This is a genomic window from uncultured Sphingomonas sp., from assembly GCF_913776855.1.
In the GTDB taxonomy this organism is placed as follows: domain Bacteria; phylum Pseudomonadota; class Alphaproteobacteria; order Sphingomonadales; family Sphingomonadaceae; genus Sphingomonas.
Window position 1 is genome coordinate 1 of record NZ_CAJYQD010000039.1, and the last position, 56844, is coordinate 56844.

The following is a 56844-nucleotide window of genomic DNA, read 5'->3' on the forward strand; positions in this document are numbered from 1 at the left end:
GTACAGGTTGACGTTCATGCCGATTTCGCCCGATCCGCCGAGCGCGACGAAGAGCAGTTCTTTCTTTGGTGTCACTCAATTTCTTTCAATGCCCGCGCCCATTCGCGGGTTCGGTTTGCTTCGTTACGTTGCTGCAGTGATATGGGTGCGGCGCCACAGCATCGCCAGTCCCGTGATGGTCAGGTCCTGTTCGACCTGGTCGAACACCTGCGTATGTTTTTCGAAAAGGATCGCCAGACCGCCGGTGGCGATCACGCGGACCGGGCGGCCGATTTCCGCCTTCATCCGCGCGACCAGCCCCTCGATCATCGCGATATAGCCCCAATAGATGCCGATGTGCATCTGGTCCGCGGTATTGCGACCAATGACGCTGGTCGACGCCGGCGCCTCGATCGCGATGCGCGGCAGCTTTGCAGCGGCGGTCACCAGCGCGTCGAGCGACAGGTTGATGCCCGGCGCGATGATCCCGCCTTTATAGGCACCAGAATAGTCGACCACGTCGAACGTAGCCGCCGTACCGAAATCGACGACGATCAGGTCGCCGGGATGCGCCGCATGCGCCGCGATCGCGTTCAGCGCGCGGTCGGCACCGACCGTCTGCGGTTCCTCGACATCCAATGCGATACCGAACGCCGCAGCACCCCGCCCCGCGACCAGCGCCTCGACGCCGAAATACTTGATCGCCAGCACCTCGAGATTGTGGAGCGCGCGCGGCACCACCGTCCCGATGATGACCGCGTCCACCGCCGAACGATCCCGCCCGTCAAGCGCCAGCAGCTGGCTGAGCCATACCGCATATTCATCGGCCGTCCGGCGCGGATCAGTCGCGATGCGCCAACGCGCGACGATCGTCTCATCGTCGACCAGCGCGAATACGATATTGGTATTGCCGGCGTCGATCGCTAGCAGCATCGAATTTCCTCGCCATGCCCGAACGGCACGCCCTGCCCTGCGGTAGAGGTTGCGCCGACCGACCACAAGGACCGCGTGTGATTGCAACACGGCAGGTTCTGGCTGCAATGGTCAGGCAAAGACGTCGCCCGCATGGATCAGCGTTGTAGCGCCATCGCGATCGACCAAGCGCAACGCACCGTCCGCATTGACGCCGTCGAACGTCCCTTCGCACTGCCCGCCATCGGGCAGGCGAACCCGCAGCGTCGTACCGCGCGGATGCGCCATCGCCTCCCACGCCGCACGGACGCTTGGCAGGTCGTTGCCGCGCCACCGCTCGAGCCAATGGGAAAAACGTTCGCGCAGCAAATCCAGTAGCGCCGCAGGGGTGACCGCAACGCCCTGTGCCGCCAGGCTCGTGGTCGGTCGATCGGCAAGATCGGGATGGGTCGCGACATTGACGCCGAAGCCGATCACCACCGCGTCACCGGCACCCCGTTCCAGCAGGATACCGGACAGCTTCGCGCCCGAGACCAGCAGATCGTTCGGCCATTTTATCATCGCCCGTCCTGGCGCAACGACCGACACCGCTTCGGCCAACGCCACCGCTGCGACCAAGGTCAGCGTCGGCGCAGCGGGATCGCCCGGTCGCAGCCGAACGATCGTACTGGCAAACAGGTTACCATCCCCATCCGCCCAGCGACGTCCGACCCGGCCCCGCCCGGCAACCTGTCGTTGCGCGCGGAGCCAGAGACCTTCTTCGGCGCCCGCTTCCGCTGCGGCGAGCAGGTCGACATTGGTCGACCCCGTCTCGCCAACGACACGAACCGTCAGAACAACGCCCGTGCGGCAGCCAGCGACCACGCCGAAAGCGGCGCGATCAGGAACAGGCTGACCGGCGAAATGACGATGGCAGCGGCCAGCGTCAGCCCGCCTTCAACCAGCGCCGGTTCACGACCAAACGCGGGGGCAGGCTCGTCGAAATACATCGTCTTGACCACGCGCAGGTAATAGAATGCGCCGATCGTCGATGCCGCGATACCGATCACCGCCAGCGACAACAGGCCCGCCTGCACCGCTGCCTCGAACACCGCGTACTTCGCCCAGAAGCCGAACAGCGGCGGGATACCGGCGAGCGAGAACATGAAGATCATCAGCGCGAACGCCAGTGCCGGCCGCGTCCGCGACAGGCCCGCCAAGCTGGCGACGGTTTCGACCGGCTGTCCATTCTCATCGCGCATCTGCAATACGATCAGGAACGATCCGAGCGTCATGACAACATAGACGGCAAGGTAGAACAGCACGCCCGCAACGCCCTGCGCCGAACCGGCGGCGAGGCCGATCAGCGCGAAGCCGACATTGTTGATCGACGAATAGGCAAGCAGGCGCTTGATATTCTTCTGCCCGATCGCACCGACCGCACCCAGGACGATCGAAGCAAGTGCGGCGAAGATCACGATCTGGCGCCATTCGAGGACCGCCGGCCCCATCGCCTCGACCGCGACACGCAGCGCCATCGCCATCGCCGCGACCTTGGGCGCCGATGCGAAAAAGGCGGTCACCGGGGTCGGCGCGCCTTCATACACGTCGGGCGTCCACATGTGGAACGGTACTGCCGCCAGCTTGAACGCAAGCCCTGCGAACACGAACACCAGGCCGAACAGTAGGCCCATGTTGCGCGGACCGGCATAGGCGACAGCGATGTCGCTGAACAGCGTCGTGCCGGCGAAGCCATATACCAGGCTGACGCCGTAGAGCAGGATGCCCGATGCCAAGGCCCCCAGCACGAAATATTTCAGGCCAGCCTCTGCCGAGCGCGTGTCGCGGCGCATGAAACTGGCAAGGACATAGGCCGCAAGGCTCTGCAGTTCGAGGCCGACATAGAGCAGCAGCAGGTCGGACGCCGACACCATCATGCCCATGCCGCAGGCCGACAACAGGATCAGCACCGGATATTCGGGCTTCAGGTCGTCCCCGCTGGTCCGTTGGAAGAAACGTGGAGCAATGATGATCGCGACTGCCGAGGCGAGGTAGATCAGCACCTTCGCAAAGGCCGCGAACGCATCGGCACGATACATGCCGTCGAATGCGGTGGCCCCCGACGACCCATTGCCGACCAGCGCAACACCCGCCCCGGCAAGGACGAAGACCGCGGCGATGCTCACACCGCGCGCTGCCGCCTGCTTGCCCCACGCCGATACCAGCATCAGGACGATCGCCCCGACTGCCAGCACCAGTTCGGGCAGCGTCATCGAAAGTTGTTCGGCGTAGCTCATCAGTGCAATTCCCCGTGCGCCGCAGCCGCGCCCGTTTCATGTTCCGCGACCTTCGCCGCTGCCGCCGCCGGATTGCCCGGTGTCGGCCGTGAATCCGATGCCGGCGTGGCGCGCTCGATCCGCGCGACCAGCAGGCCGACATCCTTGCGCATCGGTGCCATGAAGCTTTCCGGGTAGACACCCATCCACAGCACGACCGCCGCGATCGGCGCCAGAAGCGCCAGTTCGCGCATCGACACGTCCGGCATCGCCTTCACATCGTCATGCACCAGATCACCCAGCGCGATGCGACGATAGAGGTACAGCGAATAAGCTGCGCCCAGAATGATGCCGGTCGTGCAGATCAGCGCCGCCCACGTCGAAAGCTGATACGTGCCGGCAAGGCTCAGGAACTCGCCGACGAAGCCCGACGTACCCGGCAGACCGATCGACGCCATCGTGAACAACAGGAAGAACACGGCATAGCGTGGCATGTTGATCGCCAGACCGCCGTACCGCACGATTTCCCGCGTATGCAGCCGGTCGTAGATGATGCCGACGCACAGGAACAGCGCACCCGACACCAAGCCGTGGCTGAGCATCACGATCATCGCACCTTCGATGCCCTGCTGGTTGAAGGCGAACAGGCCGATGGTCACGATCGCCATGTGCGCGACCGACGAATAGGCAATCAGCTTCTTCATGTCCGACTGCACCAGCGCGACGAGCGAGGTGTAGACGACAGCCACCGCCGACAGTCCGAGGATCAGCCAGGTCAGCTGGCCCGAGGCTTCCGGGAACATCGGGATAGAGAAGCGCAGGAAACCATAGCCGCCAAGCTTCAGGAGCACGCCCGCCAGGATGACCGAGCCGGCGGTCGGCGCCTGCACGTGCGCGTCGGGCAACCAGGTGTGGACCGGCCACATCGGCATCTTGACCGCGAACGACGCAAAGAATGCCAGCCACAGCCACGTCTGGACATGTGCCGGGAAGTCATAGGCCATCAGCGTCGGGATGTCCGACGTACCGGCCGTCTGGATCATGTAGATCATCGCGATCAGCATGAGCAGCGAACCGAGCAGCGTGTACAGGAAGAACTTGTACGACGCGTAGATGCGGTTCGCCCCGCCCCAGATGCCGATGATGAGATACATCGGGATCAGGCCGGCCTCGAAGAAGACATAGAACAGCAGCAGGTCCTGCGCTGCGAAGGTGCCGATCATCAGCACTTCGACGGTCAGGAACAGCGCCATATATTCGGGCACGCGATTGGTGACCGACTTCCACGACGCACCGATGCAGATCGGCATGAGGAACACGCTGAGCATGATCAGCATCAGCGCAAAGCCGTCGATGCCGAGCGCGTAACGGAAGACGCCGAAGTTGCCGAGCGCCGGCGCTTCGACGAACTGCCACTGTGCGCCGCCAATGTCATAATTCGCCCAGAGCAGCACGCCCAGCGCGAGATTGACCAGCGTGGCGATCAGCGCCGTCCAGCGCGCCCCATTCGCCGATACGAACAGGCACAGCATCGCTGCGACCGCCGGTACCAGCAGCATCACCGACAGGATCGGGAAGCCGTTCACGAGTTATTCCCCCGAACCAATTGCTTGAAACCGCGCATCACGACGCGATCGCCCAGGTAACCGCCGCCGTCAGGCCGATCAGCATGACGAAGGCATAGGTGTAGAGATAGCCGGTCTGCATCCTGACCGCGAGGCGGCTCGACAGGCCGACCACCGCCGCCGACCCGTCCGGACCAAAGCGGTTGATCGTCTGTTCATCGCCACGCTTCCAGAAGAAGCGGCCGAGCGCGAATGCCGGACGAACGAAGAGCAGGTGATACAGCTCGTCTAGATACCATTTGTTGAGCAGGAAGCGGTGCAGAACGCGGAACGTATCCGCAATGGCCGCCGCCGTGCCCGGACGGATGATATAGACATAGAGCGCGCTCACCAGCCCGATCAGCATGACGATCGTCGCGGCCAGCTTTACCAGCATCGGCACGCCATGCATAGCGTGCATCAGATGCTCGTTGTAGAACAGGCTGCCCTTCCAGAAGGCCTCACCCGCATCGCCACCGATGAACCAGTGGTTGAACACATAGCCAGCGGCCACCGCGCCAACTGTCAGCACGATCAGCGGGATGAGCATCACGATCGGGCTTTCGTGCGGGTGGTAGCCTGCCATGCCCTCGGCCACGTCGCTCGCATGGGCGTCATGAGTCGACGGAGCATCGCCCGCATCTTCCGCCGCCGGATGTGCGTCGTGGTGGGCGTGATCGTCATGGCCATGGTGGCCATGCGCTTCATGCACCGCGTGCTGGATATGCTCCGACCCCGCCCAGCGCGGACGCCCGAAGAAGGTCAGGAACATCAGCCGCCACGAATAGAAGCTCGTCAACAGCGCGGCAAAGGTCCCGACATAAAAGGCACCATAGCCCCGCGGACCTGCCGCCCACGCCGCTTCGAGGATCGCGTCCTTCGAGTGGTAGCCCGCGAAACCGCCGACTTCGTAGATACCAACACCGGTGATCGCGAGCGTGCCCGCCATCATCGCCCAGAAGGTCAGTGGGATATGCTTCCGCAGACCGCCATAATAACGCATGTCCTGTTCGTGGTGCATTGCATGGATGACCGAACCGGCGCCGAGGAACAGCAACGCCTTGAAGAAGGCGTGGGTGAACAGGTGGAACATCGCTGCGCCATAGGCACCGACACCCGCCGCAAAGAACATATAGCCCAGCTGCGAACAGGTCGAATAGGCGATGACGCGCTTGATGTCGGTCTGCACCAGGCCGATCGTCGCCGCAAACAGGCAGGTCGCGGCACCGACGGCCGTCACCACCGCCAGCGCGGTCGGCGAGGTTTCGAACATCGGCGACAGACGGCACACCATGAACACGCCGGCGGTGACCATCGTCGCCGCGTGGATCAGCGCCGACACCGGGGTCGGGCCTTCCATCGCGTCCGGCAACCACGTGTGGAGCCCCAACTGTGCCGACTTACCCATCGCGCCGACGAACAGCAGCAGGCAGAGCACGGTCATCGTGTCTGCGCGGAACCACAGGAAACCGATGGTCGAACCGGCCATCGATGGCGCCGCCTGTAGGATCTCAGGGATCGAAATCGTGCCGAACACCAGATAGGTGCCGAAGATGCCGAGCATAAAGCCAAGGTCGCCGACGCGGTTGACGACGAACGCCTTGATCGCGGCGGCGTTGGCCGAGGGCTTGCGGAACCAGAAACCGATCAGCAGGTACGACGCCAGGCCGACGCCTTCCCAACCGAAGAACATCTGCACCAGGTTGTTCGCGGTCACGAGCATCAGCATCGCGAAGGTGAACAGCGACAGATAGGCAAAGAACCGCGGCTGATCGGGATCCTCGCTCATATAGCCCCAGCTATACAGGTGGACCAACGCCGACACGCTGGTGATGACGACCAGCATGACCGCGGTCAACGCATCGACCCGCAATTCCCAGGCGATGTCCATGCCGCCCGACACGATCCAGGTCGACACGGGCGCTACATTCGCCTGGGCCGTGCCGGTCAGGAACGGGATAAAGATAGACCACGACAGCCCGGCGGCTGCCAGCAGGCCGGCGGTGGTAATGATCTTCGGCACCGTGATGCCGAACGCGCGGTTCGACAGCCCCGCCACGATCGACGCCAGCAGCGGCAGGAACACGACGATATGGATGGCACTCACGAAAGCACCCCCGAAACCCGAAAAGCCACCGGCATCACCCCTTCATCCGGTTGACGTCGTCGACCGCGATGGAACCGCGACCACGGAAATAGATGACCATGATGGCCAGCCCGATCGCGCTCTCACCGGCGGCGACCGCAAGGACGAACATCGCGAAAATCTGCCCGACCAGATCGCCCAGCTGCGCCGAGAAGGCGACGAAGTTGATGTTCACCGCCAGCAGGATCAGTTCGATCGACATCAGGATGACGATCAGGTTCTTCCGGTTGAGGAAGATGCCGAGCACGCCCAGCGTGAACAGGATCGCCGCGACGACCAGATAATGGGTAAGACCGATCACAGCTCGACCCCCTGCCCGATGGGCTGATTGACGTTACGGATCGCATCCTTGGCGCGACGATTGATCTGGCGGTTGATATTCTGCGCCTTGGCATCCGCCCGCTTGCGCTGGGTCAGCACGATTGCCCCAATCATCGCGACCAGCAGCACCAGTCCGACGCCTTCGAAGACGTAGAGGTAGCGCGTGTAGAGCAGCCGCCCGATCGCCTCGATATTCGGCACCGCCGCGTCGGTCGGGGCGATCCGCTTCGCGAGATCGATCCGCGCCGCGCTCCAGGCATAGGCGCCGACGACCAGTTCGACCGCCAGCAGCACCGCAAGGGCAAGGCCGGCGGGCAGATAGCGAACGAACCCGGCGCGCAGTTCGGTGAAGTCGATGTCGAGCATCATCACCACGAACAGGAACAGCACCGCGACCGCGCCGACATAGACGATGACCAGCAGCATCGCGATGAATTCGGCGCCGCACAGCACCATCAGGCCGGCCGCGTTGAAGAAGGCGAGGATCAGCCACAGCACCGAATGGACCGGATTGCGCGACGTGATCGTCAACGCGGCCGATGCCACCACGATCGTGGCGAACAGATAGAAGGCGAGTGTCTGGATCACGAGCGCTGCTCTTCCCCCTGCCCGCCCCGCGCGGAAGTGCGGGACGAAACGCTAATCGAATTGCCGGCGAAGCGAACCGTTTCGCCCCCGCCGGTACGGAACATGCGCGCCATTACCGGTAGGGCGCGTCGCTCGCAAGGTTCGCCGCAATCGCGCGTTCCCAGCGGTCACCATTCGCGAGCAGCTTGTCCTTGTGATAGATCAGCTCTTCGCGGGTTTCGGTGGCGAATTCGAAATTCGGCCCCTCGACGATCGCATCGACAGGACATGCTTCCTGGCACAGCCCGCAATAGATGCACTTGGTCATGTCGATGTCGTAGCGCGTGGTACGGCGGCTGCCGTCTTCGCGCGGTTCGGCCTCGATCGTGATCGCCAGCGCCGGGCACACCGCCTCGCACAGCTTGCAAGCGATGCAGCGCTCTTCCCCGTTGGGATAGCGACGCAGCGCGTGTTCGCCGCGGAAGCGCGGGCTCAGCGGGTTCTTCTCATACGGGTAGTTGATCGTCGCCTTGGGCTTGAAGAAATACCGCAGCGTCAGCGCATGGGCCTTCACGAACTCCCACAGGGTGAACGATCGGATGGTCTGGGCGATACTCATGCGGGCAGTCCTACGCGCTGGATCATCAGATAACCGGAGATCAGGAAGACAAAGATCAGCGACAGCGGCAGGAAGATCTTCCAGCCCAGCCGCATCAGCTGGTCATAGCGGTACCGGGGCACCGTCGCCTTGATCCAGCTGAACACGAAGAAGAAGAAGAAGGTCTTCAGCAGGAACCAGATGATTCCGGGCACGAAGTAGAGCGGCGCCCAGTCGACCGGCGGCAGCCATCCGCCCCAGAACAGCAGCGCATTGAGCGCGCACATCAGGATGACGTTGGCATATTCGCCAAGCCAGAACAGCGCGAACGCCATCGACGAATATTCGGTCTGATACCCGGCGACCAGCTCCGATTCCGCCTCGGTGAGATCGAACGGCGCGCGTGCGGTTTCGGCGAGCGACGAGATCAGGAACACCACCGCCATCGGGAACAGCAGCGGATTGAAGCCGAAACCGTTGATGAAGCCGAAGATGTGTGCGCGCTGTTCCAGCACGATCGTCGTCAGGTTGAACGACCCGGCCCACAGTACGACCGAGATCAGCACAAAGCCGATCGCGACTTCGTAGGACACCATCTGCGCAGCGGCACGCAGCGCCGAATAGAAGGGATATTTCGAGTTCGATGCCCAGCCCGAGATGATGACGCCGTACACGCCCAGCGACGATGCCGCGAGAATGTAGAGCAGGCCGACATTGATGTCCGCCACCACCACGCCGACATCGAACGGGATCACCGCCCAGACGATCAGCGCGACGGTGAAGGTAATGATCGGGGCGAGCAGGAACAGGCCGCGATTGGCCGAGGACGGCACGATCGTTTCCTGCAGGAACACCTTCAAGCCGTCGGCGAACGACTGCAGCAGGCCCAGCGGACCGACGACGTTCGGCCCCCGGCGCAGCGCCATCGCCGCCCAGATCTTGCGATCGGCATAGATGATCATCGCCACCGCCAGCATCAGCGGCAGCGCGATGACCAGAATGCCGATCAGCGTCGCGACGGTCCACGCCCAGCCATAGGGCAGGCCGACGGTAGTTTCGAAGAACGAGGTCACTCGGCGGCCTCCGCGAAATCCTGGCCATGGACAAGTTCAGCCGAACAACGCTGCATCGTCGGGCTGGCCCGGCAGATCGCATTGGTCAGGTAGAAGTCGGCGACCGGATAGGTCACCTTGCCCTCGCCCTTAGCGTCGAGTGCCGGCGGGTTCCAGTCGTAACGTACCAGACCTTCCTGGCCCAGTTCCGGTACCGCCGCCGTCATCGCACGGCGCACGCCGGCGAAATCGTCGAACGGCAGCGTGACGCCCAGCACTTCGCCCAGCGCGCGGAAGATCGTCCAATCCTCACGCGCGTCACCCGGCGGGAACACTGCCCGGTCGCCGCGCTGCACACGCCCTTCGAGGTTCACGTACGTCCCGGCCTTTTCGGCATAGCTGGCACCCGGCAGGACGATGTCCGCCGCCGCCGCGCCCTCGTCGCCATGGTGGCCGACATAGACCTTGGTCGCCCCGGCAAACTGGCCGAAATCGACTTCGTCCGCACCCAGGAAGAACACCAGCTTCGGGTTCGCCGCGACGATGTCGGCAATGCCGCCCGCCTGCGCATAACCCAGCATCAGTGCCCCCATGCGGGCAGCGGCAGTGTGAACGACGTTAAAGCCGTTCCAAGTCGAACCGTCTTCCAGCGTCCGCACCAGATTGCCGTCGCGCGCTAGCTTGAGTGCGGCACCATGGCCCGCCTTCAGCGCGCCAGGGCCGACGATCACTGCCGGACGCTTGGCCGCATCAAGCGCCTCGGCCGCGCGGTCGGGCAGACCGTTCAGCAGCGAGAGGTCGTCGCCCAGCCATTCGACCTTGTAGGTGAGGTCCGTTTCCGCACCGATGGCAAAAACGCGCGCACCCTTCTTGATCGCCTTGCGGACGCGGGTGTTGATGAGCGGTGCTTCGTGGCGCAGGTCGCTGCCGACCAGCAGAATCGCATCGGCATCCTCGATCCCCGCGATGGTCGTGTTGAACGCGACCGCGCCGAGATTGGTGACGTCATAGGCCATGCCCGTCTGCCGCCCTTCGAGCAGCGACGATCCGAGCGCGTTGACCAACGCCTTGGCGGCGAACATAGTCTCGCAATCGAGCAGGTCGCCAGCAATCGCCGCGACCGAAGAGCCGGCGTTGACCGCCGCGATCGCCGCAAAAGCTTCGTCCCATTCCGCCGCGACCAGCTTGCCGTCCCTGCGGACGAACGGCTTGTCGAGGCGACGACGGACGAGACCGTCGACGGCGTGGCGCGTCTTGTCATGCGCCCATTCCTCGTTCACGTCTTCGTTGATGCGCGGCACGCAGCGCAGCACCTGCCGACCACGACTGTCGAGGCGGATATTGGTGCCGACCGCATCCATCACGTCGATGGCAAGCGTCTTCTTCAACTCCCACGGACGCGCCTCGAACGCATAGGGCTTCGACGTCAGCGCACCGACCGGGCACAGGTCGACGACGTTGCCCGACAGTTCGCTCGTCACCGCCTGTTCGAGATAGGACGTGATCTGCATATTCTCGCCGCGATAGATCGCGCCGATTTCTTCCACGCCCGCGACCTCTTCCGCAAAGCGGATGCAGCGCGTGCATTGGATGCAGCGGGTCATGACCGTCTTGACGATCGGACCCATGTACTTCTCGGTGACCGCGCGCTTGTTTTCGTCATAGCGCGACTGACCGCGACCATAGGCGACCGACTGGTCCTGCAGGTCGCATTCGCCACCCTGATCGCAGATCGGACAGTCGAGCGGGTGGTTGATCAGCAGGAACTCCATCACGCCTTCGCGCGCGGCCTTCACCATCGCGCTGTCGGTGCGGATTTCCTGATTATCGGCGGCGGGCAGCGCGCACGAAGCCTGCGGCTTGGGCGGCCCCGGCTTCACTTCGACCAGACACATCCGGCAATTGCCGGCGATCGACAGCCGTTCGTGATAGCAGAAGCGCGGAATTTCCTTGCCGGCCGCTTCGCACGCCTGGAGGACGGTGGCACCCTGCGGCACCTCGACCTCGATCCCATCGACTTTGACCTTGGGCATTACCTAGCTTCCTGCGACACGGGAGACGTGGGGGGAACGGTTCCACGATAGAGAACCTCGCCCAGGGCGCCTTCCAAAATAGGCTTACTCAATTTGACGTTCTGCCCGCTGGGCAAACATTGCCCAAGATGCGGTGCCAGTGCGGCAAAAGCTGCGTCCTGCTCCTTGCTCGCCGTCGGTTTCAGCACAACCGCTTTGGCCGCTTCCGCGTCATGCCGAATGACGCAGCTGGCAAAGGAGAGCAGTCCCACTTCCAGCGCAAGTCCGCCGGTCGCAGCGCCAGCTACCGCCGCGCGCTCGTCGAAAGCGACTGCCGGAACTGCCCAGGCGGCACCGCGTCGCTCGGCCTGATCGCGCCGCCGATAGAGTTCCACGAACAGTGCGGCGCGCATCAGCAATGGCCTCATGCGCATCTGGCCGGACGAGAGACATTCGTCATCGGCAATTTTCATGAAACGTGAATCGCTCAGCTTTTCGGCCGGCTGCGCGGCAATCACCGACACCTCCGCAGACCGACGATCGACGGTGCACCGAGCGAATTCGGCCAGCGTCCTGCGCGCCTGCGCTTGTTCGGTAAGGCCCGACTCATTCGAGATACGCGCGCGACGGGGAACCGGAATTGACGATCCGGTCTCCATCTCGACCTGTCGCTGGCCCAACGCCGGCGTTGCGATCGAAGCAAGCAATATCGCCGTGATCAGCGGATGCTTCATTCCGCCGCTTCCTGCATCGGTTGGACGCCGCCGCCACGCTTTTCGTTGATCCGCCGCTCGAGTTCAGGGCGGAAGTTCTTGATGAGGCCTTGGATCGGCCACGCCGCCGCGTCGCCCAGCGCGCAGATGGTGTGACCTTCGACCTGCTTGGTCACCTGCTGCAGCGTGTCGATTTCCGACAGGTCGGCATCGCCGGTGCGCAGCCGCTCCATCACGCGCCACATCCAGCCGGTGCCTTCGCGGCACGGTGTACACTGACCGCAGCTTTCATGCTTGTAGAAATAGGACAGGCGGCTGATCGCGCGGACGACGTCGGTCGACTTGTCCATCACGATCACGGCGGCAGTGCCGAGGCCCGACCCGACGGCCTTGAGACCATCGAAGTCCATCGGCGCATCGATGATATGCTCGGCCTTCACCAGCGGCACCGACGATCCGCCGGGGATGACGCACAGCAGGTTGTCCCAGCCCCCGCGGATGCCGCCGCAATGCTTCTCGATCAGTTCCCGGAACGGGATACTCATCGCTTCCTCGACCACGCAGGGACGGTTCACGTGCCCGCTGATCTGGAAGAGTTTGGTGCCCTTGTTGTTCTCATTGCCAAAGCTCGCGAACCATTCCGGGCTGCGGCGCAGGATCGTCGGCACGACCGCGATCGATTCGACGTTGTTGACCGTCGTCGGGCAGCCATAGAGACCGGCACCCGCCGGGAATGGCGGCTTCAGGCGCGGCTGGCCCTTCTTGCCCTCAAGGCTTTCCAGCATCGCGGTTTCTTCGCCGCAGATGTACGCGCCGGCACCCCGGTGCGCGAACACGTCGAAGTCATAGCCCGACCCGCAGGCGTTCTTGCCCAGCAGCCCCTTGGCATAGGCTTCGGCGATCGCCGCGAACAGCGTTTCGGCCTCGCGGATATATTCGCCACGAATGTAGATATAGGCCGCCCGCGCGCGCATCGCGAAGCCGGCGACCAGCGCGCCTTCGATCAGCTTGTGCGGATCGTGGCGGATGATCTCGCGGTCCTTGCACGAACCGGGTTCGGATTCGTCGGCATTGATGACCAGGAAGTTCGGCCGGTCGGGCTTGGGCGCCTTCGGCATGAACGACCACTTGGTGCCGGTCGGGAACCCTGCCCCGCCGCGTCCGCGCAGGCCCGACGCCTTGATCCGATCGATGATCGTATCCGGCCCCAGCTGCAACAGCGCCTTGGTATTGTCCCAGTCGCCGCGCATCACGGCGGCGTCGAGGTTCCACGGCTGGAACCCGTAAACATTGGTGAAGATGCGATCCTTGTCGGCCAGCATCCTTATCGTCCCTTCCCGATCGCCTTTTCGGCGATGAAATAAACGGCAACCATCGCCGCGATCCCGATCAGCACGCCGACGAGCTTCAGCGCACCGATGAACACTTTCAGCGCGACGATCATTACGACGATGCCGACGATGACCGCCAGCAACAGGCTGCCCAAGCCCCTCACGACGCGTTGCCCCATTCCGGGCGGTAATCGTGATTTTCGGTCACCATCGCCACGAGGTTCGTCGGTTCGCCGACCGGCTCGACCGTGTGCCGCCCCGGCTCCTGCGTGCCGGGCTTCGGCGTCTCGCCCTTGCCCAGCGCCTCGAGGATCGCGGTCATGCGATCATAGTCAAGATCTTCGTAATTATCGTCGTTGATCTGGACCATCGGAGCCGAGGCGCAATTGCCCATGCACTCGACCTCGGTCAGCGTGAACAGGCCGTCGGGCGTGGTCTTGCCCTTCATCAGCCCGCGATTCTTGCACGCGGCAAACACATCGTCCGACCCGCGCAACATGCACGGCGTCGTGCCGCACACCTGCACGTGATAGCGACCGACCGGCGCGAGGTTGAACATCGTGTAGAAGGTCGCGACCTCGTACACCCGCATATAGGCCATGCCCAATTCCCGCGCGATGAACTCGATCACCGGCACCGGCAACCAACCCTGGGTATGCGTTTCCGCGCCGACCTGACGCTGGGCCAGATCGAGGAACGGAATGGTGCACGACTGCTGCCGGCCCTCGGGATAGCGCGCCACGATCTCGCGCGCCTTTTCGGCATTGGCCGGCGTCCAGGCGAAATTGCCCCAGCGCGCGCGGACCTCGGCTTCGTCGGGGATGTTGGGGGCGTCGGCCATCAGCGAATGAACTCCACGCGGCTAACCTTGTCGCCGCTGAACGAATAGACGGTCATCACGTCGAACGGGGCAGCATGGGGCGAGCGGCGCACGCGCTCGTGCAACACGACGCGCTCGCCCACTTCGAACGATTGCAGCACTTCGGCATGGTTCTGCGGGAATTCGGCGAAGACCGCCGCCATGCCGCTCTCCACGCCCGCACGCCCGTCGCGCACCACGTCGCCGCGATACTGCGCTTCACAGCCATCGTCGGCGAAAAACGCGGCATAGCCGGCCGCATCACACGCGTTGTAGCGCTCCATCATCGCGGTCACGGTATCGAGACGGCTCACCGGTCGCACTCCCCGAACACGATGTCCATCGCACCCAGAATGGCGGTGATGTCGGCGAGCATATGGCCCTTCGACATGAAGTCCATCGCCTGCAGGTGGCTGAACGCGGTCGGGCGGATCTTCACCCGGTACGGCTTGTTGCTGCCGTCCGACACCATGTAGATGCCGAATTCGCCCTTGGGGCTTTCGGTGGCGACATAGACCTCGCCCGCCGGAACGTGGAAGCCCTCGGTATACAGCTTGAAGTGATGGATCAGCGCTTCCATCGACTGCTTCATCTCGCCACGCTTGGGCGGCACGACCTTGCGGTCCGACGACGCGATCGGCCCTTCGGGCATCTGCGCCAGGCACTGCTTCATGATGCGGGCCGACTGCCACACTTCCTCGACGCGGACCATGAACCGGTCGTAGCAGTCGCCCCGGGTGCCGACCGGCACGTCGAACTCGACCCGGTCATAGGCGTCGTAGGGCTGCGCCTTGCGGATGTCCCACGGGATGCCCGCGCCGCGGATCATCGGGCCGGAGAAGCCCCAGCGCACCGCGTCCTCGCGGCTGACGATCGCGATATCGACGTTACGCTGCTTGAAGATGCGGTTTTCGGCGACCAGGCTGATCGCGTCGCCGAACAGGCGCGGCAGGCGCGTGTCGAGCCATTCCGCAATGTCGGTCAGCAGCTTGAGCGGCACGTCCTGATGCACGCCGCCGGGACGCAGATAGTTGTGGTGCATCCGCGCGCCCGACATGCGCTCGAAAAAGCCCATGCAGTCTTCGCGGATTTCGAACATCCACAGGTTCGGCGTCATCGCGCCGACGTCCATCACGTGCGAACCGAGGTTCAGCATGTGATTGCAGATGCGCGTCAGCTCCGCGAAGAACACGCGCAGATATTGCGCGCGCAGCGGCACTTCGATGTTGAGCAGCTTTTCGACCGCCAGCACATAGCTGTGTTCCATACACAGCGGCGAGCAATAGTCGAGGCGGTCCATGTAAGGGAGCGCCTGCTGATAGGTCTTGTACTCGATCAGCTTTTCGGTGCCGCGATGGAGCAGGCCGACATGGGGGTCGATCCGCTCGATGATCTCGCCGTCCAGTTCGGTGACGAGCCGCAACACCCCGTGCGCCGCAGGGTGCTGCGGGCCGAAGTTGATCGTGTAGTTCTGGATTTCGACATCGCCCGGCGTCGGATTGGCGGTGTCGATCGGATGGTCGTAATCGGCCATTACTTGTCCTCCACCGGCGGCTTGCCCGCATCGGGCGACGGCACGTCGGGATCGACCGGCTTCGATTCAGTCTGGTTGCCCGGATGCGGCTTGCCCGCGCCGGTGTCCGCCGTGCTGTCGGTGGTCTTCGGCTTGTCGACCTGCGGTTCGGCGGCCTTTTCGTTCGCGTCCGCGCGCTTGACCTGATCGGCCGTGACCGGCGTCGGCGCGCCCGGCGCCGTTGCGACGGCAGGCTTGGGTTCGGCAGCCTTCTCGTCGCCCGGCAGCACGTATTCGGCGCCCTCCCACGGGCTCATGAAGTCGAACGTGCGGAAATCTTGCGCCAGCTTCACCGGCTCATAGACCACGCGCTTGGCTTCTTCCGAATAGCGCATCTCGACATAGCCGGTCAGCGGGAAGTCCTTGCGCAGCGGGTGGCCGCGGAAGCCGTAATCGGTCAGGATGCGGCGCAGGTCGGCATTGCCGGTGAACAGCACGCCGTACATGTCGTACACTTCGCGCTCGAGCCAGCCGGCGTTGTACCAGATGCCCGTCACCGACGGCACCGGCTGTTCCTCATCGGTCGTCACGCGCACGCGGATGCGATGGTTCCGGGTCATCGACAGCAGGTGATAGACGACGTCGAACCGCTCGGGCCGCTCGGGGTAGTCGACGCCGGCGATCTCCGCCAGCATTTCATACTTCAGGTCCGGCGTGTCGCGCAGCGTCTCCATCGCGATGACCAGCCGGTCACGATCGACGGTCAGCGAGACTTCGCCGACCTTGTCTTGCGCATGGAGCAGCATGTCGCCCAGCGCGGCGGTCGCCGCATCGATGATGCCATCGTTGGTGGCGTGGCGGGGTGCGGGCGCCCTCACCGTTCGATGCTCCCCGAACGACGGATCTTTCGCTGCAGCTGCATCACGCCGTAGAGCAGCGCCTCGGCGGTCGGCGGGCAACCGGGGACATAGATGTCGACCGGCACCACGCGGTCGCAGCCGCGCACGACGCTGTAACTATAATGATAATAGCCGCCGCCATTGGCGCAGCTGCCCATCGAGATGACGTATTTCGGTTCCGACATCTGATCGTACACGCGACGCAGCGCCGGGGCCATCTTGTTGCACAGCGTACCGGCGACGATCATCACGTCCGACTGGCGCGGGGAAGCACGCGGGGCGGCACCGAACCGCTCCATGTCGTAGCGCGGCATGTTCACGTGGATCATCTCCACCGCGCAGCAGGCGAGGCCGAAGGTCATCCACCACGGCGAACCGGTCCGCGCCCACTGGAACAGGTCCTCGGTCGAGGTGACCAGAAAACCCTTGTCGGTCAGTTCGCCGTTCAGGTCGTTGAAGAAACCCTGATCGGGCGCCTGCACCGGCACGCCGGCGGCGTTACCCGCGCCGAAACCGTGCGGCGGCGTGGTCAGTTCTACTCCCATTCGAGAGCTCCCATCTTCCAAGCATATACGAGGCCGAGCGCCAATTCGCCGATGAACACCATCATCGAGATCCACGCGGTCCAGCCGAGGTCGAACACCGTGACTGCCCAGGGATATAGGAACGCGGCTTCGAGATCGAAGAGGATGAACAGGATGGCGACCAGATAGAAACGGACGTCATACTGGCTGCGCGAGTCCTCGAACGCGGGGAAGCCGCATTCATACTCGGTCAGCTTTTCCGGCGTGGGCTTGTGCGCGCCGGTAAAACGCGATGCCACCATGGGCAACACGACGAAGGCCGTCGACAGCACCAGGGCAACGCCCAGGAACATCAGGATCGGCAGATATTGCGACAGGTCGACCAAGGTGGGGTCTCTCGCGGTTGCGGTATGAATGGAGCCGGCTTTAGGACGATGGCGTCGGGCCATCAAGGGCGGAACAGGGTGAGAATCACTCGCAATTCATCACCTCGTGGTCCTATACCGCCGTGCTATCGGAAGTCCGCCTGGATGGCGGCCGAAAAACAGGGGGAAACCGAGTGAACGCATGGGGAAGACTTGCCATTGCGCTGGCAGCGATGGCCGCCGGCGTACCGGCCGCAGCACAGACGGTTCAGGGCACCAAGCCCGATACGATCATGACCGCGCTACGCGACGCGGGGTATCGCGCCGTGCTGTCGAAGGACAATGTCGGCGATCCGGTCATCAAGAGCGGGGCGGCCGGCGTGGATTTCTCCGTGCTGTTCTACAACTGCACCGATCATAAGGACTGCAAGACGGTCCAATTCTATGCCGGGTTCGTCAAGAAGGGGCTGAGCCTCGACACGATGAACAAGTGGAACGCCGAACATCGGTTCGGCCGCGCCTATCTCGACGACGAGAAGGACCCGCGGATCGAGATGGACCTCGATCTCGACAAGGGCGGGATGTCGAGCGCGCTGTTCCAGGCGAATATCGCCACATGGGAATCACTGCTGGGCGATTTCCAGAAGGCGATCGATTTCTGATGGCAAGGCGGGTGGCGGCGTTGCGCCGCCACCCGACCGGATCAGCGCAGCGCGCCGGCGACCAGCTTGTGCAGGCGGGTCTGAATCTGTTCGTTGCTGGCCAGCACCTCACCCTTTTCATAGGCACGGTCGGCGCCGCGATAGTCGGTGACGAAGCCGCCGGCTTCCTTCACCAGCAACATGCCCGCCGCGATGTCCCACTTCTTCAGGCCCGATTCCCAGAAGCCGTCGAAGCGCCCCGCCGCGACATAGGCGAGGTCGAGCGCCGCCGAACCGAAGCGGCGGATGCCGGCGACTTCGGGCGCGACCGCGCCGAAGATGCGGGTCCATTCGGCGAAATTGCCATGGCCAAGGAACGGGATGCCGGTCGCGATCAGTGCTTCCGACAGGTCGCGACGCGACGACACGCGCAGCCGCTGTCCCTGCAACCACGCGCCCCGGCCCTTTTCGGCCCAGAAGCCTTCGTCGGTGATCGGATTATAGACCATCGCCGTCGTGATTTCGGGACGGCCGCCAACACCGTTCGGCTCCTCGACCGCGACCGAGATCGCGAAATGCGGAATGCCGTGCAGGAAGTTGGTGGTGCCATCCAGCGGATCGACGATCCAGCGCGGCTTGGTCGGATCGCCGGCGATCTCGCCGCCTTCCTCCAGCAACATGCCCCAGTCGGGACGCGCCTTGCGCAGTTCCTCAACCAGCGTTTCCTCGGCGCGCTTGTCGGCCATCGACACGAAGTCCGCCGGCCCCTTGCGGCTGACCTGGAGATGCTGGACCTCGCCGAAGTCGCGGCGCAGGCGCGGGCCGGTCTTGCGCACGGCGCGTTCGAGGACGGTGATGAGGCCGGACTGGGCGGACATTGTTCTGATTCCTGTTGGTTCTTTTACTTGGCAGCGCAGCGGGCAAAGCCCGCGTCGTCGGTCGCTACTACGCGCGCCGGCCGGGCTTGCAGCTCGGCGGAATAGCTTCCGCTATTCCGTCCGGCCGCTGCGCCTCAATCCGCCCGCCTTACATACGTCTGCTCATACACGTCCACAACGATGCGCGTGCCCGCAGCGATATGCGGCGGGACCATCACGCGGACACCGTTGTCGAGGACGGCGGGCTTGTAGGACGACGATGCCGTCTGCCCCTTCACCACCGCGTCGGCCTCGACGATCGTCGCTTCGATCGTGTCGGGCAGCTGGACGCTGATCGCTTCCTCATCATACATTTCCATGACGACGTCCATGCCGTCCTGCAGGAACGCGGCGGCGTCGCCCAGCAGGTCGCGGGCCAGCGTCACCTGGTCATAGGTGATCTTGTCCATGAACACGAGCGTGTCGCCTTCGGGATACAGGAACTGGAAGTCCTTGGTATCGAGGCGGATGCGCTCGACCGTCTCGGCCGAACGGAAACGGACATTGGTCTTGCGGCCGTCGCGCAAATTCTTCATTTCGACCTGCATATAGGCGCCGCCCTTGCCCGGCTGCGTATGCTGGATCTTCACCGCGCGCCAGATGCCGCCTTCATATTCGATGATGTTGCCGGGGCGAATGTCGACGCCGCTGATCTTCATGACGAACCATACCTGTTGGAAAGAGCGAAGCTGCGCCCTTACCGCTCCGCCCGTCCGCGGGCAAGCAGCGGATAGGGGTTGATCGCGCGGCCCCTGTACCACGGTTCACCCGGCTCCAGCCGCTCGATCCCGAAGTGCAGGTGGAAATTGCCCGCCCCGGCATTGCCGGTGTCGCCGACCGCACCGATCGGATCGCCGGCCCGCACCGCCGCCCCTTCGCGCAGGGTCGGGGCATAGGCGGCGAGGTGCGCGTAATAATAGGACAGCCGCCGGTCGGGTGAGCGGACATAAGCCGTCACCCCCCCGCCGCCATTGCTGTAGAACAGCTTTTCGACCGTGCCGGATGCGGCGGCGACGACGGGCGCACCCGCCGGGGCCATGATGTCGACCCCGGTATGATGCCGCTCGCCCCCGGCCCGCACCTCGCCATAGCTGTCGCGGATGGTCGACCACCCGACGCCGCGTACCGGCAGCACGAGTTGGCCGGAGGGCGGTCGCTCGGCCAATCGGGTCGGGGCATCGGCAAAGGCGCGCATCGGCGGTGCGGACGATCCGCCGAAATCGACCAGCAACGCCACCAACCCGCCCACCAGCACGAAGACCGCGAGAAACGCCCAGCCGATGCGGTTCACCCCCTGGCCTCCCTTATGGCTGGAAGATCGCCGGGGTGCCGGGCTTGACCATCAACGACAAGCGGGCGGCGTCCCAGTTGGTCAGGCGGATGCAGCCGTTGCTCTCCGTCTTGCCGATATTCTCCGGTTCGGGCGTGCCGTGGATGCCGTAATGCTCCTTCGACAGGTCGATCCAGACCACACCGACGGGATTGTTCGGGCCGGGTGGCACGATCTCCTTGCTGTCCGACTTGTCGGCATGACGCAGGATAGCAGGGTTGTACTGCCAGTCGGGATTGGCGGCGACGCCCTGAATCTTCCACTCGCCGATCGGCAGCGGGTCGTGCGACGATCCCATGGTCGCGGGGAACTGGGCGAGGATCTTGTCACCCTTGTACGCGCGCAACCAGCCTTCCGACTTGTCGACCACCACGCGGTCGGCCTGCGGCTGGTTCGCATCGACGTTGAGGTTGGCGAGCGTCTGGCGATAGTCGCCCGACCAGCTGTCGGCATAGCTGCGCGACGAGGGCAGGACGTTGGGGAAAACCACGCGCGTGCCGGGGCGCAGCATCGTCTCGCGGCTATTGAGCGCGACCAGCGTGGCGGGGGTCGTATGGAACATCTCCGCCAGCTTTTCCAGCGGCGAGCGATAGCCGATCGTCGTCAGCTTCGCCTGTTCGGCATAGTCCTTGGGGATCGGGTTGGTGTACGGCCCGGCCAGCGCGCGTTCGGACAGGGTCAGCGTGACCGTCGCGGGACGCATGTTCGGGTTCAGCGCGCGGGTGGTGGCAGCATCCAGTTTCCCGGTCGCCGGCAGTCCCTGCGCCGTCTGGAACCCGCGCAAGGCGCGCTTGAACAGCGCGCTGTCCTTGCCGTCGATCACCCCGGTCGTGAAGCCGTGGCGGTCGAGCAGCACCTGCGCGTGCAGGATCGTCTGGTCGATCGCCGGGGCCTGCGGTGTCGGGGCGGGCGCCTGCGCCACCGCGACACCGCTCGCCAGAATTGCTGCCAAGGCCAACCGCTTCATACACCATCCCCAACATCGTTGAGGATGGATAACGACCGGACGCGGCGGCGGTTTCCCTATTTACCCAGCACGTCCGCAAAGGCGCGGATCGCCGCCGCTTCCTCACCATTCCATACCGCGCCCGACACGGCGAGGAAGTCGGCACCGGCCGCGACGAGCGGAGCGGCATTTTCCGGCGTGATCCCGCCGATCGCGACACAGGGCAGTTCGAATACCGTCGACCACCACGACAGCAGCACTGGGTCGGCGACGTGGGACACCGGCTTGGTGGTCGTCGGATAAAAGGCGCCGAAGGCGACGTAATCGGCCCCCGCCTCACCCGCTTCCATCGCGAGGTGGCGGCTGTCGTGGACCGTCACGCCGATCTGGACATTCGGCCCCAGCACGTCGCGGGCCTCGCGCGGATCGCCATCATCCTGACCCAGATGCACGCCATCGGCGCCGAGCCGCTTGGTCAGGCTGATGCTGTCGTTGACGATGAAGGCGACGTCGTGGTCGGCGCAAATCTTCTGAAGCGGTTCGGCCAGCCGCGCGGCGGCGTGCTGATCGATGTCCTTCACCCGGAACTGGAACGCGGCGACCGGCCCGGCATCGAGCGCGCGGACAAGGCGGTCAGGAAAGGTGCCGGTCACGTCGAGCGGCGAGACGAGGTAGAGCTGGCACGGCGGCCGGCGCATGTCGCGGACGAACTGCGCCGCGAAATCGGGGGACAACGGGCCGAGCGGGTCTTCATTCAGGGTCATGAACCTTCCCTGCCCCAGTGTGGCGGCGGGTGGAAGGGTTTCGCGGGTCCAAAGTTCACTAAGTTCACACTCACCGCGTTTTCGCGCGTGCTGTTGCGAGTGAGTTGCATCTCGATCCCGCACCCCCGTTTGCGTTATCCCCCACGCAGGCGGGGATTTATATGCGCAACTATAGCAAATCCGTCGCCGACGTCAGTGGCAATGGATTCCCGCCTTCGCGGGAATGACGATCGGGCAGAGCGACAATATCAAAGGGCACCGGGCGCGCGAACGCCCGGTGCCCGTTTTGCCACGGCCCGAAGGCTGTAGGAAAGCGTTACGCCGCGACCAGCGCCTTCTGGGTCGAGGCGCAATGGATTTCGTCGATCGCCTCGCCCAGCGCCTGGTCGAACTCGACATCGGTCATTGGCTGGCGCAGGTCGGAGAGCAGCGCGCGGCTGAAGCTGGCGATGATGCCGGGGTTCTTCGCCAGCTCGGCGCAGGCTTCGGTGCGGCCGAACCCGCCCGACAGCGCCACGACGCGCAGCACGCGCGGATGGTCGACCAGCGGCTGGAACAGGCCGGGCTTGGCTGGCAGCGACAGCTTCAACATCACGCGGTCGTCGCCGGACATTGCATCAAGTGCCTTCAGCGTCTCGTCGAGGAGGATCTGGTCGGCCTCGGCCCGCTCCGTGCTCTTGATGTTCACTTCCGGTTCGATGATCGGCATCAGGCCGGCAGCGATGACCTGCTGCGCAACCTCGAACTGCTGCGCGACGATCGCCGCGATGCCGGCGCGGTTGGCGAGGTTGACGACCGAACGCTCCTTCGTCCCGAAGATGCCGAGCTTTGCGGCACGGGCGAGCAGCGTGTCGAGGCCGGGCATCGGCTTCATCAGCTGCACACCGTTCGCCTCGTCCTCCAGCCCCTTGTCGATCTTCAGGAACGGCACCACGCCCTTGTCGGCCAGCGCCTGCGGCACGGGCTTGCCGCCCGCCTGCCCGTCCATGGTGCGTTCGAACAGGATCGCGCCGATCACCTTGTCCCCGGTAAAGGCGTCGGAGGTGATGATGCGCGCGCGCATGTCGTGGATCAGGCCGAACATCTCTTCATCGGTGGTCCACGCACCTTCGTCGACGCCATAGCCCTTCAGCGCCTTTGGCGTCGAACCGCCGCTCTGGTCGAGCGCGGCGATGAACCCGTGTCCGTCGGCAATCTTTGCAGTCATGTCGGCGATGTTCATGGTCGACCCCTTGGTTTCGAAAATTGCGTCAGAGCGCCAGCCAGCGCCGGAGCGCCTGGTCCACCTGCTCCATCGATGTGGCATCCGCCTGTCCCAGCACCCGCACGATGCGGCTGCGGCGCAGCGTCTTGATCTTGTCGACCTGCGCCTCGCTCTCGACCGATATGCCGGTCGTGTCGGACGCGGGGAACGGCACGCGGAACAAGGTCTCGCCGCCGGTCAGGCTGGTCATGGGAACGAGCGTCACCGAGGCGTGCGCTTCGTTGAACAGGTCGGACTGCACCACCAGAAAGGGGCGGCGCTTCACCGCGAGGTCGCCCGGCCCTTCGACCAGGACGATCATGCCGCGCCTTATCTCCACCGGCCGTCCTCCGCTTCGACGCGATCGAAGAATGCCCAGTCGGCACCGTCGTCGCGCGCGGCGGCACGTTCGGACTGTCGGCGGGCTTCGGCGCGAAAGGCTTCGTCGTGCAGCTCGACATAGCGGCGCACGGCATCGCGGGCGATGTCGCTCTTCGAACGCCCCTGCGACCGGGCGACATTGGCGAGCCGCTCCTCCAATTCGGTGTCGAGTCGTACCCCTAGCAACGCCCTACCCTTCGTTTAACGTGTTGAACGGGTAGTCGCGGTTGGGGTTCGGATCAAGTCTGTTCTTGGATTCCGAACCTCAAAATACACCGTACCCCGGCGGAGGCCGGGGTCCAGTCGGGAGAACGTCGCCGGTGAAACGCGATCGTTCCGTAACTGGACCCCGGCCTTCGCCGGGGTACGAGCTTCCTGAAATCGTCTTGTGGCGCTTAGCGGATCAGCGCGGCGACGCCGGGCAGTTCCTTGCCTTCCATCCATTCGAGGAACGCCCCGCCGGCGGTCGAGATGAAGCTGAAATGGTCGCTCACCCCCGCCTGATTGAGCGCCGCGACGGTATCGCCGCCACCCGCGACCGACACCAGCGATCCATCGGCGGTCAGCGCCGCGGCCGTCTTAGCCAGCGAGACGGTCGCGACGTCGAACGGCGGGGTTTCGAACGCACCCATCGGCCCGTTCCACACCAGGGTCCGGCAGTTCTTCAGCACGTCGCCCAGCGCCTCGGTCGCGGCGGGGCCGACGTCGAGGATCATTTCGTCGGCAGCGACTTCATGGACGTTGACGGTGCGGGTCGCGGGGTTCGGCTTGAACTCTGTGGCGACCACCACGTCGTACGGCAGGTGGATGGTGCAGCCGGCCTTGTCCGCCGCATCGAAGATGTCGTCGGCGGTGCCGGTCAGGTCATGCTCGCACAGCGACTTGCCGACATCGACTCCGCGTGCCGCCAGAAAGGTATTGGCCATGCCGCCGCCGATGATAAGGTGATCGACCTGGCCGACCAGATGCTTCAGCACGTCGAGCTTGGACGACACCTTCGCCCCGCCGACGACCGCCGCGACCGGGTGCTGGGGGTTGCCCAGCGCCTTGTCCAGCGCGTCGAGTTCGGCCTCCATCTGGCGCCCGGCAAAGGCGGGAAGCTTGTGCGCCAGCCCTTCGGTCGAGGCATGGGCGCGGTGCGCGGCGGAGAAGGCGTCGTTGACGTACAGGTCGCCAAGCGCGGCCATGGTTTCAACGAGTTGCGGGTCGTTCTTTTCCTCGCCCGCGAAGAAACGGGTATTTTCCAGCACGGCGATGTCGCCCGGCTGCATGGTACGGACCGCTTCGGCGGCACCGGTCCAGTCGACGAAGCGGACTTCGCGGCCCAGCACATCGGACAGGGGCTTGGTGACTGGGGCCAGCGACATGGTGGGGTTCGGCTGCCCCTTCGGACGGCCGAAATGGGCGAGGATCAGGACGATCGCACCGCGATCGGCCAGTTCGGTGACGGTGCCGATCGTCGCGCGCAGGCGGGTATCGTCGGTGACGGCGCCATCGGCCATCGGTACGTTCAGGTCCTCGCGGACCAGCACGCGCTTGCCGGTGAGGTCGCCCATGTCGTCGAGCGTCTTGAAATTACGGCTCATGTCTTCGCTCCCAAATGCCGTTCGGTTCGAGCAGCATCGAGAACGCTTCCCGAAGCCGCGACCCTAACGGGGTTGTTCAATATCGATCGTATCGCCGACGCTGATCCGGCCGCCCTCGATCACCTGGGCCAGCGCGCCGCCGCGCCAGTCGGGGGTGAGTGCGGCGCGCAAGCCCTCGGCGATCGTCTCCATGCGGCTGCACGGATCGCATTCCTTGGTGATTTCGAGCAGCACCTCGCCGATGCGCAGGCGGACGCCCAACGTCTGCGGCAGGTCGAAATCCTCGACCAGCAGGTTCGCGCGGCGTTCCCACCATGGCAGTTCGTGGCCGATCAGCGTCATCGCCTGTGCCCAGTCGCCGACTTCCATCAGCGACACCTGCCGCTTGTTGCGGCCGGGTTTCAGCGCGCCGCGAAAGTCGCCATCGATGCCGGTCTCGACGGTGACGCGCACCGTCTGCACCAGTTCGATCGGCCCGCGCGAAAAGGCGTGGCGGGCGATGCCCTTCAGGATACCACCCGCCATCGGCATTACCCCAGCTTCGCCATCGCGGTCGCGGTGTCGACCATGCGGTTCGAGAAGCCCCATTCGTTATCGTACCACGACACGACGCGGACGAGCTTGCCGTCCAGCACGGCGGTTTCGAGGCTGTCGACGGTCGACGATGCGGGCGTGTGCACGATGTCGATCGAGACGAGCGGCTCATCCGAGAAGTAGAGCACGCCCTTCAGCGGACCCGATTCCGACGCGGCCTTCAGGATCGCATTCACCTCGTCCTTCGTCGTGTCGCGCTTCGGGGTGAAGGTCAGGTCGACCAGGCTGCCGTCCGGCACGGGCACGCGGACCGCCGAACCGTCGAGACGGCCCTTCAGTTCGGGCAACACTTCACCGACCGCGCGGGCGGCACCGGTGGTGGTCGGGATCATCGACATGGCGGCGGCACGGGCGCGGCGCAGATCGGGGTGGATCTGGTCGAGGATATTCTGATCGTTGGTATAGGCGTGGATCGTGGTCATCAGGCCGCGTTCGATGCCGATGGCGTCGTTCAGCACCTTGGCGACCGGGGCCAGGCAGTTGGTCGTGCAAGAGGCGTTCGACACGATGGTGTGCCCGGCTTCGAGCTTGTCGTGGTTGACGCCATAGACGACGGTCAGGTCGACATTCTTGCCCGGTGCCGAGATCAGCACGCGCTTGGCGCCCGCATCGATATGCTTCTGGCAGCTGGTGCGATCGGTGAAGAAGCCGGTGCATTCCAACACCAGTTCGACGCCCAGTTCCTTGTGCGGCAGGTTGGCCGGATCACGCTCGGCGGTGACGCGGATGCGCTTGCCGTCGATGACCAGATCGTCGCCTTCAGCGGCGACGTCGCCCGGATATTTCCCATGGACCGAATCGCGGCTGAACAGCCATGCGTTCGACTTCGCGTCGGCGAGGTCGTTGATCGTGACCAGCTCGAGGCCGCTATCGGGCCGTTCGAGGATCGCGCGCGCCACCAGACGGCCGATGCGCCCGAACCCGTTGATCGCTACTTTCGTCATATCCGCGTCTCCTCAGTTGCCAAGCCGCGCCAGCACCTTTGCGGTGATGGCATCGGCGGTCAGTCCGAAATATTCGTAGAGCTTGTCGGCCGGAGCCGATGCGCCGAAGCGGTCGATGCCGAAGCGCAGGCCGTCGACCATGGTGTAGCGTTCCCAGCCGATGGTCGTGCCCGCCTCGATCGAAACACGCAGGATGTCGTCCGGGCGAGCGTGGGGCAGCACGTCTTCGCGATAGGCGGCGTCCTGCGCATCGAAGCGCGACCAGCATGGCATCGATACGACATCGGCGCCGATGCCGTTCGCTTCGAGCTGCTGCGCGACGCCGATGGCGATCTCGACCTCCGAACCGGTCGCGATCAGGATGACGCGGCGGTCGGCTTCGGCGGCCTTCAGGCGGTACGCGCCACGGGCCGAGCGGTTCTCACCGGCTTCGGTGCGCAGCTGCGGCAGGTTCTGGCGCGACAAGGCGAGCAGCGACGGGCCATCGCGACGCTGTACCGCCAGCTCCCAGCACTCCGCCGTCTCGACCGCATCGGCGGGTCGATAGACGTCGAGGCCCGGAATGATGCGCAGGCTCATCACATGTTCGATCGGCTGGTGGGTCGGGCCGTCCTCACCCAGACCGATCGAGTCGTGGGTCATGACATAGACGACGCCGGCATTCTGCAACGCCGACAGGCGGATGGCGGGCCGGGCATAGTCGGCGAACACGAGGAAGGTGCCGCCATAGGCCAGCACGCCGCCGTGCAGCGCCATGCCGTTCATCGCCGCCGACATGCCGAATTCGCGGATGCCGTAATGGATGTAGCGACCCGAATAATCCTCGGCCGTCAGCGCGACCTGCGCCTTGGTCTGGGTATTGTTCGACGGCGTGAGGTCGGCCGAGCCGCCGATGGTTTCGGGCAGCGAGGCGTTGATCGCTTCGAGCGCCAGCGACGATGCGACGCGGGTCGCGATCTTCTTCGGCTCGGCGATCAGGCTGTCGATATGGCTTTTCAGCGACCAGCCTTTGGGAAGCTGGTTCGCCATGCGGCGTTCGAACTCGACGCGGTCGGCATGGGCCGACAGGCGGCTGTTCCAGTCGGCATGGACCGAGCTGCCGCGTGCGCCGATTTCCTTCCACGCGTCGGTCAGGGCCTCGGGCAGGTGGAAGGCTTCGTGTTCCCACAGCAGGGCGGCGCGGGTGGCGAGGATTTCCTCGGCACCCAGCGGCGATCCATGGACCTTGTGGCTGCCGCCCTTGTTCGGGGCGCCCTTGCCGATGACGGTACGGCAGCAGACCAGCGACGGGCGCGGATCGGCGGCGGCTTCGGTGAGTGCACGTTCGATGTCGGCGAAGTCGTGACCATCGCACGCGACGACGTGCCAGCCCGTCGCGGCATAGCGGGCCGACACGTCCTCGCTGGTCGACAGGTCGGTCGACCCGTCGATGGTGATGCGGTTGTCGTCCCACAGGACGTTCAGGCGGCCGAGCTTCAGATGCCCGGCAAGGCCGATCGCTTCGTGGTTGATGCCTTCCATCAGGCATCCGTCGCCGGCGATCACCCAGGTGCGGTGATCGACCAGATCATCCCCGAACACCGTGTTCAGATGACGCTCCGCCGTCGCCATGCCGACCGCCATGGCAAGACCCTGCCCCAGCGGACCGGTGGTGCATTCGATGCCGGGCAGTTCGAAATTTTCCGGATGGCCGGCGCAGGGGCTGCCGAGCTTGCGGAAATTCGCAATGTCCTGAATGGTCGGCTGCGCATAGCCGGTCAGATGGAGGAGCGAATAGATCAGCATCGATCCATGGCCCGCCGACAGAACGAAGCGGTCGCGGTCGGCCCAGTGCGGATCGGCCGGATCGAACTTCAGGAATTTGGACCAGAGGACGGTCGCGACATCGGCCATGCCCATCGGCATACCGGGATGCCCGGAATTGGCGGCCTCCACCGCGTCCATCGACAAAACGCGGATGGCGTTGGCGAGTTCGAGCTGGGATATGGTCACGCGCACTCCTGTTGGGCGCTACTGGGGTCGCGCGAGCCTTTGGAACCGTCGCGCCGTTCAGTCAACCGCCAAACCGGAAGGTTGTTTAACATGTATAGCAAGGATCGATTTATCCGATGAGCGACGACCCCCGAGCCGCCACGATCGATCGCATCGAACAGGCGCTGGCGCGGATCGAGCGCGCCGCGCAGGTCAACACGCAAACGACTCGTGCGCTGGCGTCGCGCCACGCCGCGCTGCGCGCCCGGATCGGCGATGCGATCGGCGCGCTGGACGCGGTTATCGCGCGCGAAGCGGACGCCGACTGATGGGACAGATCACGCTGACCATCGCCGGGCGCAGCCATCAGGTCGGATGCCGCGATGGGGAGGAACCGAAATTGCGCGCGCTGGGCGCGATGCTGGAACGCCACGCCCCCGCCGTGCAGCACGCATCGGGCGGATCGTCGGAGCGTACCCTGCTCTACATTGCGCTGATCCTGGCCGACCAATTGTCGGAGCGCGAAGCCCCGGCGGCGGTGGCGGACGGGACCGCCGACCTGCTCGACCGGATCGCCGAACGGTTGGAAGCGGTCGCATCCGCCCTTGAGGAGCCGCTGCCGGACGCCTAGATAGGGGTCGGCGGGACTGCCCGGTGCGAGCCATGCATAATCCCTGAGGCTATTTCTTCATCCATGGGGGTTGTCCCTGCGCAGATCCTGGTCTGACGTACATGATCCCCACCTGACGTACCGTGCGTCAGTGGATAACGCGGCAAACGGCCCATGGTGGTTCCGCCACACCCCATTCCCATGACCGACAAGCGTGTCCTTCGCGCCGAACTGCGCGCCCGGCGACGGGCATTCGTTGCGGACGAGCCGACGCCCCCTGCCCCGCCGCCGCTGTTCCTCGCCGCGCTGCGACCCGGCGTGATCGTCGCCAGCTACATCCCGATCGGCGGCGAGGCCGATCCGGCGCGGTTCGATGCGGCGGCGCGGGCGGCGGGCGCGCGGCTGGCATGGCCGGTCGTCATCGATCGCGAATCGCCGATCAGCTTTCATATCGATGCCGCGATGCGCGACGGGCCGTTCGGCCTGCGCCAGCCGACCGCCGATTCGCCCGCGGTCGTGCCGGACATCATCCTGACGCCGCTGGTCGGGTTCGATGCGGCTGGCAACCGGCTGGGCCAGGGGGCAGGCCATTACGACCGGGCGTTCGCGTGCTGGCCGGGCGCGCTGCGAATCGGTATCGCGTGGTCGGTGCAGCAGGTCGATGCCCTGCCGTGCGATCCGTGGGACGTACCGCTGCACGCGATCGTCACCGAAACCGACCTGTTCCTGACCGGAGAATGCCCATGAACGAGCCGACATGGCGCAAACCCGCCGGGGTCCTGGCGATCCTTGCCATGCTGACAATATGGGCGGTCGCCGTCGCGATGCTGTCGCCGGTCGTCGGCGGCTGGCACTGGCTGTTGCAGCTGGTATTCTACGTCGCGGCGGGCGTCGCATGGCTGTGGGTGCTGCCGATGCGGCGAATGCTGTTCTGGATGGAAACGGGCCGCTGGCGGTAGCGCCGATCCGGTAAGGGATGGCGCGAGTGACGGGGCTCGAACCCGCGACCTCCGGCGTGACAGGCCGGCGCTCTAACCAACTGAGCTACACCCGCTCTCTAGCGAGGAGGTGGCGTCTAGGGGAGCGAATCGCCGGTGTAAAGCGGGTATTTTGCTGTCGATGCGAAAAGCGCCCGCCGGCGCCGGTGCCGATCAGAAATCGGCGACCTTGCCCCAGGCGGATTCGCGGAATCGGTCGGGATGATAGGGCTTCGGATCGACGATCGGTTCGACACCGGTCAGCATGTCGGCCAGCAAATGGCCGACGCCCGGCCCGATGCCGAAGCCGTGCCCGCTGAACCCCGATGCGATGACGAAGCCGGGGATCGTCTCCACCTCGCCAATGCCGGGTACGCCATCGGGCGTGCTGTCGACATAGCCCGCCCAACGCGCGGTGACCGGGCGCCCCTTCAATGCGGGCATCAACGCTACGGCGCGTTCGTGCGTCATCCGGATCGCCGCCGGATCGGGATCGGGATCGAGGATGCGGGTCCTTTCCATCGGCGTCGGACGGTCGAGCCGCCATTTGCCAAGCGTCTCATGGCCCGCACGCGCGCCCTGCACCCCGCCGGGACGCAGCTTGCGCCAGCGCCGCAGGAACATGGGGATGAACTGGGGCGAGAAGCGCAGCAGCTGCGGCGTCGGATCGACCCGGCCGAACCCGCTGATCGCCAGCGTATAGCTGCCATCGACGCGGCGGGTGGCCGAAACCTCGCTGGTGTGGAGTGCCGGCGGCAGGTCACCGTCGCCGGGACCGACCGACAGCGCCGCCTGCCGGATCGTCGCCTGCGGAAAGCGGATGCCATATTGGTGGCAGAAGGACGATGCCCATGCGCCTGCGCTCAGGATCGCGGTGCGGGTGCGGATGGTGCCGCGTTCGGTGACGACCGCCGACAGCCGCCCGCCGCTGGTCTCCAGTCCGCGTACCGCGCAATCCTGCACCACCGCCGCGCCCAGCCGCTGGGCGGCGCGGGCGGCGGCGGGTGCGGCGCGCGACGGGTCGGCGGTGCCGTCGGTCGGCGACCACACCCCGCCCTTCCACGCACCGTCGATGCCGTTGCTGCGCTCGGCGGTCTGCGCGGCGGTCAGCATATGCGTTTCGACATCGACGCTGCGCGCGAACTGGCCCCAGCGTGCCCAGGTCGCGATCTCGGCCTCGTCGCGGCTGAGATAGAGGAGGCCGCAACGGCGAAAGCCCGCATCCTCGCCGGTTTCCGCCTGAAACTGTTCCCACAGGTCGAGCGACTTCGTGGCCATCGGCAGTTCGCGTGCGTCGCGGTTCTGCTGGCGGCACCAGCCCCAGTTGCGGCTGGACTGTTCAGCGCCGATCCGCCCCTTTTCCAGCAGCACGACCGACAGGCCGCGCCTGGCGAGATAATAGGTGGCGAAGGCGCCGATGATGCCGCCGCCGATGACGACGACGTCCGCTTCCGCCGGAAGGACGGGCGTGGATTCGACAGGGGTGAGCGGTACGCGCATCGAAAGACTCCTGCGACAGGCGGCGCGGCTCAATAGCCGAGCATCGCCTTCGTCTCCAAAAATTCGTCGAGGCCGTGGACGCCATATTCGCGGCCATTGCCCGACTGGCGATAGCCGCCGAACGGGGCGTGCGCGGTCCAGGGGGGATAGTTGATATGCACCTGCCCCGCGCGAATCCGCCGCGCGACGGCGCGGGCGCGGTCATGATCGGCCGACTGGACATGGGCGCCCAGGCCATAGACCGTATCGTTGGCGATGCGCACCGCATCCTCGACATCGTCATAGGGCTGGATGCACAGCACGGGGCCGAAGATTTCCTCCTGCGCGATCCGCATCCGTCGACTGACGTCGGAAAAGATCGTCGGGCGCACGAAATAGCCGCGGTTCAGCCCGTTCGGACGGCCGGGACCGCCGCAGACCAGCCGCGCCCCTTCCGCCATGCCGGCCGCGATCATCGCCTGCACCCGGTCATGCTGGGCGCGGTTGGCAATCGGACCCATCGCAGTCGTGGGATCGGCGGGATCGCCGACGACGATCGCCTCGGCCGCCGCCCTTGCCAGTGCCTCCACCTGCGCCAGACGCGTGGCGGGCACGATCATGCGGGTCGGCGCGCTGCACGACTGGCCGACATTGCGCATCGCCGACAGCACGCCCTTCCCCACCGCCGTGTCGAAATCGGCATCGTCGAGGAAGACGTTGGGCGATTTGCCGCCCAGTTCCTGCACGACACGCTTGATGGTCGGCGCCGCCCCTTGCGCGACCAGCATCCCGGCACGTGTCGATCCGGTGATCGACACCATGTCGACATCGCGATGCGACGACAGCGCGGCACCGACGACCTCGCCCGTGCCGTTCACCAGGTTGAAGACGCCGGGCGGCGTGCCGGCATCGGCCATCACCTCGGCAAACAGCAGCGCGCTGAACGGCGACAGCTCGCTGGGTTTCAGGACGACGGTACAGCCGGCGGCAAGCGCCGGGGCGACCTTTGCCGTGATCTGGTACAGCGGCCAGTTCCACGGCGTAATGAGCGCGGCGACGCCGATCGGTTCGCGGGCGATGGTGAACCCGGCCTCTTCGCGCAGGAAGCGGTAGCTGCCCAGCACTTCGATCTGGGCGCGGACATGGGCGATACCGGCGGGAACCTGCGACGCGCGGGCAAAGGCGATCGCCGAGCCCATTTCGGCGGAGATCGCCTGCGCAAAGGTTTCGGCGCGCTCCTCCAGCAGGTCGACGATCCGCTGGAGCAGCGCGATGCGATCCGCGACCGATGTTTCCGAAAACGAAGCGAAGGCGCGCCGCGCGGCAGCGACCGCCAGGTCGACATCGGCCGCGTCGCCCATCGCGATCGCGCCGATCGCGCCCTCGCTGGCCGGATCGACCACGGTACAGCGCGGTGCGATGCTGCGGTCGACCCAGCGGCCGTCGATGTAGAAGCTGGTGGCGTGGGCGCTGCCCGGAACGTCGATGACCATGGCCGACAGCTTAGCGCCGCAAGACAAGGGGATCGTGCCAAAAACAGCGGCGTAGGGGTATCTTTGTGCCGCACGGCAGATGCTGCCGCGTGCGACATGCCACGCCCTACAGGTCGAGCGTCAGGTCGCTGCCACCCGCGCGCGATACGCAGGCGGTCATCCAGCGGCCCGATCGACGATCGGCGGGGGACAGGATCGCGTCGCGATGCTCGATCGCGCCGTCGACCACGCCGACCAGACACGCGCCGCACACCCCCATGCCGCACGACCGGTCGAGCCGCACCCCGGCATCGGCCAGCGCATCGAGCAGCGACCGGTCGGCAGGGACCGATACCCGCCGGCCAGAGCGAGCCAGCGTCGCGACGAAGGGGCGCGGCGGCGCGGCATCCTGTGCCGACACGCCAAAGGCTTCGCGGTGCAACGTGCCCTCGCGCCAGCCGGCGGCGCGGGCGGCATCGAACAGGCTGTCCATGAACGCGGCCGGGCCGCAACTGTAGAGATGGCGTCCGCGCGCCGCGCCGGCGACGATCGCGGCCATCCGCGCGGCCTGTTCGCCGCGGGACAGCGCGATGTGCAGTGTGGCGGCATCGCCCAGTTCGGCGGCGATGACGTTGCGAAACGGCATCGATTCGAGCGCACGCCCGAAATAGTGCAGCTCGAACGCGACCCCTTCCGCGCGGAAATGGCGGGCCATGGCGAGGATCGGGGTGATGCCAATGCCGGCGGCGACCAGCACTGCGTGGCGTGTGCCGCGCACGACCGGAAAGTGGTTGGCGGGCGGCGTGACCAGCAGTTCGGCCCCGGCGACCAGCGCGTGCATCGCCAGCGAACCGCCGCGCCCTGCCGGATCGGCCCGCACCGCGATCCGGTAATCCGCACGCTCGCCCGGCGCATTGGTCAGCGAATACTGCCGCAACAGCGTATCCGACAGCCGCACCGCGACATGCGCGCCGGGTGTGGCGACGGCGATCGGGCCGGGATCGACCGGCACCAGCCGGAACGCCTTCACCCCGTCGCATTCGTCGACGACCTCTGCGATCCGCATCCGGACGAAGCGGGGCGACGACACCGGATGGCGTGCCAGCCAGCTACGCAGCCCGCTGACCGCCAGATAGACGATGCTGGCCATCGTCAGCAGCGTCGCGACCAGCCCGGCGGTCCCGCCGACCTTCCCCTGATGCACCGCATAGCCCCAATAATAGAGGCGGGCCCCGGCGGGGGTGTCGGCATAGCGGCGATGCAGCAGGATGCGACCATCGCCGGGATCGGCAAAGAAATATTGCCGCCCCTCCGGATTGCGCGCGGCGGGATCGTGCAGGTTGATCTCGATCGCCGCCGTCGGCGCCTTGGGCGCGCGGATCATCGCCTGCGCGGGAACATAGCCCAGCCGTGACAGCACACCGCGCCAGGCCTTGGCATAAGCGACCGGACCCGATTGCACGGGCACGACCGGCTTGACCGCCGCCACGCTCCCGGTCGCACGATACAGCAGGTCGGCGACGGCGGGAAAGGCCAGCGTCATCCCCGCCAGCGCGATCGGCAGCGCCAGCGGCAGGACCGCCGCGCCGACCAGCCCGTGACGCGCACGCCGCCGGGTCCGCCCCCTGGGCAGACGCCCCGGCCGCAACGCCGATCCCCATGCCCCCCGCCGACGCGGCCACCACAGCCACAAACCGGTCAGCGCCAGCAGCGACAGCGCAGTCGCGGCGATCCCGGCCACAGCCTTGCCGAGTTCGATTCCGAGGAAGATCAGGCGGTGGAGATATTCAGCGATCCCGTCCCACTCGGCATAGCGCGATCGAACGTCCCGCAGCCGGCCCGAGCAGGGATCGACATCGACCTGCACCGCATCGACGAAGCGGATCGACAGCGGCTCGACCGGATCGGCGCGCAGCCACAGCGTATCGAACGCAACGCCGGGATGCCGTGCCGATGCCAGCGCGACGGCGTGCGCCAGCGCTTCGGGTGTGGCGCAATGTCGCGACACAGCAGGATGGGTGGCCGACGCCGGATCGTGGCGCAGCGCCATCATCGCACCGGTGGCGGCCATATAGGCGGCCAGCATCCCGACGGTGAGGCCGACCCAGCGGTGGCCGCTCTGCAAGGCGCGCCGAACGATCATGTCCGGCGCCGCGCCGTCATTCGGCGATCGATGCGGTCAGCCGCAGCCCCAGCACCACGGCGTTGCCGACCCTGGGGTTCAGGCCCGGCGCGATCACATACTGGACATGCGGCTGCACCCCCAGCCAGTCGGTCAGCGCCAGCCGGTGGTTCAGTTCGATCACCCCCTCCCCGCGCGGCGCGATGCCATATTCGGCGCGGACCAGCGCCCGCATCGCGCTGCTGCCGCCGGCATAGGCGATGGCGATCCCGGTATCGTCTTCCGGCCGACCGGGTATCCATCCGTGCCCAACCACGCCGATCGACGAAAATCCGCCGAACATGTTCACCCGGTCGTCGGCGGTGCCCAACCGGAAGAAGCCGCGCAGCCCCCGCGCACGGTCGCCGCTTAGCTGCGCCTCGCCACGGACGTACAGGCCCTGATTATGAGCCCGCCGAACGACGACCGCCGCGCTGCCCGCATCGAACCGGTCGTCGCTGCGCGCGGAATAATGCCATCCGCCCGCCAGCAGGCGCACGACCCCCAACTCGACATCGGCCTCCCCGATCAGCAGCGCCCCGTCGCGGCCGGCCAGTCCGACCCACATCCGGCGTGGATGGCCCGGATCGTTGGGCACGCCATCGGCGGCGGCGGCGCGCAGCGTCACCCGGTCGCCGAGCTTCACCTGCCCACGTACCGCCAGCCCCGTGCTGGGAAAGGTCGACGGACCGCCGGCGCCCGACGCGCCCAGTTCGGTCCCCATGCCGAACGCGCTGTTGACGAACAGCAACGACGTCTGCAGCGCGTCGAATTCGCTGTTCACATCGTACAGGCCGGTCTTTACCGACCAGCGATCATCGGCGCCGTGATGTTCGGCCCATGCCTCCAGCACCCGGAACAGCGGCACGCCCGCTTCGATGCTCGACACGATCTGTCCATCGCCGATCAGATCACCGCTGAAGCTCGCACCGTTGTTATAGAAGCCATGGACCAGGATGGTGGTGCGCGGCGCCACGCCCAGCGCGTCGAGGTCGGCCGTCGCGATCGCGCTGACATTGTTGATCCAGCGCGTGCCCCGCCGCTTGCCCCCCGACACTGACGACAGCAGATCGCCGGTATAGGCGAGTTGCAGGACCAGCGGGTCGCGCGCCTCCACCTCCGGCAGTTCGACATTGCCCGGCGCGCGTTCGACACTGGGCGCGGCGACCTGCGCGCTGGCAGAGGCGGTGCCGACCACCGACAGCGCCAGTGCCGCCCTGACCGCCCTGCCCCACTCCAGCCGCATATCCCCGTCCAACCCGCCTGCGCGACGCCACGTAGCCGCGGCGATCGATCCTGTTCCGATGCAATATTGCGCGATGGGCGCAGCGATTTTCGCCGTAGGTTGCGGGCTTTCGCACGCTTCCTGCCGTTTGCGGCGCCATGACCGCGGCACAAGATGCCGTCCAGCGCGCAGATCGGCCATCGACCTGTCGCCGGCGGCCCGGCCAGCGGGGTTGACCATGGCTTCGCACCGGGGACATGCTGCACCCCTTGCCGTGGGGATTGCCATGTATCACCGTTTTGCCGACATCATCGACGCCGTGACCGCGATCCGGCACGACATCCATGCCCATCCCGAACTGGCCTTTGCCGAACACCGCACCGCCGCGCTGGTCACCGAACAGCTGGCCGCTGCCGGGTTGCGGGTCACGACGGGGATTGGCGGGACCGGGGTCGTCGGCACGCTGACCCATGGCCGGCCGGGCGCGACGCTGGGCCTGCGCGCCGACATGGACGCGCTGCCGTTTCAGGAACAGGGCGCGCCTGACTATGCCAGCACGACGCCCGGCGTGTTCCACGGTTGCGGCCATGACGGACATACCGCGATCCTGATCGGTGCCGCGCGGCATCTGGCGTCGCTGCCGCCGTTCGACGGCACGATCCACTTCATCTTCCAGCCGGCCGAAGAGGGGCAGGCCGGCGCGCGCGAGATGATCCGCGACGGCCTGTTCGACCGCTTTCCGTGCGATTACGTCTTTGCCCTGCACAACTGGCCCGACCTGCCGGCGGGCGAGTTGCAGACCCGGCCCGGCCCGATCATGGCGGCGGCGGACAAGTTCGAGATCGCGATCCATGGCAAGGGCGGTCATGCCGCGCAGCCGCACACCACCCCCGACGCGGTACTTGCCGCCGCGCAGCTGGTGACACAGCTCAACACCATCGTCGCCCGCCGCGTGCCGCCGACCCGTTCCGCCGTGCTGTCGGTCACGCAGATCGCGGGCGGACAGACGCACAACGTCATCCCCGCCGACGTACGGCTGGTCGGTACCGTCCGCACCTTCGACCCGCAGGTACAGGATATCGTCGAGGCGGCGGTGCGATCGATGGCGGAGGGGATCGGCATCGCCACCGACACGCGGGTCGAGGTGACCTATACCCGCTATTACCCCGCAACGATCAACGACCCGCAAGCGGCGGCGATCGCGCTGGCGGCGGCGGCCGATGCCGGGTTGCCCCATGCGGAGGCACCCGACCCGGCGTTCACGTCCGAAGACTTCTCGTTCATGCTGCAGGCGTGTCCGGGGGCCTATGTCTGGCTGGGGCAGGCGCGCGCGGGGGCGGAGAATGCGGCGCTGCATCACCCGCGCTACGACTTCAACGATGCGATCATCGGTCCGGGCATTGCATGGATCACGGCGCTGGCCGGGCGTGTGGTCGGCGTACCCCAAGCATAATATGCCGCACCCCCTGCCGAGCCATGCCGCGCAATCGGCAGGATATTGCTTGGGCACCGGGGAAACGACGACGCAGCACGCCATGCCGCCGGTATCGTCACGGCCATACCTCTAGTCAGGAGTGAGGAAATGGCCGGTCTTCGTCCGAAATATATCAGCTTCGATTGCTATGGCACGCTCATCAACTTCGAAATGGCCCCGGTCGCGCGCACGCTCTATGCCGACCGGGTTGCGGCCGAAGCAATGGACCGCTTTACCGCCGATTTCTCCGCCTATCGCCTTGATGAAGTGCTGGGCGCGTGGAAACCGTATCGCGACGTCGTGGAGGGCGCGCTGCGCCGGACCTGCGCGAAGAACGGCGTCGAGTATCGCGACAGCGACACCGCCACGGTCTATGCCGCCGTTCCGACGTGGCGGCCCCATGCCGATGTCGTCGAACCGCTGAAGCGCGTCGCGGCCGAATATCCGCTGGTCATCCTGTCCAATTCGATGGTCGACCTGATCCCGCACAGCGTCGAGAAGCTGGAGGCGCCGTTCCACGCGGTCTACACCGCGGAGGAAGCACAGGCGTACAAGCCGCGGATGCAGGCGTTCGAATATATGCTCGACCAGCTGGGCTGCAATCCGGAGGACATGCTGCACGTGTCGTCCAGCTTCCGCTACGACCAGATGACGGCGTACGACATGGGCATAAAGATGAAGGCGTTCGTCGATCGCGGGCACGAGCCGGTGAACCCCTATTACGAAGTGAACGTGATCCCGAGCATCGCCGGGCTGCCGGGACTGGTCGGCCTGTGAGCGTCGTTGCCGAGGCGCGCGCGGCGGTGCTGCCGCAAGACTGTATCGACCTGCGCGCGTTCGTCGCCGATGCCGAAGCCGGCGTGGTAGCGAGCGAAACCGGCGATGCGTGGGTTTCCACGCGCCGCATGGCGACGCCGCCGGGCGGACCGGTGTCGATCGGCGCGCTGGCCCTGTCGGGTGAGGGCCATGTCGACGCGCTGCCGGGGGACGAGTTCGTCTTCGTCGTCGACGGCACGCTGACCATCGGCGACCTGACGCTGGGCCGCGACGAGAGCGCGATGCTGCCCGGCGGGATCGGTTTCGACTGGCGGGCGGCGGCGGGGACGCAGGTCGTCGTCATGCGCTGCACCGGGGGGACGCCGGGGGCATCGGCGCCGGTCGCGATCGACCTGTCGCCGACGCGTGTGCCGTCGAACCCACCGGCCGCCGAGCTGCTGCTGTCGGACGCGCCGCAATGCCACAACCACACCGATTACAAGTCGGCGAGCGGGGAGTTTTCCGCCGGCACCTGGGCATCGACGCCCTATCACCGGCGCAACAACCTGTACCCGCATTGCGAGCTTATGCACCTGATGGAAGGGTCGGTGACGTTCGAGGATGCGGCCGGCACCGCCCACCGGTTCGAGGCAGGCGACCTGTTCGTCGTGCTGCGCGGCGCACGGTGTTCGTGGCTGTCGGAAGAGGATGTGGTGAAGGTCTGGGCGATCTATCGCCCCGTCGAATAGCCGCGTGAAAAGGGCCGCCCGGCCGGGGGAATTTCCCCGGCCGGGCGGCCCTTTTCACGTCCGGCTTACAGATATTTGAGCCACCAGATATCCTTGCGCCGCTGCTTCAGCCCGGCGAACCAGCGCGTCGGGAAGAACAGCACTACCAGCAGCCCGGCATACCACGCCCAGATCCAGCCGAGATTGCCGAGCGCGAAGACCGTGCCATGCGTCGGGCCCCAGATGGCGAAGGCGATCAGGTACAGCACGCGCAGCACATAGAGGTGGAGCAGATAGTAGAACATCGGTGCCCCGCCGAACGTCGCCAGCGGCGGGATCAGCCGCGACGACTGAAACCGTTCGAAGACTGCGAGCAGCAGCGCGCCGATCCCGACCGTCGGCATCAGGAACAACAGCGACGCCGGATATTTGGTGAGCGCGAGGAAGCTGATCGTCGTGCGCAGCGGCGTGCCGGCATCGTACCACGGCCGGTCGCCATAGACGTTCGTCCAGCGCAGGACGACGAACCCGACGATCAGCCCGACGCCCAGCAGCACCAGCCGCCGCTGCCGCACCGCCGGATCGGTGCCTTTCGCAAACCACGGGCCGATGCCATAGCCGAGCAGGATCAGCCCGATCCATGGCAGGACCGGATAGGTCGTCTTCCACGTGATGCCGAGGAATTCGAACGCGGCGCGCTGGTGCAGCATCGCCCACGGCACGAAGAAGCGGTCGCCGGGCGCCAGCACGATCCCGTCGAGCAGATTGTGCCCGCACACGATTGCCAGCCCCAGCGCGACGATCACCGTGCGCGAGAAATGCACCGCCCCCGCCAGGCAGATCATGCTGACGCCGATCGCCCAGATCACCTGCAACCACAAGGTCTGCGGCGGGAACTTCGCCGACCATGCGAACGACACGAAGCTGATTTCGAGGAACAGCAGGAACGCACCCCGCCGCAACAGGAAGTCGGAGACTTCCGCCCGCGAATGCTTCTGGCCATAGAGATACGCCGACAGCCCGGTCAGCGCGACGAACACTGGCGCGCAGATCGTGCTGAGCAACCGGGTGAAGAACAGCGCCGGCATCACCGTGCGCGCATCGACCGGATCGCCGACCTGCAAGTGCAGGAAGAACGTCTCGCGCACATGGTCGAGCAGCATGATGACCATCACGAAGCCGCGCAACGCGTCGATCGACTGCAACCGCGTCGTCGCCACCGCGCGCGGAATCGCCGCCGGTCCGCCGCGCGCTCGCGCATCGCCGTCAAAGGCCGCCGTCGCCATAATCGCCTCCCATCGCCACCAGTCCCGATACTGCCATAGTCCGCCCGTCGCGTAACACTATATCACTGTTTTTCGGGTGTCGCGCGGTCGAAGCGGTCGTAGCGGCGGTGCTTTACCGTCGATCCTGCCGTGCCCCGGCGCGCGGTGGATCGGCGGCGGCGGCGCGTGCAGCAGATTATTGCGAAACCGGCGCAAGATCGAACGCTTCCCCTGCCAATTGGTGCGATACATCGTGCCGCTGCCCCGCATCGGGCGGTAATCCTGCACCATGACGCCGGCGGTCCGCCAGCCGGCGCACCGATGCACTGGCTGGAAAGGATGGCATAGTGGCGACAGCGCCGGAGATACGCCTCGACCTGCGACCGATGACGGCGGACGACCTGCCCGCCGCGCAAGCGCTGTCAAAGGGTGAACGCTGGCCGCACCGGGTCGAGGACTGGCAGATGATGCTGTCGGTCGGTGAGGGTGCGGTGGTCGAGGCGGACGGCGCGATCGTCGGCACGATCATGTGGTTCCCGACCGGTAACGACACCGCGACGATCGGCATGGTCATCGTATCCCCCGACCAGCGCGGCCGGGGGATCGGCCGGATGCTGATGGACCACGCGATCGAGGCGGTCGATTGCGGGCGGCTGCTGCTGAACGGAACGGCGGTCGCGGTACCGATGTACCGCACGCTGGGGTTCGAAGAGGTCGGCCGCATCGCCCAGCATCAGGGCACGTCGTTCCAGATACCGCTGGCAGCGCCCGAACCGGGCGAGCGACTGCGCCCGATCGGCGACAGCGACTATGTCCGCATCCAGGCGATGGTGGAGGACGGTACCGGCCTGCCGCGCAAGGCGACGATGAACGCCGTGCTGGACGCGGCGCAGGTCGTGGTCCTCGACCGCGACGGCGATCTGGTCGGGGTCGCGTGCTTCCGGCGGTTCGGACGGGGCTATTCGATCGGGCCGGTCATCGCGCCCTCGCTACGGGAGGCGAAGTTGCTGATTTCGCACTGGTTGGGTTCGCGCGCGGGCGATTTCACCCGCATCGACGTGCTGGCCGATAGCGGCCTGTCGCCATGGCTGGACGAGTTGGGGCTGTTGCAGGTCGACGGTGTGGTGACGATGCGGCGCGGCGATCCCCTGCCCCGGCCGGTCGGCGTCGCCCGGCCCTTCGCCATTCTCAGCCAGGCGCTCGGCTGATGGGCGCGATCACCGAAACGCCGCTGTTCGTCGACGCGATGCTGGTCGACGGCGCGTGGGTCGCCGCCGATAGCGGTGCGACGATCGAGGTCACCGATCCCGCGACCGGCGAGACCATCGGTACCGTGCCCGATGCCGGGACGACCGACACCGAACGCGCCATCGCGGCGGCCGACCGCGCGCTGCCGGCGTGGAAGGCGCGGACCGCGGGCGATCGCGCTGCGATCCTCGAACGCTGGTACGCGCTGATCCTCGACAACATCGATGACCTCGCGCGGATAATGACGACCGAGCAGGGCAAGCCGCTGGCCGAGGCCGCCGGCGAAATCCGATACGCCGCAAGCTTCGTGAAATGGTTCGCCGAGGAAGGCCGCCGGATACGCGGCCACGACATTCCGTCGCCGTCGCCCGACCGCCGCATCCTGGCGCTGCGCGAACCGGTCGGTGTGTGCGCGGCGATCACGCCGTGGAATTTCCCGGCGGCGATGATTACCCGCAAATGCGCGCCCGCGCTGGCGGCGGGGTGTACCGTCGTGGTCAAGCCATCCGACCTGACCCCCTATACCGCGCTGGCGCTGTGCAAGCTGGCAGTCGATGCGGGTATCCCGGCGGGCGTCATCAATATCGTGACGGGTATGCCGCAGGCGATCGGCGCCGCGCTGACCAGCAGTCCGATCGTGCGCAAGCTGTCCTTCACCGGATCGACGCGGGTCGGATCGCTGCTGATGCAGCAGTCGGCGGATACGCTGAAGCGGTTGAGCCTCGAACTGGGCGGCAACGCGCCGTTCATCGTGTTCGACGATGCCGACATCGACATGGCGGTGGCGGGCGCCATCGCCAGCAAGTTCCGCAACGCCGGGCAGACCTGCGTCTGCGCCAATCGCATCTTCGTGCAGGACGGCATCCATGACGCCTTCGTCGCGAAGCTGGGCGACGCGGTGCGGGCGATGAAGGTTGGCGACGGGCGCGATGCGGCGACGACGATCGGCCCGCTCATCAACGCGGCAGCGACCGAGAAGGTCGCGGCACACCTCGACGACGCCTTAGCGCGGGGCGCGGTCACCGCGGCACAGGGGCAGGCGTTCGGCGATCCCGCGCGATTCTCGACGCCCGTCCTGCTGACCGGGGCGCAGGCGACCATGCGGCTGGCGACCGAAGAGACGTTCGGCCCGCTCGCCCCCGTTTTCCGCTTCACCCATGAGGCGGAGGCGATCGAACAGGCCAATGCGACCCCGTTCGGCCTGGCCAGCTATTTCTACACCGACGACCTGCACCGAGCGTGGCGCGTGGCGGAGGCGCTGGAATTCGGCATGGTCGGGTTGAACACCGGCCTGCTCGCGATGGAAATGGCGCCGTTCGGCGGGGTGAAGGCGTCGGGCCTCGGCCGTGAAGGCGGCGTCGAGGGGATCGACGAATATCTGGAAACCAAGGCGTTCCATTGGGGCGGCCTGAAGCTGTAGCGAAGGACGGAAGAGACAGATGAACGGTTCGCGCAGCTACCGCGTGGCGGTGATTCCGGGCGACGGGATCGGCAAGGAAGTGGTCCCGGCGGGCGTCCGCGCGCTGGAGGCCGCTGCCGCGCGCCACGGCTTTTCGGTGGAGCAGCAATGGCATGATTTCGCCAGCTGCGACTATTATGCCCGGTACGGCACGATGATGCCCGATGACTGGAAGGAACGGATCGGCGCGGTCGATGCGATCTTCTTCGGCGCGGTCGGATGGCCCGACACGGTGCCCGACCATGTGTCGCTCTGGGGATCGCTGATCCAGTTCCGGCGCGAGTACGACCAATATGTCAATCTGCGTCCGGCGCGGCTGATGCCGGGCGTCCCCTGCCCGCTGGCCGGGCGCGGGCCGGGCGACATCGACATGATGATCGTGCGGGAAAATACCGAGGGCGAATATTCGGCGGTCGGCGGCATCAGCTTTCCCGGTACGGCGCGAGAGATCGTGCATCAGGAAACCGTGATGACCCGCCACGGCGTCGACCGCATCCTGCGCTATGCCTATGAACTCGCGCAATCGCGGCCGAAGAAGCACCTGACCTCGGCCACCAAGTCGAACGGGATCGCCATCACCATGCCGTGGTGGGACGGCCGGGTCGAGGAAATGGCAAAGGCCTATCCCGACGTTCGCACCGACAAATATCATATCGACATCCTTGCGGCGCAGTTCGTGATGAACCCCGACCGGTTCGACGTGGTGGTCGCCAGCAACCTGTTCGGCGACATCCTGTCCGACCTTGGCCCGGCCTGTACCGGTACGATCGGCGTCGCGCCGTGCGGCAACATCAATCCCGACCGGTCGGTGCCCTCGGCCTTCGAACCGGTCCACGGTTCCGCTCCCGACATTGCCGGACAGGGCGTGGCGAACCCGGTCGGACAGATATGGACCGCCGCGATGATGCTCGACCATTTCGGCGAGCATGACGCCGCCGCGACCATCGTGGGTGCGATCGAACGCGTCCTGTCCAGCCCCGCCGGGCGCACCCGCGACCTGGGCGGACGCGCCTCGACCGAGGAATGCGCCAAGGCGATCGCCGCTGAAATCGGCTGATCCATACCACGGCAGGAAATGCCGCGCCGCCGGTCAATTCGGCAGCGCGGCGTTTCCGCCGGCGGGATTTCGACAACCGCCAAGCCCATGCGCAGCCTAGCTTTCCAGGGTCCCGACTGGAACGCCCGAAAGGCTGGAAGCATGAAGAACGAACTGCTGATCGCGATGGACCGCGACCATCTGGTCCATCCGGTAACCGCGTGGCGCGCGCATGAGGCGAAGGGCGCGACCGTGCTGGAAAGCGGCAAGGGGCTGTTCCTGACCGATCGCGACGGGCGACAGCTGCTCGACGCCTTTGCCGGGCTGTGGTGCGTCAATATCGGCTATGGGCAGGAAAGCGTGGTCGAGGCCGCCGCCGCGCAGATGCGCCGCCTGCCCTATGCCACCGGCTATTTCGGCTATACCAGCGAACCGACCATCCGCCTCGCCGACCAGCTTGCCGGCCTGTCGCCCGACGGACTGAGCCGCGTGTTCTTCACGCTGGGCGGGTCGGATGCGGTGGATTCGGCGATCCGCTTCATCACCCATTACTGGAACGCCCGCGGCGAGCCGAAGCGCAAGCACATGATCGCGCTGGACAAGGGCTATCACGGGTCGTCGTCGACCTCCGCCGGCCTCACCGGCCTGCCCGCCTTTCACCGTCAGTTCGACCTGCCGCTCCGGTGGCAGCATCATATTCCGGCGCCCTATGCCTATCGCGACCCGCAAGGGCGCAGCGGCGACGCGCTGGTCGCCGCGTCGGTCGCGCAGCTGCGTGCGAAGGTCGAGGAACTGGGCGTCGAGAATGTCGCCGCCTTCTTCGCCGAACCGGTGCAGGGATCGGGCGGCGTCATCGTGCCGCCGGTCGGCTGGCTGAAGGCGATGGAGCGTACCTGCCGCGAACTGGGCATCCTGTTCGTCGTCGATGAAGTCATCACCGGCTTCGGGCGCACCGGCCCGCTGTTCGCCTGCGAGCATGAGGGCGTGACCCCTGACCTGATGAGCGTCGCCAAGGGGCTGACCGCCGGCTATGCGCCGATGGGCGCGCTGCTGATGGCGGAGCATGTCCATGCGGTCATCGCCGACGGCCCCGACAACCATTTGCCGATCGGCCACGGCCTGACCTATTCCGGCCACCCGGTCAGCGCGGCCGTCGCGCTGGAGGTGCTGCGGCTGTATCTCGACGGCGGCATCCTCGCCAACGGACAGGTGCAGGGGCCGAGACTTGCCGCGCGGCTGGACGGGCTGACCAGGCATCCGCTGGTCGGCGAGGTGCGGTACAAGGGGATGCTGGCCGCGATCGAGCTGGTTGCGGACAAGGGGACGAAGGCACGGTTCGATGCCTCGCTGGGCCTTGCCGACCGGCTAAGCGCCGCCGGATACGAACGCGGCATCATCTTCCGCGCGTTCGCCGATGGCACCATCGGCCTGGCGCCCGCTCTGACCGCGACCGAGGAAGAGGTCCATGCGATCGTCGACCGGTTGACCGCTGCGCTGGACGATGTGCTTGACCAGCCGGAGATCCGTGCGGCACTGCGATAGGCCGGGGAATAAATGGGGGTGGACCGATGAGCCTTGGACCGAAACTGGACCGGCTGGACTTCAAGATCCTGGCCCGGCTCCAGGAAAATGGCCGGATGACCAATGTCGATCTGGCCGATGCCGTCGGCCTGTCGCCCAGCCCGTGCCTGTCGCGGGTCAAGCGGCTGGAAAAGCACGGCTATATTTCGGGCTATGGCGCGACGATCAACCTTGCGAAGCTCGGCAGCACGCTGACGGTCTTTACCGAAGTGACGCTCAGCGACCATCGCACCGGCGACTTCAGCCGCTTCGAACAGCGCGCGCGCACCGTGCCGGAAATCGTCGAGGCACATCTGGTGTCGGGCGGCTATGATTACATGCTGAAATTCGTGACCCGCAGCGTCGCCCATTATCAGGAAGTCATCGAAAGCATGTTGGAACGCGACTTCGGCATCGAAAAATATTTCAGCTACATCGTCATCAAGTCGGCGGTGATCCGACGCAACCCGCCGATCGACCTGCTGTTCGACGGGCGCACCGAATGAACGCGCTGCTCTACACCGCCGCCCCGGCGCGCGGACAGGTCTGGGCCGGGATGATCGGTCAGGCCATTCCCGAACTGGCGGTGCGGTTGTCGCCCGATCAGGGTGATCCGGCGGACGTGCGCTATCTGGCGGCATGGACGCTGCCGGCGGGATTGATCGAGACTTTGCCCAATCTGGAGGTGCTGTTCTCGATCGGAGCGGGCGTCGATCAACTCGACCTGTCGCAGGTGCCGTCGCACGTCACGGTCGTGCGGCTGGTCGAACCCAATCTTGCCGCGGCGATGGCGGAATATGTGGTGATGACGGTGCTGGCGCTGCACCGCGACCTCTATGCCTATGCCGACCAGCAGCGCGAGCGGGTATGGCGTGCCTTGCCGCAGGTGCCGGCGGGCGAGCGGAGGGTCGGGATCGCCGGGCTGGGCCAGATGGGGTCGGCGGCGCTCGACGCACTGCGCCCGTTCGGGTTTCAGCTGTCGGGCTGGAGCCGCTCGCCGCGCGACGTGCCGGGCGTGAACTGCTTCCATGGCGACGACGGCTTGCGGGAATTTGCAGCGCAGGCCGACATCCTCGTCAACCTCCTGCCGCTGACGCCCGAGACGCGCGGCATTCTGGGCCAGCCGCTGTTCGCGCACATGCCCGAAGGTGCGGCGATCGTCAGTGCGGGGCGTGGCGGGCATCTCGACCCGGTGGCACTGGTTGCGGCGCTGGATAGCGGGCGGCTGTCGCGCGCGATCCTCGACGTGACGCCCATCGAACCGCTCCCGACGGACGATCCGCTCTGGTCGCATCCGCGTGTCGTGCTGACGCCGCATGTCGCCGCCGCGACCGATACCGAAGGGTCGGGCAAGGCGTTGATCGCGAACCTCAAGCGGCATTTGGGCGGCGAGCCGATGGTCGGCGTGGTGGCGCGCGACCGGGGGTATTGACGGCCCCCGCATCCCCCGCCGGTCGCGGGGAATGCGGGTCCGAACCCCTTACTCTTCCGGCGCGTGCGGCAGGGTGAAGGCGAGCGTCGCGGTGTGTTCGTAGCGGTCGAACTTCGCCGGCTGGTCGCTCGGCTGGGTAAGAACCGCGCGGATGACGTTCAGACCCTGATTGCGCACCGGCAGCGTGACCGTCCCGTCCGCCCGCGTGACTTGCGGCTTCGCATCGGGGTCGTTCACCATGTCGTTCACGACCTCCGCCCCCGCGACCGGCTTGCCGCGAAAGGTGATCCGATAGGTGAGCGGCTGGCCGAGCGTCGCCGGGATCGCCCCGACCGGCACGATCTGCAGCAGCTGCGCCGGGATCAGCGGCACCTGCCCTACGCCGGGGCCCTGGATCGTCACGGCATATTTGATCGTCGTCTCGGCGAATTTCGCGCCGGGCACCTCGTCCTTGCCTTTCTTCACGAATTCGCCATCGGGCAGCTTGGACCAGGTACCGTTGGGCAGTACCGCGCTCACCAGCGCCGGCTTCGCATCGGTGTCGACCACGACCACGGGGCCATCGGTGCGCAGCCGCGCGGCAACGGGCTTCAGCGCGGCATCCCATGCCTGGATGCTTTCCATCATCGGCTGGCGCTTCACCGCCTCCAGATCGTCGGCGCCGACGCCGTAGATGATCGCGAGCTGCTTGGCGCGCTGCGCAAACCAGATGCCATGTGCATCGGCGAGCGCGGGAACCAGCACCGCACCGCCCAGCACCAGCGCGGCCATCGTCGAACGAAGCCTGCTCATATCGTCTCTCCTGCAAAGAAAACGGGCGGCCATCCGGCCGCCCGCGGGGGATTCAGAACCGGAAGGTACCGCGCACCGACCAGCTGCGCGGTGCGCCGGGGAAAGTCCACAGTTGCGCATAGGAGCTGGGGAACCACGTTTCGTTGAACAGGTTGCTGACCTCCGCCGACAGCGACAGGTTCGTCGCCAGGTCGACCGACCCGAACAGCCGGACCAGCGCATAGTCGGGCAGCATATAGGCCGTACCGGTTTCCCCCAGCCGCTTGTCGACGAACTTGATGTCGCCGCCCAGCGTCAGCACCTTTTCGCCGAAGGTGAAGTCCTGCGCTGCCAGTACCGAAATGCTGTTGCGCGGGATGTTGATGAGCGGATCGCCCGCGCGGATGCTGCGCCCGAAATCGGGGTCCAACGCGTCCTCGGCAATCTCCGCATCGACATAGGCATAGGACACGGTGACGCGCGGGCCGCGCGGAATGCGGGCGTTCAGGTCGATTTCGAACCCCTTGCTCTTCGCCTTGCCGACGTCGAGCGAGAAGCCGGCATTGACCGGATCGACCGTCAGCACGTTCGTCTTGTCCATGCGGAAGAAGGCGACGGTGCCCGACAGCGTATCGTCGATCACGTCGAACTTCATCCCCGCTTCGTACGACGTCGTGGCTTCCGGGCGGAAGGCTTCGTTGCGGACGTTGACGCCGGTGTTGGCGCGGAAGCCCTGTGCATAGCTGCCGTACACCGTCAGCTGTTCGGTCGCCTTCACGCTGATCCCGGCCGACGGGCTGAACTTGGTGAAGTCCTGCCGGGTCTGGATGCCGTTCAGCCGGTTGTCGACCGTCTGGCGATAATCGTCGTAGCGGATGCCAGCCTGGAGCGAGAGCCAGTCGGTCAGCTCGATCCGGTCGCGCAGATAGACGCCCGCCGCCTTCGCGACTTCGGTGCGGCTCTGGAACGCGCCGAGACGCACCTGCGCTAGTTCCTGCGCCGTGAAATAGACCGGGTTGGTCAGGCTGATGGCGTTGGTCGCGATCAGTGTGGCGCGCGACGGATTGCCCGAGGCGAATTCCGCACGCTGCGCGGCCGTCAGATTGCCGGGGCGGAAGCGATTGGTGACGATATCGAGCTTGAACCATTCATAGTCCGCGCCGACCAGCAGGTTATGCTTGATCCCGCCGGTCATCAGGCTGCCCGACAGCTCGACGCGGGGGATGAAATCCTTGCCGACGAAATCGCGATAAACGCGCCGCCGCGAGGTGAACGCCCCCGCGATCGCACCGTTGACGAACAGCGGGTTGCGCCCGGCGCCGAATTCGGGGTCCTCGCCATAACCAGTCAGTTCGGTGTAGCGATAGGCGACGCCCAGCAGCGCGCGCCAGTTCTCGCCCAGCTTGTACTGCACCTGCAACTGCGGGCCGAGATTCAAGGCCCGGTTCGGCCCATCGGCCGGTTCGCCCAGGAAGCGCGAACGCGGCAATGCCTTCGGATTGCCGCCCAGCGCGATCACCCCGCGATCGAACGGCACCTTCTGCCGGCTATATTCGAACTCCAGGTTCGCGGTCAGGTCACCGGTCTGGAGCAGCAGGCTGGGCGTGATCGCGTGTTTCGACGTTTCGATCGTGTCGCGGTAGCTGTTGCCCTGTTCATAGGCGCCGGTCACCCGCAGCGCGAAGATTTCGTTGACCGGCAGGTTGTAGTCGAGTTCGCCGCGATAGGTTTCGAACCGCCCGACGCTGCCCATCACATAGCCGCCTGCCTGATCGAGCGTCGGCTTCTTGGTCACGATGTTCACCGTGCCGCCCGGTTCCCCCCGGCCGAACAGCGCGGAGGTGGGGCCGCGCAGGATTTCGATCGCCTGCACGCTGGAGGTATCGCGCGGGCCGCCATAGCCGCGCGCGCCGCTGAAGCCGTTGACGAGGAAGCCCGAGGGCGTGTTCGGGTCACCGACGAACCCGCGAATGGCGAAGGAGTCGAACAGGCCGCCGAACGCGTTCTGCCGCGCGACGCTGGCCGACAGGTCGAGCGCGGCGTCGAGCCGGGTGATGTTGAGCTGTTGCAGCGTATCAACCGACAGGACCTGCGTCGCCTGCGGCAATTGCTTCAGGGTTGTGTTACCGCGAAACGCCTGCAGCGTCCCGGTCACAAGGATTTCGGAGCCGGTATCGTCCTGCGTCACGTCATCGACCGGCGCTTCGGTCGGCGCGACCGCGACGGGCGGCGTGTCGGTCGGTTCGTTGGCATAGGCAGGTGCCGCGCCGGCAAGCCACGCCGCGCCAGCGAGCATCAGGTATCGGGTCGAACGCTTCGCCATGGAAAGATCCCCTTCAAAGTTGCCGCGTCGGTTGGCCCCTGCAGTTACCGGACACGTCTTTCGCGTGTCTCCGTGCGCCTCCGCTGCGATCGATTATGAGAATCGACACGTGGCATTTGCATCCGTGTGCGTGGGAGCGATCGTCGGTTTATGTCGAATCAGTGACGATCAGCGCACGATCTGCTTACGGTGTCGGACGGCGTTGGGAACCAAATTGCAGCACCGGCGTACTTGCCGGTTGCGCAGGCGTCAGCGGACCAGCTCGTCCTCGCCACGATGGCACAATATGCGGTTGCCATTGGACAGGGTGCGCAGCGGCGGCAGGTCGCGATCGCACCGTCCGGCGATCGCCACCGGGCAGCGCGGCAGGAACCGGCAGAGCGCCGGGCTTTCCGAAAGCTGCGCGAACGGTGGCGCCTGTCGCGGTGCATCGTTCGCCAGCCAGTCGGCACGCATTTCGGGCACCGACGCGATCAGCAGGTCGGTATAGGGATGGTACGGCCGCGCCGTATAGCTGGCCGATGGGCCGCTTTCGACCCGCGTGCCCTTGTACAGCACGACGATATCGTCGCACAGCGCCTGGACCGTCGCGATGTCGTGGCTGATGAACAGATAGGCGAGGCCCAGTTCGCGGCGCAGTTCGGCCAGCAGGTCGAGGATCGCGCCGCGCACCACCGTGTCGAGCGCCGAGGTCACTTCGTCGCACAGGATTACGTCCGGATCGGCGGCGAGCGCGCGGGCGAGATTGACCCGCTGCTTCTGCCCGCCCGACAGTTCGTCGCAACGCCGATCGATCGCTGCGGCGGGCAGCTTGGTCAGGTCCAGCAACCGCTGCACCCGCTTGCGCGCATCCGCGCCGCTGGCACCGTGATAGAAGCGGATCACCCGGCCGAGAATATCGCCGACGCTGTGCGCGGGGTTGAGCGCGGTGTCGGCGTTCTGGAACACGATCTGGATGCGGCGCAGTTCGTCGCGGCTGCGCTGCGCCAGATCGGGCGCGAGCGGTGTCCCGTCCAGCACGATCCGGCCGGCGCCGGGTGCCAGCAGTCCGGCCACGACGCGGGCGACGGTCGACTTGCCCGATCCCGATTCACCGATCACGCCCACCGCCCCGCCGCGCGGGATGGCGATCGACACGTCGGACAGCACCGGATTGGCCGCGCCATAGCCGGCCGAGACTCCTTCGATCGACAGCAGCGGCTGCGGATCGGTGGCCGGGACCGCGTGCGCACCGGCGATCACCGGATGGGCCGCCGCCATCAGCGTTCGCGTGTAATCGTCCGCTGGGGCGGCGAGCAGCGGCGCGGCGCGGTTCTGTTCGCGCACCCGCCCGCCGTTCAGCACCAGGATATGGTCGGCCATCTGCGCGACGACCGCCAGATCGTGCGAGACATAGATGCCGGTCGCCCGCTCCTGCCGGAACACGCGGCGAAATGCCTGCAACACCTCCACCTGCGTCGTCACGTCGAGCGCGGTGGTCGGTTCGTCGAAGATCACCAGGTCGGGCTTGGTGATGAGCGCCATCGCCGCCATCAGCCGCTGCAACTGCCCACCCGACAATTCATGCGGATAGCGTTCGCCGATCGTCTCCGGCGTGGGCAGCGCCAGCGCGCGGAACAGCATGACCGCCCGACCGCGCGCGCGCGCGCGGTCGGCGGTGCCGTGGATCAGCGCGGGTTCGATCACCTGCTCGATGATCCGGCGGGACGGATTGAACGCCGCCGCCGCGCTTTGCGCGACATAGGTGATGCGGTGGCCACGCTGTGCCGGCAACGACGCCGCTCCGCTGCCATCAAGGCTGGCATCGCCGACCCGGATCGTGCCCCCCAGCACCGCCCCGCCACGGGCATAACCCATCAGCGACAGCGCGATGGTGGTCTTGCCCGACCCGGATTCGCCGATCAGCGCCAGCACCTCACCCCGCGGCACTGCGAAGGATACGTCATCGACGATCCGTAGCAGCGACCCGTCGGCGCGGCGTACGGTGACGGTAAGGCCCGACACCTCGACATGGGGAACGTCGTTCATTTGCCCCGCCCGCGCGTTGCCGCGTCGATCAACAGGTTGACGCTGACCGTCAGGCTGGCGATCGCCACCGACGGCACGACGATCGCCAGCGCCCCCTCGCCCAGCCCGGTCACATTCTCGCGCACCAGCGACCCCAGATCGGCGTCGGGTGGCTGGAGGCCCAGCCCCAGGAAGCTGAGGCCGGACAGCAGCAGCACGATGAAGACGAAGCGCAGCCCGATATCGGCAAGCAACGGGCGCACCATGTTCGGAAAGATTTCCGCCAGCGCGAGGTGCAGACGTCCTTCGCCGCGCGCCCGCGCGACCTCGACATAATCCAGCCGGGCGAGGTTCACCGCCAGCGCGCGGGCGATGCGGAAATTGCCGGGGATATAGGTGAAGGCGACGATCAGCGTCAGCAGCACCAGCGACGATCCGAACACCGCCACCAGCACGAGCGCAAGGATCTTCGACGGGATCGAGATCAGCGTGTCCATGGTACGCGCGAGCAGTTCGTCGGCCCAGCGCGGCGCGACCGCCGCGGTCAGCGCGAGGCCGGTGCCGATGGTGCAGGCGATCGCCGCCGCCGCCGCCGCCAGCAGCACGGTGAAGCGCGCCCCGTCCAGCAATCGGCTCAGCACGTCACGCCCCAGATAGTCGGTGCCGAGCCAGAAATCGCGCCTGGCCCCGGCAAATACCTCCCGCGCGACGAACGCACCCTTGGGATAGGGGGCGATCCACGGGCCGACCAGCGCGATCACGATCCAGAACAGCACGACCGCCAGCCCGACCCGTCCGGTCGCCGACAGCGCGCGCGCCCGGCGCCACAGTCCGCCGCCGATCATCCGTGGCGCAATCGCGGATTGGCGAGGATCGCGACGACATCGGCGACCAGCATCAGCAGCAGATAGGTGGCGCAGAAGATCATCGCGCACGCCTGTAACAGCGGCATGTCGCGCGAGGTGACGGCATTGACCATCAGGCTGGCAAGTCCCGGATAGTTGAAGATGGTTTCGACGATGATCGCCCCGCCCAGCAGATAGGACAGGCTGAGCGCCATCGCGTTGACGATCGGTCCGATCGCATTGGGCAGGACATGGACGAAGATCAGCCGGAGCGGCCGCACGCCCTTCAGCCGCGCCATTTCGACATAGGGCCGGTCGAGTTCGGCGATGACCGCCGCGCGGATCATGCGTGCCATCTGTGCGATGACGACCACCGCCAGCGACAGCACGGGCAGCGCATAGCTGCGCAGGAACTCGCCCCAGCCTTGATCGGCGCGGACCAGCGTGATCGACGGCAACCAGCGCAGTTCGACCGCGAAGACCAGCACCGCGATGGTCGCGACCAGGAATTCGGGGAGCGCGACCATGGCCAGCGTCACGAAATTGAGCGCGGTATCGAGCCGCCGCCCGCGCGCCACCGCGCTCGCCATGCCGATGGCAAAGGCGACCGGCACCGCGAGCAGCGCGGTCAGCCAGGCTAGCGTCAGGGTGTTAGGCAGCCGTTCGGCGATGATGTCGCCGACCGGCTGGTGCGCCACCAGCGACTGGCCCGGATCGCCGACCAGCAGGCCGCCCAGCCACTGGGCGTAGCGAACCGGCGCCGGCCGATCGAGACCCATCTCGCTGCGCAGCGCATCGACCTGTGCCTGGGTTGCCCCCTGCCCCAGCGCCTCCTGCGCGGCGTCGCCCGGCAACATCGCGCTGAGCGTGAAGATCACCGCCGACACGAGCAGCAACGTGACCAGTGCCATGCCGCTTCGCTTCGCGATCAGGCGCAGCGGCACGGCCCAGCCCGACCGGGTGGCAGCCGCGCTCATGCGTCCCACCACACATATTCGGCAAAGGCATAGCCCATCAGGCCGCCCAGCGGGATCGGGTTCATCCCCTTCAACCGGCGGTCGATCCCGTCGAGCAGCGTGATGAACGCCGGAATGGCCAGACTGCCATGGCGATTGATGATCGTCTGCATGTCACCGTACAGCATCTTGCGCCGCGCCGGATCGACGGTTGCCCGCGCTTCGGCAAGCAAGCGGTCGAACGGCATACTGCGCCACCCCGCCTCGTTCATCGGCGAATTGGACGCGAACGACAGGCTGAAGGTCAGGTCGGCGGTCGGGCGCGGGTTGATGTTGCCGAAGGTCAGCGGATGCTTCATCCAGTGGGTCGACCAGTATCCGTCGCTCGGCACGCGATTGATCGCAAGGTTCAACCCGACCTGCGCGGCATGTTCCTGCAGGATCGATCCCATATCGACCGACTGGTTGGCGGCGGGCGAGACATAGACCGGCAGCCGCGCACCGACCAGCCCGGCCTTGCGGAGATGGAACCGCGCGCGGTCGAGGTCGAAGTGCCGCTGCGGCATGTTCGGATTGAACATCGGGTGGAAGGGCGGCAGCGGCTGGTCGTTGGCGATCGTCGCGAAGCCGCGGAACAGCGCGCGCTTGATGAGTTCGCGGTCGAACAGATGCTTCATCGCAAGGATGAAATCGGCCCCGGCGGTGATCGGATTGTCCCGCCGCATCACAAGGTCGGTATAGAGGCCCGACGGCGTTTCGACGACATCGTGGCTGCCCGACTGGCGCACGCGCCTGACCGATCCGGGACTTACCGCGATCACCGCATGGACGTCGCCTGACAGCAGCGCATTGACCCGCGAAATCTCGTCGGGGATCGCGATCAGCTCGATCCGGTCGAGATAGGGCCGACCCGGCTTCCAGTAATTCGGATTGCGCTGCACGATCGTCCGGATACCCGGCTGGAACGCCGACAGCGTATAGGGGCCGGTGCCGTTGGCGGTCGCGAAGCTGCGCGCATCGGCATCGACGATCAGGAAATGCGACTGCGCCAGGATCGCGGGCAGTTCCGGGTTGGGCCCGGTCAGCCGCAGATGCACGTCGAGTGGCCCGGTGGCGCGCGCGCCCTGGATCTGTTCGGCGATGGTCGCGACCTTCGATCCCGTTGCCGGGTCCTTGTGCCGCAACAGCGAATGCACCACGTCGCGCGCGGTAAGCGTCTTTCCGTTGTGAAAGGTGACGCCGCGCCGCAGGCGGATATACCAGTCGATATTGTCGCGGGTCTCGATCCGTTCGGCCAGCGCCATGCGGGCGCGGAGCTTGCCATCGAACTGGGTCAGCCCGCTGTAGAGCATATAATGCCGGATATAATCGGTCGACAGCCCGCCCTTGGCCGGGTCGAGCGTGTCGGCGGTCGAGCTGGCAAGGCTGGCGACGCGGATCGATCCGCCGCGCCGGGGCGTGGGCGGAACCGCCGCGTCGAGACCGGCCGGCAGCAGCCCGGCCGCCATCCCGCCCAGCAGCGCGCGCCGCGACAGGTCGAACGTCGCGTCGTTCATCGCGCCTGTCCTCCCGATCCTGTGCCGCACCGCGCCATGCCGATCCCCTGTCCTGACGATCCCAGAATAGGCGAAGCGCGGGTCAGCCCATGCCGAATTTGCCGCCCCGACGCACTTCGCGCCAATACCGTGCGGCATCGCCCGGCACAAAATGCCGCGCTTCAGCCGCGCATATCCTTCCACTTGTAATAGGCGCCGACCAGCGGCAGGAACCATGGCTTGCCGAAATGGCCGGGGATCGCCGGCCATGGCAGGTCGGCCAGCGGGTTCGTATCCGCCTCCCCCAGCAGCGCGCGTGCCATGCGTTCGCCCATCGCCACCGACATCTGCGTGCCATGGCCGCTATAGCCGGTCGCATAATGGATGCCGTCGCGCACCCCGGCGCGCGGCAGCCGGTCGGCGGTCATGTCGACGATCCCGCCCCAGGTATAGGCTACCGGCACGTCCCTTGCCGCTGGCAGCAGCCGGGCGAGCGCCTCGACCAGCACCGCGCCGCTCTTGGCATCGCTGCTGGGCGACGACAGCGCAAAGCGGGCA

General features: G+C 66.2%; 57 protein-coding genes and 1 tRNA gene (1 of these 58 only partly in view). 14 read left to right on the forward strand and 44 right to left on the reverse strand.

What is annotated here, in order from left to right:
- Positions 1-123: 123 nt before the first annotated feature.
- The 19 genes from QZ755_RS11765 to ndhC all read right to left on the reverse strand — a co-directional run bounded on the left by QZ755_RS11765 (position 124) and on the right by ndhC (position 17671).
- On the reverse strand, positions 124-912 hold the full coding sequence (locus QZ755_RS11765) for a type III pantothenate kinase (protein WP_294323032.1): 789 nt from the start codon (positions 910-912) through the stop codon (positions 124-126).
- Positions 913-1023: 111 nt separating this feature from the next.
- The gene (locus QZ755_RS11770; protein ID WP_294323034.1) at positions 1024-1755 is read right to left on the reverse strand and encodes a biotin--[acetyl-CoA-carboxylase] ligase; all 732 of its coding nucleotides are present in this window, start codon (positions 1753-1755) and stop codon (positions 1024-1026) included.
- Positions 1722-3167 carry an NADH-quinone oxidoreductase subunit NuoN gene (nuoN, locus tag QZ755_RS11775; protein WP_294323036.1) on the reverse strand — a complete coding sequence of 482 codons (1446 nt, stop codon included), beginning with the start codon at positions 3165-3167 and terminating at the stop codon, positions 1722-1724. Before nuoN ends, QZ755_RS11770 begins: the two co-directional genes overlap by 34 nt.
- The gene (locus tag QZ755_RS11780; protein WP_294323038.1) at positions 3167-4732 is read right to left on the reverse strand and encodes an NADH-quinone oxidoreductase subunit M; all 1566 of its coding nucleotides are present in this window, start codon (positions 4730-4732) and stop codon (positions 3167-3169) included. Before QZ755_RS11780 ends, nuoN begins: the two co-directional genes overlap by 1 nt.
- A gap of 37 nt (positions 4733-4769) precedes the next feature.
- On the reverse strand, positions 4770-6857 hold the full coding sequence (gene nuoL / locus QZ755_RS11785) for an NADH-quinone oxidoreductase subunit L (protein ID WP_294323040.1): 2088 nt from the start codon (positions 6855-6857) through the stop codon (positions 4770-4772).
- Between the two features lie 34 nt (positions 6858-6891).
- Complete coding sequence (nuoK, locus tag QZ755_RS11790) at positions 6892-7197, reverse strand: NADH-quinone oxidoreductase subunit NuoK (protein WP_055755914.1); 306 nt, start codon at positions 7195-7197, stop codon at positions 6892-6894.
- A complete protein-coding gene (locus QZ755_RS11795; RefSeq protein WP_294323042.1) occupies positions 7194-7805 on the reverse strand; it encodes an NADH-quinone oxidoreductase subunit J in 612 nt (203 codons plus the stop codon). The genes nuoK and QZ755_RS11795 overlap by 4 nt, the downstream gene beginning before the upstream one ends.
- Before the next feature lie 112 nt (positions 7806-7917).
- A complete protein-coding gene (gene nuoI / locus QZ755_RS11800; RefSeq protein ID WP_055755909.1) occupies positions 7918-8403 on the reverse strand; it encodes an NADH-quinone oxidoreductase subunit NuoI in 486 nt (161 codons plus the stop codon).
- Entirely contained in the window at positions 8400-9455 is a 1056-nt protein-coding gene (gene nuoH, locus QZ755_RS11805; protein WP_294323044.1) for an NADH-quinone oxidoreductase subunit NuoH, read from the reverse strand. Before nuoH ends, nuoI begins: the two co-directional genes overlap by 4 nt.
- Positions 9452-11467, reverse strand: a complete 2016-nt coding sequence (nuoG, locus tag QZ755_RS11810) for an NADH-quinone oxidoreductase subunit NuoG (RefSeq protein WP_294323046.1) — start codon at positions 11465-11467, stop codon at positions 9452-9454. The genes nuoH and nuoG overlap by 4 nt, the downstream gene beginning before the upstream one ends.
- Complete coding sequence (locus tag QZ755_RS11815) at positions 11467-12180, reverse strand: hypothetical protein (protein WP_294323048.1); 714 nt, start codon at positions 12178-12180, stop codon at positions 11467-11469. The genes nuoG and QZ755_RS11815 overlap by 1 nt, the downstream gene beginning before the upstream one ends.
- Complete coding sequence (gene nuoF / locus QZ755_RS11820; RefSeq protein WP_294323051.1) at positions 12177-13481, reverse strand: NADH-quinone oxidoreductase subunit NuoF; 1305 nt, start codon at positions 13479-13481, stop codon at positions 12177-12179. The genes QZ755_RS11815 and nuoF overlap by 4 nt, the downstream gene beginning before the upstream one ends.
- A 2-nt stretch (positions 13482-13483) precedes the next feature.
- Positions 13484-13654 (reverse strand): hypothetical protein, encoded by a 171-nt coding sequence (locus QZ755_RS11825; RefSeq protein ID WP_294323052.1) that lies wholly within the window; start codon positions 13652-13654, stop codon positions 13484-13486.
- The gene (locus tag QZ755_RS11830) at positions 13651-14331 is read right to left on the reverse strand and encodes an NAD(P)H-dependent oxidoreductase subunit E (RefSeq protein ID WP_294323053.1); all 681 of its coding nucleotides are present in this window, start codon (positions 14329-14331) and stop codon (positions 13651-13653) included. The genes QZ755_RS11825 and QZ755_RS11830 overlap by 4 nt, the downstream gene beginning before the upstream one ends.
- Positions 14331-14636, reverse strand: coding sequence for a nuclear transport factor 2 family protein (locus QZ755_RS11835; protein WP_294323336.1), 306 nt, complete (start codon positions 14634-14636; stop codon positions 14331-14333). Before QZ755_RS11835 ends, QZ755_RS11830 begins: the two co-directional genes overlap by 1 nt.
- A 23-nt stretch (positions 14637-14659) precedes the next feature.
- Positions 14660-15883 carry an NADH-quinone oxidoreductase subunit D gene (locus QZ755_RS11840; protein WP_294323056.1) on the reverse strand — a complete coding sequence of 408 codons (1224 nt, stop codon included), beginning with the start codon at positions 15881-15883 and terminating at the stop codon, positions 14660-14662.
- The gene (locus QZ755_RS11845) at positions 15883-16740 is read right to left on the reverse strand and encodes an NADH-quinone oxidoreductase subunit C (RefSeq protein WP_294323058.1); all 858 of its coding nucleotides are present in this window, start codon (positions 16738-16740) and stop codon (positions 15883-15885) included. Before QZ755_RS11845 ends, QZ755_RS11840 begins: the two co-directional genes overlap by 1 nt.
- A complete protein-coding gene (locus QZ755_RS11850; protein WP_294323059.1) occupies positions 16737-17306 on the reverse strand; it encodes an NADH-quinone oxidoreductase subunit B in 570 nt (189 codons plus the stop codon). Before QZ755_RS11850 ends, QZ755_RS11845 begins: the two co-directional genes overlap by 4 nt.
- Complete coding sequence (gene ndhC / locus QZ755_RS11855; RefSeq protein ID WP_242415369.1) at positions 17297-17671, reverse strand: NADH-quinone oxidoreductase subunit A; 375 nt, start codon at positions 17669-17671, stop codon at positions 17297-17299. Before ndhC ends, QZ755_RS11850 begins: the two co-directional genes overlap by 10 nt.
- A 173-nt stretch (positions 17672-17844) precedes the next feature.
- Between ndhC and QZ755_RS11860 the strand changes: the two genes are divergently transcribed.
- A complete protein-coding gene (locus tag QZ755_RS11860; protein ID WP_294323064.1) occupies positions 17845-18312 on the forward strand; it encodes a YbjN domain-containing protein in 468 nt (155 codons plus the stop codon).
- 41 nt (positions 18313-18353) lie between these two features.
- On the opposite strand, the gene QZ755_RS11865 is transcribed toward QZ755_RS11860, so the two are convergent.
- The 12 genes from QZ755_RS11865 to tkt all read right to left on the reverse strand — a co-directional run bounded on the left by QZ755_RS11865 (position 18354) and on the right by tkt (position 28988).
- Positions 18354-19169: an inositol monophosphatase family protein gene (locus tag QZ755_RS11865; RefSeq protein WP_294323065.1), complete on the reverse strand. Its 816-nt coding sequence runs from the start codon at positions 19167-19169 to the stop codon at positions 18354-18356.
- 134 nt (positions 19170-19303) lie between these two features.
- On the reverse strand, positions 19304-19867 hold the full coding sequence (efp, locus tag QZ755_RS11870) for an elongation factor P (RefSeq protein ID WP_294323067.1): 564 nt from the start codon (positions 19865-19867) through the stop codon (positions 19304-19306).
- A 38-nt stretch (positions 19868-19905) separates the two neighbouring features.
- Complete coding sequence (locus tag QZ755_RS11875; RefSeq protein ID WP_294323069.1) at positions 19906-20499, reverse strand: peptidoglycan DD-metalloendopeptidase family protein; 594 nt, start codon at positions 20497-20499, stop codon at positions 19906-19908.
- A 13-nt stretch (positions 20500-20512) separates the two neighbouring features.
- Complete coding sequence (locus tag QZ755_RS11880) at positions 20513-21505, reverse strand: L,D-transpeptidase family protein (RefSeq protein WP_294323071.1); 993 nt, start codon at positions 21503-21505, stop codon at positions 20513-20515.
- Between the two features lie 56 nt (positions 21506-21561).
- Positions 21562-22248, reverse strand: a complete 687-nt coding sequence (gene thiE, locus QZ755_RS11885; RefSeq protein ID WP_294323073.1) for a thiamine phosphate synthase — start codon at positions 22246-22248, stop codon at positions 21562-21564.
- A gap of 316 nt (positions 22249-22564) precedes the next feature.
- Positions 22565-23470, reverse strand: a complete 906-nt coding sequence (locus QZ755_RS11890; RefSeq protein WP_294323075.1) for a fructose bisphosphate aldolase — start codon at positions 23468-23470, stop codon at positions 22565-22567.
- A 28-nt stretch (positions 23471-23498) separates the two neighbouring features.
- Positions 23499-23813, reverse strand: coding sequence for a type II toxin-antitoxin system PemK/MazF family toxin (locus QZ755_RS11895; protein ID WP_294323077.1), 315 nt, complete (start codon positions 23811-23813; stop codon positions 23499-23501).
- An 8-nt stretch (positions 23814-23821) separates the two neighbouring features.
- On the reverse strand, positions 23822-24058 hold the full coding sequence (locus tag QZ755_RS11900) for a ribbon-helix-helix protein, CopG family (protein WP_055755878.1): 237 nt from the start codon (positions 24056-24058) through the stop codon (positions 23822-23824).
- Positions 24059-24267: 209 nt separating this feature from the next.
- Entirely contained in the window at positions 24268-25458 is a 1191-nt protein-coding gene (locus tag QZ755_RS11905) for a phosphoglycerate kinase (protein WP_294323079.1), read from the reverse strand.
- A gap of 63 nt (positions 25459-25521) precedes the next feature.
- Positions 25522-25989: an MOSC domain-containing protein gene (locus QZ755_RS11910; protein WP_294323081.1), complete on the reverse strand. Its 468-nt coding sequence runs from the start codon at positions 25987-25989 to the stop codon at positions 25522-25524.
- On the reverse strand, positions 25989-26996 hold the full coding sequence (gene gap, locus QZ755_RS11915; protein ID WP_294323082.1) for a type I glyceraldehyde-3-phosphate dehydrogenase: 1008 nt from the start codon (positions 26994-26996) through the stop codon (positions 25989-25991). Before gap ends, QZ755_RS11910 begins: the two co-directional genes overlap by 1 nt.
- Before the next feature lie 12 nt (positions 26997-27008).
- Positions 27009-28988, reverse strand: a complete 1980-nt coding sequence (tkt, locus tag QZ755_RS11920; RefSeq protein ID WP_294323084.1) for a transketolase — start codon at positions 28986-28988, stop codon at positions 27009-27011.
- 116 nt (positions 28989-29104) lie between these two features.
- Here tkt and QZ755_RS11925 point away from each other — a divergent pair, with 116 nt between their 5' ends.
- The 4 genes from QZ755_RS11925 (at position 29105) to QZ755_RS11940 (ending at position 30536) form a co-directional block, all read left to right on the forward strand.
- The gene (locus QZ755_RS11925; RefSeq protein WP_294323086.1) at positions 29105-29296 is read left to right on the forward strand and encodes a hypothetical protein; all 192 of its coding nucleotides are present in this window, start codon (positions 29105-29107) and stop codon (positions 29294-29296) included.
- Positions 29296-29598, forward strand: a complete 303-nt coding sequence (locus QZ755_RS11930) for a cell division protein ZapA (protein WP_294323088.1) — start codon at positions 29296-29298, stop codon at positions 29596-29598. The genes QZ755_RS11925 and QZ755_RS11930 overlap by 1 nt, the downstream gene beginning before the upstream one ends.
- A 180-nt stretch (positions 29599-29778) precedes the next feature.
- Entirely contained in the window at positions 29779-30324 is a 546-nt protein-coding gene (locus tag QZ755_RS11935; protein WP_294323091.1) for a 5-formyltetrahydrofolate cyclo-ligase, read from the forward strand.
- Positions 30321-30536, forward strand: a complete 216-nt coding sequence (locus tag QZ755_RS11940; protein ID WP_294323093.1) for a DUF2842 domain-containing protein — start codon at positions 30321-30323, stop codon at positions 30534-30536. The genes QZ755_RS11935 and QZ755_RS11940 overlap by 4 nt, the downstream gene beginning before the upstream one ends.
- A gap of 18 nt (positions 30537-30554) precedes the next feature.
- On the opposite strand, the gene QZ755_RS11945 is transcribed toward QZ755_RS11940, so the two are convergent.
- From QZ755_RS11945 to QZ755_RS11965, 5 genes are all read right to left on the reverse strand, one after another.
- A tRNA-Asp gene (locus QZ755_RS11945) sits at positions 30555-30631 on the reverse strand.
- A 97-nt stretch (positions 30632-30728) separates the two neighbouring features.
- Positions 30729-32054: an FAD-binding oxidoreductase gene (locus QZ755_RS11950; protein WP_294323095.1), complete on the reverse strand. Its 1326-nt coding sequence runs from the start codon at positions 32052-32054 to the stop codon at positions 30729-30731.
- A gap of 29 nt (positions 32055-32083) precedes the next feature.
- Positions 32084-33526, reverse strand: a complete 1443-nt coding sequence (locus tag QZ755_RS11955; protein WP_294323097.1) for an aldehyde dehydrogenase family protein — start codon at positions 33524-33526, stop codon at positions 32084-32086.
- A gap of 106 nt (positions 33527-33632) precedes the next feature.
- Positions 33633-35648 (reverse strand): PepSY domain-containing protein, encoded by a 2016-nt coding sequence (locus QZ755_RS11960; RefSeq protein ID WP_294323100.1) that lies wholly within the window; start codon positions 35646-35648, stop codon positions 33633-33635.
- A 16-nt stretch (positions 35649-35664) separates the two neighbouring features.
- Positions 35665-36912, reverse strand: a complete 1248-nt coding sequence (locus QZ755_RS11965) for a carbohydrate porin (protein WP_294323103.1) — start codon at positions 36910-36912, stop codon at positions 35665-35667.
- A gap of 265 nt (positions 36913-37177) precedes the next feature.
- Between QZ755_RS11965 and QZ755_RS11970 the strand changes: the two genes are divergently transcribed.
- From QZ755_RS11970 to QZ755_RS11980, 3 genes are all read left to right on the forward strand, one after another.
- Positions 37178-38344 (forward strand): amidohydrolase, encoded by a 1167-nt coding sequence (locus QZ755_RS11970; RefSeq protein ID WP_294323105.1) that lies wholly within the window; start codon positions 37178-37180, stop codon positions 38342-38344.
- Positions 38345-38473: 129 nt separating this feature from the next.
- Positions 38474-39142, forward strand: coding sequence for a haloacid dehalogenase type II (locus tag QZ755_RS11975; protein WP_294323107.1), 669 nt, complete (start codon positions 38474-38476; stop codon positions 39140-39142).
- The gene (locus QZ755_RS11980; protein WP_294323109.1) at positions 39139-39870 is read left to right on the forward strand and encodes a cupin domain-containing protein; all 732 of its coding nucleotides are present in this window, start codon (positions 39139-39141) and stop codon (positions 39868-39870) included. Before QZ755_RS11975 ends, QZ755_RS11980 begins: the two co-directional genes overlap by 4 nt.
- Before the next feature lie 65 nt (positions 39871-39935).
- On the opposite strand, the gene QZ755_RS11985 is transcribed toward QZ755_RS11980, so the two are convergent.
- Positions 39936-41135: a heparan-alpha-glucosaminide N-acetyltransferase domain-containing protein gene (locus QZ755_RS11985; protein WP_294323111.1), complete on the reverse strand. Its 1200-nt coding sequence runs from the start codon at positions 41133-41135 to the stop codon at positions 39936-39938.
- Between the two features lie 326 nt (positions 41136-41461).
- Between QZ755_RS11985 and QZ755_RS11990 the strand changes: the two genes are divergently transcribed.
- The 6 genes from QZ755_RS11990 to QZ755_RS12015 all read left to right on the forward strand — a co-directional run bounded on the left by QZ755_RS11990 (position 41462) and on the right by QZ755_RS12015 (position 47849).
- On the forward strand, positions 41462-42322 hold the full coding sequence (locus QZ755_RS11990; protein WP_294323114.1) for a GNAT family N-acetyltransferase: 861 nt from the start codon (positions 41462-41464) through the stop codon (positions 42320-42322).
- Complete coding sequence (locus QZ755_RS11995; RefSeq protein WP_294323116.1) at positions 42322-43782, forward strand: NAD-dependent succinate-semialdehyde dehydrogenase; 1461 nt, start codon at positions 42322-42324, stop codon at positions 43780-43782. The genes QZ755_RS11990 and QZ755_RS11995 overlap by 1 nt, the downstream gene beginning before the upstream one ends.
- Positions 43783-43801: 19 nt before the next feature.
- Positions 43802-44878 carry a tartrate dehydrogenase gene (locus tag QZ755_RS12000; RefSeq protein WP_294323118.1) on the forward strand — a complete coding sequence of 359 codons (1077 nt, stop codon included), beginning with the start codon at positions 43802-43804 and terminating at the stop codon, positions 44876-44878.
- A gap of 141 nt (positions 44879-45019) precedes the next feature.
- Positions 45020-46399 carry an aminotransferase class III-fold pyridoxal phosphate-dependent enzyme gene (locus QZ755_RS12005; RefSeq protein ID WP_294323120.1) on the forward strand — a complete coding sequence of 460 codons (1380 nt, stop codon included), beginning with the start codon at positions 45020-45022 and terminating at the stop codon, positions 46397-46399.
- A 26-nt stretch (positions 46400-46425) separates the two neighbouring features.
- Complete coding sequence (locus tag QZ755_RS12010) at positions 46426-46923, forward strand: Lrp/AsnC family transcriptional regulator (protein ID WP_294323122.1); 498 nt, start codon at positions 46426-46428, stop codon at positions 46921-46923.
- Positions 46920-47849, forward strand: coding sequence for a glyoxylate/hydroxypyruvate reductase A (locus QZ755_RS12015; protein ID WP_294323124.1), 930 nt, complete (start codon positions 46920-46922; stop codon positions 47847-47849). Before QZ755_RS12010 ends, QZ755_RS12015 begins: the two co-directional genes overlap by 4 nt.
- 48 nt (positions 47850-47897) lie before the next feature.
- Here the strand turns inward: QZ755_RS12015 and QZ755_RS12020 are convergent, their stop codons facing one another.
- The 7 genes from QZ755_RS12020 to QZ755_RS12050 all read right to left on the reverse strand — a co-directional run.
- The gene (locus tag QZ755_RS12020) at positions 47898-48641 is read right to left on the reverse strand and encodes a DUF4198 domain-containing protein (RefSeq protein ID WP_294323126.1); all 744 of its coding nucleotides are present in this window, start codon (positions 48639-48641) and stop codon (positions 47898-47900) included.
- Between the two features lie 52 nt (positions 48642-48693).
- Positions 48694-50943, reverse strand: coding sequence for a TonB-dependent receptor (locus QZ755_RS12025; protein WP_294323128.1), 2250 nt, complete (start codon positions 50941-50943; stop codon positions 48694-48696).
- Between the two features lie 249 nt (positions 50944-51192).
- A complete protein-coding gene (locus QZ755_RS12030) occupies positions 51193-52971 on the reverse strand; it encodes an ABC transporter ATP-binding protein (RefSeq protein ID WP_294323130.1) in 1779 nt (592 codons plus the stop codon).
- Positions 52968-53795: an ABC transporter permease gene (locus QZ755_RS12035; RefSeq protein WP_294323133.1), complete on the reverse strand. Its 828-nt coding sequence runs from the start codon at positions 53793-53795 to the stop codon at positions 52968-52970. Before QZ755_RS12035 ends, QZ755_RS12030 begins: the two co-directional genes overlap by 4 nt.
- Positions 53792-54772, reverse strand: coding sequence for an ABC transporter permease (locus QZ755_RS12040; protein ID WP_294323135.1), 981 nt, complete (start codon positions 54770-54772; stop codon positions 53792-53794). The genes QZ755_RS12035 and QZ755_RS12040 overlap by 4 nt, the downstream gene beginning before the upstream one ends.
- On the reverse strand, positions 54769-56307 hold the full coding sequence (locus QZ755_RS12045) for an ABC transporter substrate-binding protein (protein ID WP_294323137.1): 1539 nt from the start codon (positions 56305-56307) through the stop codon (positions 54769-54771). The genes QZ755_RS12040 and QZ755_RS12045 overlap by 4 nt, the downstream gene beginning before the upstream one ends.
- Positions 56308-56468: 161 nt before the next feature.
- Positions 56469-56844: the end of an FAD-binding oxidoreductase gene (locus tag QZ755_RS12050; RefSeq protein ID WP_294323139.1), read on the reverse strand. 902 nt of this gene lie beyond the right edge of the window; the window shows 376 of its 1278 coding nt (coding positions 903-1278); its start codon lies off the right edge, out of view; its stop codon occupies positions 56469-56471.

Excerpts from the sequence above, each read along its gene's own strand:
- QZ755_RS11765 (WP_294323032.1), bottom strand. The coding sequence starts at position 912 with ATGCTGCTAGCGATCGACGCCGGCAATACCAATATCGTATTCGCGCTG.
- nuoN (WP_294323036.1), bottom strand. The coding sequence starts at position 3,167 with ATGAGCTACGCCGAACAACTTTCGATGACGCTGCCCGAACTGGTGCTG.
- nuoI (WP_055755909.1), bottom strand. The coding sequence starts at position 8,403 with ATGAGTATCGCCCAGACCATCCGATCGTTCACCCTGTGGGAGTTCGTG.
- nuoG (WP_294323046.1), bottom strand. The coding sequence starts at position 11,467 with ATGCCCAAGGTCAAAGTCGATGGGATCGAGGTCGAGGTGCCGCAGGGT.
- QZ755_RS11815 (WP_294323048.1), bottom strand. The coding sequence starts at position 12,180 with ATGAAGCATCCGCTGATCACGGCGATATTGCTTGCTTCGATCGCAACG.
- nuoF (WP_294323051.1), bottom strand. The coding sequence starts at position 13,481 with ATGCTGGCCGACAAGGATCGCATCTTCACCAATGTTTACGGGTTCCAG.
- QZ755_RS11830 (WP_294323053.1), bottom strand. The coding sequence starts at position 14,331 with ATGGCCGACGCCCCCAACATCCCCGACGAAGCCGAGGTCCGCGCGCGC.
- QZ755_RS11835 (WP_294323336.1), bottom strand. The coding sequence starts at position 14,636 with ATGATGGAGCGCTACAACGCGTGTGATGCGGCCGGCTATGCCGCGTTT.
- QZ755_RS11840 (WP_294323056.1), bottom strand. The coding sequence starts at position 15,883 with ATGGCCGATTACGACCATCCGATCGACACCGCCAATCCGACGCCGGGC.
- QZ755_RS11850 (WP_294323059.1), bottom strand. The coding sequence starts at position 17,306 with ATGGGAGTAGAACTGACCACGCCGCCGCACGGTTTCGGCGCGGGTAAC.
- QZ755_RS11865 (WP_294323065.1), bottom strand. The coding sequence starts at position 19,169 with ATGTCCGCCCAGTCCGGCCTCATCACCGTCCTCGAACGCGCCGTGCGC.
- efp (WP_294323067.1), bottom strand. The coding sequence starts at position 19,867 with ATGAAGATCAGCGGCGTCGACATTCGCCCCGGCAACATCATCGAATAT.
- QZ755_RS11880 (WP_294323071.1), bottom strand. The coding sequence starts at position 21,505 with ATGAAGCGGTTGGCCTTGGCAGCAATTCTGGCGAGCGGTGTCGCGGTG.
- thiE (WP_294323073.1), bottom strand. The coding sequence starts at position 22,248 with ATGACCCTGAATGAAGACCCGCTCGGCCCGTTGTCCCCCGATTTCGCG.
- QZ755_RS11890 (WP_294323075.1), bottom strand. The coding sequence starts at position 23,470 with ATGAACATCGCCGACATGACTGCAAAGATTGCCGACGGACACGGGTTC.
- QZ755_RS11895 (WP_294323077.1), bottom strand. The coding sequence starts at position 23,813 with ATGATCGTCCTGGTCGAAGGGCCGGGCGACCTCGCGGTGAAGCGCCGC.
- QZ755_RS11905 (WP_294323079.1), bottom strand. The coding sequence starts at position 25,458 with ATGAGCCGTAATTTCAAGACGCTCGACGACATGGGCGACCTCACCGGC.
- QZ755_RS11910 (WP_294323081.1), bottom strand. The coding sequence starts at position 25,989 with ATGCCGATGGCGGGTGGTATCCTGAAGGGCATCGCCCGCCACGCCTTT.
- gap (WP_294323082.1), bottom strand. The coding sequence starts at position 26,996 with ATGACGAAAGTAGCGATCAACGGGTTCGGGCGCATCGGCCGTCTGGTG.
- QZ755_RS11925 (WP_294323086.1), top strand. The coding sequence starts at position 29,105 with ATGAGCGACGACCCCCGAGCCGCCACGATCGATCGCATCGAACAGGCG.
- QZ755_RS11930 (WP_294323088.1), top strand. The coding sequence starts at position 29,296 with ATGGGACAGATCACGCTGACCATCGCCGGGCGCAGCCATCAGGTCGGA.
- QZ755_RS11935 (WP_294323091.1), top strand. The coding sequence starts at position 29,779 with ATGACCGACAAGCGTGTCCTTCGCGCCGAACTGCGCGCCCGGCGACGG.
- QZ755_RS11940 (WP_294323093.1), top strand. The coding sequence starts at position 30,321 with ATGAACGAGCCGACATGGCGCAAACCCGCCGGGGTCCTGGCGATCCTT.
- QZ755_RS11950 (WP_294323095.1), bottom strand. The coding sequence starts at position 32,054 with ATGCGCGTACCGCTCACCCCTGTCGAATCCACGCCCGTCCTTCCGGCG.
- QZ755_RS11955 (WP_294323097.1), bottom strand. The coding sequence starts at position 33,526 with ATGGTCATCGACGTTCCGGGCAGCGCCCACGCCACCAGCTTCTACATC.
- QZ755_RS11960 (WP_294323100.1), bottom strand. The coding sequence starts at position 35,648 with ATGATCGTTCGGCGCGCCTTGCAGAGCGGCCACCGCTGGGTCGGCCTC.
- QZ755_RS11965 (WP_294323103.1), bottom strand. The coding sequence starts at position 36,912 with ATGCGGCTGGAGTGGGGCAGGGCGGTCAGGGCGGCACTGGCGCTGTCG.
- QZ755_RS11970 (WP_294323105.1), top strand. The coding sequence starts at position 37,178 with ATGTATCACCGTTTTGCCGACATCATCGACGCCGTGACCGCGATCCGG.
- QZ755_RS11975 (WP_294323107.1), top strand. The coding sequence starts at position 38,474 with ATGGCCGGTCTTCGTCCGAAATATATCAGCTTCGATTGCTATGGCACG.
- QZ755_RS11985 (WP_294323111.1), bottom strand. The coding sequence starts at position 41,135 with ATGGCGACGGCGGCCTTTGACGGCGATGCGCGAGCGCGCGGCGGACCG.
- QZ755_RS11995 (WP_294323116.1), top strand. The coding sequence starts at position 42,322 with ATGGGCGCGATCACCGAAACGCCGCTGTTCGTCGACGCGATGCTGGTC.
- QZ755_RS12000 (WP_294323118.1), top strand. The coding sequence starts at position 43,802 with ATGAACGGTTCGCGCAGCTACCGCGTGGCGGTGATTCCGGGCGACGGG.
- QZ755_RS12005 (WP_294323120.1), top strand. The coding sequence starts at position 45,020 with ATGAAGAACGAACTGCTGATCGCGATGGACCGCGACCATCTGGTCCAT.
- QZ755_RS12010 (WP_294323122.1), top strand. The coding sequence starts at position 46,426 with ATGAGCCTTGGACCGAAACTGGACCGGCTGGACTTCAAGATCCTGGCC.
- QZ755_RS12015 (WP_294323124.1), top strand. The coding sequence starts at position 46,920 with ATGAACGCGCTGCTCTACACCGCCGCCCCGGCGCGCGGACAGGTCTGG.
- QZ755_RS12020 (WP_294323126.1), bottom strand. The coding sequence starts at position 48,641 with ATGAGCAGGCTTCGTTCGACGATGGCCGCGCTGGTGCTGGGCGGTGCG.
- QZ755_RS12025 (WP_294323128.1), bottom strand. The coding sequence starts at position 50,943 with ATGGCGAAGCGTTCGACCCGATACCTGATGCTCGCTGGCGCGGCGTGG.
- QZ755_RS12030 (WP_294323130.1), bottom strand. The coding sequence starts at position 52,971 with ATGAACGACGTTCCCCATGTCGAGGTGTCGGGCCTTACCGTCACCGTA.
- QZ755_RS12035 (WP_294323133.1), bottom strand. The coding sequence starts at position 53,795 with ATGATCGGCGGCGGACTGTGGCGCCGGGCGCGCGCGCTGTCGGCGACC.
- QZ755_RS12040 (WP_294323135.1), bottom strand. The coding sequence starts at position 54,772 with ATGAGCGCGGCTGCCACCCGGTCGGGCTGGGCCGTGCCGCTGCGCCTG.
- QZ755_RS12045 (WP_294323137.1), bottom strand. The coding sequence starts at position 56,307 with ATGAACGACGCGACGTTCGACCTGTCGCGGCGCGCGCTGCTGGGCGGG.